We start from the raw sequence: 57,671 nt of genomic DNA, 5'->3' as shown, positions 1-57,671 counted from the left end.
CCCCCAGGCGCAGGCCCAAGCCCTCGTCGACACCGCGAAGGCCGCCGAGGCCGACGGCGTCGCGGTCGAGCTGGGCGGCAGCGCCGTAGCCCTCACCGAGGCCCCCGGCGGGCACATCGCCGAAGTCGTCGGCGTCGCCGTCGCCGCCGTCGTCCTCTTCCTCGCCTTCGGCTCCCTCGCCGCCTCCGCGCTCCCCATCGCGACCGCGCTCGTCAGCGTCGGCATCGCCTACTCCGGGATCGTGCTCCTCGGCCACCTCATGACCGTCGCCGACTTCGCCCCCATGCTCGGCATGCTCGTCGGGCTCGGCGTCGGCATCGACTACGCCCTCTTCATCGTCACCCGGCACCGCAGAGGCCTGAAACGCGGCCTGTCCGTCGCGGAGGCCGCGGAGACGGCCGTCGCCACCACCGGCCGCGCCGTCGTCTTCGCCGGGGCCACCGTCTGCATCGCGCTGCTCGGCATGCTGATCCTGCGGCTCAGCTTCCTCAACGGCGTCGCCATCGCCGCCTCCCTCACCGTCGTCCTCACCGTCGCCGCCTCCGTCACCTTCCTTCCGGCGCTGCTCTCGCTCATCGGCATGCGGGCGCTGTCCCGGCGCGAACGCCGGACGCTCGCCGAACACGGGCCGCAGCCCGAACTGCCCACCGGCTTCGCCGCCCGCTGGTCCGCCTTCGTCGAGCGGCACCCGAAGCTGCTCGGGGTCGTCGCCGTCGTCGTCATGGGCTTCCTTGCCCTGCCGACCCTCTCGCTCCACCTCGGCACCTCCGACCAGGGCAACGGCCCGGCGACCGCGACCACGCGGCAGGCGTACGACCTGATCGCCGACGGCTTCGGGCCCGGCGTCAACGGTCCGCTCACCCTCGTCGCCGGGCTCGACGGCGCCGACGACCGGGTCGCCCTCGACCAGCTGCCCGCCGCGCTCTCCGCCACCCGCGGGGTCGCCTCCGTCTCCCCGGTCACGTACAACAGCTCCGGCGACACCGCCGTCCTCACCGTCGTCCCCGAGTCCTCGCCCCAGTCGAAGGCCACCAGCGAGCTCGTCGACCGGCTCCGCGCGGACGTCCTCCCGCGGGCCGAGGCCGGCACCTCCCTCGACGTGCACGTCGGCGGTGTCACCGCCTCGTACGACGACTTCGCCGAGATCATCATCGGCAAGCTGCCGCTCTTCGTCGGCGTCGTCATCGCCCTCGGCTGTCTGCTGCTCCTGCTCGCCTTCCGCTCGATCGGCATCCCGCTCAAGGCCGCCGCCATGAACGTCTTCGCCGTCGCCGCCGCCTTCGGCGTCGTCGTGGCGATCTTTCAGTGGGGCTGGGGCAGCGAGCTCCTCGGCCTCGGCAGCGCCGGGCCGATCGAACCCTTCCTGCCGGTGATCATGGTCTCCGTCCTCTTCGGACTCTCCATGGACTACCAGGTCTTCCTGGTCAGCCGGATGTACGAGGAGTGGCTGGAGACCGGCGACAACCGGCGCGCGGTACGGGTCGGCCTGGCCGAGACCAGCCGGGTGATCAACTCCGCCGCCGTCATCATGATCTCCGTCTTCCTCGCCTTCGTCCTCTCCGGCGACCGGGTCATCGCGATGTTCGGCATCGCGCTCGCGGCGGCCGTCGCCCTCGACGCGTTCGTGCTGCGCACCCTCCTCGTCCCCGCGCTCATGCACCTGCTCGGCGGGGCGAACTGGTGGCTGCCCCGATGGCTCGACCGTCTGCTCCCCCGGATCAGCATCGAACCGCCCGAGTGCCGCGAGGCGGCCGACGCGCGTGCGAAGATCCCCACGCAGTTCGTGACGGTTCCGGCCGTGGAGGAGAGGATCGAGGATGTTCGCGATATCGCTGGGTGACGACGGCGCGGAGCTGAGGCCCCTGGAGCCCTGGCGGGCCGAGGAGTTCCTGGCGCACATGGATCGGGGACGGGAGTTCATCGGGGAGCACATCGCCCTGCCGGACTTCGTCGCCGACCTGGACTCCGCCCGCTCCTTCCTCCGCTCGTACGCCGAGAAGGCCGCGAGCGACACCGGACGGATCTACGGCATCTGGACCGATGGCACCCTCGTCGGCGGCGTCCTCTTCCGGACGTTCGACGCCACGCACGGCACCGCCGAGGCGGGCTGCTGGCTGGAGCCCACCGCCGCCGGGAAGGGCCTGATCACCCGGGCCTGCCGGGTCATCATCGACTGGGCGATCGAGGAGCGCGGCATCCACCGCGTCGAATGGCACGCCTCCGTGAAGAACGGGGCGAGCATCGCCGTCGCCCGGCGGTTGGGCATGACGCGGGAGGGCGTCCTGCGGGAGAACTACCCGCACCGCGGCACGCGCACGGACACGGAGGTCTGGGCGATCCTGGCCCCCGAGTGGCGGGCGGCGAAGACCGGGGCGGCGTCTTAAGACGGTTCTCATGTGCGCCGCCTAGCGTGCGCCGCATGGACACCAAGACGACGACAGAGAAGACCGGCGAGACCGGCGACAACGCCGAGAGCCCCGAGGGCGCCGGGAGCGCCGGGGCGGACATCGCCGCGAAGACCACCGAGCCGGTCGAGGCGGCTGAGGCCGCGCCCGCCGTGGAGCCGCTGGACGCCGACGCCCTCGGTCCGGCCGACGAGGTCGACAAGGACGACGACGAGGACGACGACGAGGCGCTGTTCCCGGACGAGGCCCCCGCTTCCGCCTCCGCCGGCATCGGCGGCGCCGCAGCGGCCGTGGTGTCCGCCGCCCTCGGCGTCGTCGCGCTCACCGGAACCTGGACCGGCAAGGTCGTCGCCGAGCGCGAGACCCTCATCGGCCAGATCAAGACCTCCGGATCCGGCACGCCGGCCCAGCAGATCTCCGAGATCTACGCCGACGCCTGGCACAGCGTCGCCCTGGTGAACGGTGTCCTGTCGCTCGTCGCCCTGCTCGTGGCCGTCCTGGTGCTCGCCCTTCCCGGGCGCCCCTCCTGGGTCCGCGCGGTCGCCGTCGCGGGCGCCGTCCTGGGCGGCCTCGGCCTGCTCCTGTCGGTCGGTACCTACTTCGACCTCTTCCTGAACCTCCCGACCGCCGGGTCCTGAGACCCCCGGCCTTGATCCCTCGGGCGGTGCCTAAGGCCCCCTGAGGACCGCCTAAGGACCCCCGTACCCCGAACATGCGGCACTCGCCCGATGTGGCCGCACCCCCTGGGAGACGAAAGTCGAGGCATCGCAAGGAGCGATGCCGAGACCGAGACACCAGGAGCACCCGATGTTCGCGTACGAACTCCACCGCATGCACCACGCCGAACTCGTCCGTGAGGCCGCCGCACAGCGTCTGTCCCGCCGGGCCGCCGCCGTCTCCACCGCCCGGGGCCTGCGCCGCCTCGGCCGGCGGAGCGGCGGCCAGGACGCGGAGGGGCGGGTGGGCGACGGCGGGCGCAGCCGCTTCGTCCGGGCCGCGTGACCCCCGTATGAGCGATGGTACGGACGGCTGTGCGATGCTCGGCGCCGTGGAGACCAGGTCAGTCAGCCCCGTGTTCGTCGGCCGAGCCGGCGAACTCACCGCCCTCACCGAGGCGCTCTCCCGCGGAGGCGCGGGAGAGCCCCAGGCGCTGCTCATCGGCGGCGAGGCGGGGGTCGGCAAGACCCGGCTCATCGAGGAGTTCCTCGACACGGCCTGCGACCGGGGCGCCGTCGTCGCGCTCGGCGGCTGCGTCGAACTCGGCGCCGACGGACTGCCCTTCGCGCCCTTCGCCGCCGCGCTGCGCTCGCTGCGCCGTCGACTCCCCGACGAACTCACCGCGGCCGCCGAAGGACAAGAGGGCGAACTCGCCCGCCTGCTGCCCGAACTCGGCGAACCCGGCAGCCACGAACCCTCCGACGAGGACAGCACCGCCCGCCTCTTCGAGCTGACCGTACGGCTCCTGGAACGGCTCGCCACCGACCGTACGATCGTGCTCGTCCTCGAAGACCTGCACTGGGCCGACGCCTCCACCCGCCACCTCCTCACCTACCTCCTCCGCACCCTCCGCCGCGGCCGCATCGTGGTCCTCGCCAGCTACCGCGCCGACGACATCCACCGCCGCCACCCGCTGCGCCCCCTCCTCGCCGAACTCGACCGGCTCCGCACCATCCGCCGCATCGAACTCGCCCGCTTCACCCGTACCGAGGTGCACCGCCAGCTCACCGGCATCCTCGCCGCCGAACCCGACCCCGGCCTCGTCGAGGAGGTCTTCGAACGCTCCGACGGCAACGCCTTCTTCGTCGAGGAACTCGTCGTCTCCCACGAGGCGGGCTGCGCCCCCGGCCAGCTCAGCGACTCCCTGCGCGACCTCCTGCTCGTCCGGGTCGAGACGCTCCCCGAGGACGCCCAGCGGGTCGCCAGGATCGTCGCCGAGGGCGGTTCCACCGTCGAGTACGGTCTGCTCGCCGCCGTCTCCCGGCTCACCGAGGACGAACTCATCGAGGCGCTCCGGGCCTGCGTCGGCGCCAACATCCTGCTCGCCGTCCCCGACGGCGACGGCTACCGCTTCCGCCACTCCCTCGTCCGTGAAGCCGTCAGCGACGACCTGCTGCCCGGCGAACGCTCCCGCCTCAACCGGCGCTACGCCGAAGCACTGGAAGCCGACCCCGGGCTCGTCCGGGCCGACGAACGGGCCACCCGGCTCGCCACCTACTGGTACCACGCGCACGACCCGGCCAAGGCCCTGCCCGCCGTCCTCCGCGCCTCCGTCGCCACCCGCAAGCGCCACGCCTACGCCGAACAACTGCGCCTCCTCGAACGGGCCATGGAGCTCTGGGACGAGGCCCCCGCCGAGATCCGCCGCTCGCTGCGGCCCATGGACTACGCCGAGGCCTACCCGCCCTGCGGCTGCGACCCCGAGACCACCCCGCTCCGGTACCTCGACCTGCTCGCCGAGGCCGCCGTCGCCGCCCGGCTCAGCGGCGACCGCGAACGCGCCCTGAAGATCGGCAAGACGGCGCTCCGCCTCCTCGACGGCGCGGACGAGAACGACCCCCTCCGGGCCGCCTGGTTCTGGACCGAGCGGGCCCGCCTCCAGTCCAACCTCGGCCGGGGCGACGGGTGGGAGGAGATCTCCCGCGCCCAGGAACTCGTCAAGGGCCTGCCGCCGTCCGCCGTCCACGCCGCGGTCCTCGTCGGCGCCGCCGGCTGGGGCATGCTCCGCAACCCCGGACCCGAGGCCCTCACCGCCGCCGAACGCGCCGTCGAATACGCCCGCCACGTCAACGCCGAGTCGATCGAGCTCAACGCACGCCTCACCCTCGGCACCCTCATGACCGCCGCCGGGGACGTCGAGGCGGGCCTCGCCGAGATGCACGACGTACGGGAACGGACCACGGCCCTCGGCCAGTTCACCGAGGCCGCCCGCGCACACATCAACATCGCCTCCTCCCTCGAAGCCCTCGGCCGCTCCCGCGAGGCCGTCGAACTCTCCGACGCCGGAATCCGTCTCGCCCGCACCTACGGACTCGTCGACAGCGTCAGCTGGATCGAGGCCAACCGGGCCGAGTCCCTCCTCTCCCTCGGACACTGGGACGAGACCCAGGAGGCCGCCGAACGGCTCCTCCGCTCGGCGTCCAGCAGCAAGCCCCGCGGCTCGGCCTCCCTCCGCCTCGCCCAGCTCGCCGTCGCCCGCGGCGAACTCGACGCGGCCCGCCGCCACCTCGCCGACGCCCGCGCCGCCTACGGCGCCCGCGACCCGATCCCGCAGTACACCCTGCTCATGGGGCAGATCGAGATCGCCGTGGCCGCCGCGGAGGGCCGCTTCGCCGACGTCAGGACCCGGCTCGGCGCCGTCGAACAGGCCGGCTTCCCGCCGGGCACCCACCGCTACGGCTGGCCGCTCGTCCTCACCGCGGCCACCGCCGAGGCCGACAGCCGGGGACTGCCCGCCGCCGACGAGGGCCGCGCGGAGGCGCTGGACACCATCCGCGCCTGCGTCCGCCGCCTCGCCACCCCGGCCCCCGTCTGGGCCGCCCACGCCCAGCAGGTCTCCGAGGAGATCGCCCGCGCCGAGGGCCGCGAGTCCGCCGCCCGCTGGGCCGAGACCGTCGCCGCCTACGAACCGCTGGAACGCCCCGCCCAGCTGGCCCGCGCCCGCCACCGCCTCGCCGACGCCCTCCTCGTCGAGGGAGGCCACCGCGAGGAGGCCGCGGCCCTGCTCCGCGAGGCCCACGCCACCGCCACCCGGCTCGGCGCCCGCCCGCTCCGCGAGGACGTGGAACTCCTCGCGGCCCGCGCCCGCCTCTCCCTGACGCCCGAGAAGCGGGCCGCGGCACCGGCCGAGGCCGCCGACGACACCTTCGGCCTGACCCCTCGCGAGCAGGACGTGCTGCGCCTGGTCGCGGCCGGCCGCACCAACCGTCAGATCGCCGAGCAGCTGTTCATCTCACCGAAGACGGCGAGCGTCCACGTCTCCAACATCCTCGCCAAGCTGGGCGTCGCCGGGCGCGGCGAGGCCGCCGCCCTGGCCCACCGCCTCCACCTCCTCGACACCACCCTCTGAGCCCTCTGAGCCCTCTAAGCCCACTGAGCCCTCTGGGTCCACTGAGCCCACTGGTTCCGCTGAGTCCATCGGGGCCGGGCGGGGCGCCCGTATCGTCACCCGGCCCGAGGTCAGGTCTATCGGTCCGCGCGAAGGATCGGCGTCGCCCGGATCCTCCCTGGTCAGGGCCTGCCTGCGCAGTTCCTCCTCGGTGTGCCTGCGTCCCGGCGCGAACAGCTCCGCCATCGAGTCGAACACGGTCGCCCGCCTCCTTCAGTTCACCTCCAGCCGGAGGATCCTGTCGTCCCCTGGCCCGGGAGTGCCCCGGGTGTCGGTTTCGCTGGTCACCAGCCAGAGCCGCCCGCCGCCCCCGGCGAGGACCGTGCGCAGGCGTCCGTACTCCTCTGTCAGGAACGCCTCAGGGTTCCCCGACTGTTCCGCGCCGGAGAGCGGGACCCGCCACAGCCGCTCGCCTCTGAGCCCGGCCATCCAGATCGCTCCCTTCGCGTAGGCGATTCCGCTGGGGGAGGCCTCGGAGGTCCGCCACTGCGCCACCGGGTCCACGAACCCCTCCCGCCCGGCCTGCCCCTCGGCCTCCGGCCAGCCGTAGTTCTTGCCGGCCTCGACCAGATTCAGCTCGTCCCAGGTGTTCTGCCCGAACTCCGCCGCCCACAGGCGGCCCTCCGTGTCCCAGGCGATGCCCTGCACATTGCGGTGGCCGTACGAATAGACCACCGAACCGGCGAAGGGATTGCCCGGCGCGGGCCGGCCCTCCGGTGTCATCCGCAGGATCTTCCCGCCGAGCGACTCCCGGTCCTGCGCGAGGCCCGTGCGGCCCGTCTCGCCCGTCCCCGCGTACAGCATCCGGTCCGGCCCGAACGCGATGCGGCCGCCGTTGTGCACGACCCCCTTCGGGATGCCCGTGAGCACCGGCTGCGGCGGACCGAGCCGGTCCCCGTCCCCGTACCGCATGCGCACGATGCGGTTGTCCGACTCCGCCGTCAGATACGCGTACACCCAGCCGTCCCGCACCGCGAGGCCCATGAGGCCGCCCTCGCCGCCCGGAACCACCCCCGGCACCTCGCCGAGCGAGGTCTTCGCCCCGGTCCGCCCGTCCACCCTGGTGATCGTCCGCTCGTCCCGCGAGGAGACGAGGAGGTCCCCGCCGGGCAGCTCCGCCAGCCCCCACGGCGACTTCAGCCCCTCCGTCAGCGTGCCCGACACCGTCGCCCGGCCCCCGGCGGGCGCGGAGGAAGAGGCCGGAGAAGAGGCCGGAGACGAGGCGGAGGACGGGGCGGAGGCCGAAGGGGGCGACGACGTCAGCGGAGCCGTACCCGAGCGGTCCTCGGTGCCTCCCGAGGAGCAGCCCGCCACCAGGATCAGCACGGCGGTGCCCCACAGGGCTTTCACAACAGCAGGACGGCTCATGGCACGGTCCCCCTTCGACGAGTCGAGCTGCATCCCTTCACTCTTGATACACCGCTCGACCCGATCAGGTTCCCGACCGCCCCGGCCCGCCCCCGGTGTCGCCCGCGGGGGCGCCGGGCGGCCTCCCGGCGCCGCCCTCAGTCCCAGGACCCCCGGGGCGCCGGAAGCGCCGCGATCTCCGCCAGGTCCACCGGCGTCAGCCGCAGCCCCGCGGCCCGGGCGTTCTCCAGCACCCACCGCTCCCGCTTCGCCCCCGGCACCGGCACGACGTGCGGCCCCCGGCCGAGCACCCACGCCAGCGCCACCTGCGCCGGCGTGACGTCCGGGCCGTGCCGCGCGGCCACCCGCCGCAGCCCCACCACCAGCGGCTGGTTCGCCGCCATCATCTCGGCCGTGAACCGGGGATGCCGGGCCCGCGGATCGTCCGGCTCGAAGCCGCCGCCCGGGGTCAGCGTCCCGGTGAGGAAACCGTTCCCCAACGGCATCGCCGCCAGGAACCCGACACCCCGCGCCGCGCACCACGGCAGCAGCCGCACCAGCGCCTCCTGCGACCACACCGACAGCTCGGCCTCCACCGCGGCCACCGGGAAGACCTGCTGGACCCGCTCCAGTTGGCGGATCGTTCCCTCATAGCCGTCACGGCTGACGCCCGTAGCGCCCCTGCGGGCCGACCGGGCGCCGACGGCGCACAGCCCGAGGGCCCGCACCTTGCCCGCGGAGACCAGCTCGGCCATCGCGCCCCAGGTCTCCTCGACCGGCACCTCGGGGTCCGCGCGGTGCAGCTGGTACAGGTCGATCACATCGGTCTGGAGCCTCCGGAGCGAGGCGTCGCAGGCCCGACGCACGTATCCCGGCCTGCCGTTGGCGACCACGTGCTGATCGCCGACGAGCAGCCCGCACTTCGTCGAGACGAACGCCTCCGCCCGTCGCTCCTTCAACACCCGCCCCAACAGAAGCTCGTTGGTGAACGGCCCGTACATGTCGGCGGTGTCGAGCAGGCTCACCCCGGCGTCGAGCGCCGCGTGCACCGTCCGCAGCGAGCGGTCCCCCCGCTGTTCCGAACGGCTGTACGCCCAGCTCATCGGCATGCACCCCAGGCCGATCGCACCCACGTCGAGCGCCGTCGCCCCGATAGTCCTGCGCTCCACCTGCCGGTACCCCTCCCTGTGCCGTCCCCCAAAGTAACCAATGGCGCAAAGGATTCTTCGCATAGCCTCCCGGTCATGAGCTTCGAAGACACGACCACCGACGTGTGGCTTCCGATTCCCGCGGGCGAGATCGAAGGACTCCCCGAACCGGGCACGTCGGGCCTGAACTACCGCTTCTGGGACGGCGGACCGGAGTTCCCCGCCGACCCGGCCCGCTGCGCCTTCTACGTCGTCCCGTACATGAAGGGCAGCGAGATCGCCGTCCGGCCGCTGGCCGCGATGACCTCGGTCCGGGCCGTGCAGACGCTGTCCGCGGGCATCGACCACGTCACGCCCGGCATCGGCTCACTGCCCCCGGGCGTCGCCCTCTGCAACGCGAAGGGCGTCCACGAGGCCAGCACCGCCGAGCTCACGCTCGCGCTGATCCTGGCCTCGCTGCGCGGCATCCCCGGCTTCGTGCGCGGCCAGGACGCCGAGGAGTGGCGGGACGGCTTCTACCCGGCCCTCGCCGACAAGTCCGTCCTGATCGTCGGGTACGGGTCGATCGGCGCCGCCATCGAAGACCGGCTCGCGCCCTTCGAGTGCGCGCGGGTAGCGCGCGTCGCACGCTCCGCGCGCACCACAGCGCGCGGTCCCGTCCACGCCCTGACGGAGCTGCCGGCGCTGCTCCCGGAGGCGGACGTGGTCGTGCTCTCCACTCCGCTCACGCCCGCGACCAGGCATCTCGCCGACGCGGGGTTCCTGTCCCGGATGAAGGACGGGGCGCTTCTCGTGAACGTTTCCCGCGGACCGGTCGTGGACACGACGGCGCTGCTCAAGGAGGTCGAGAGCGGCCGGATCACGGCGGCGCTCGACGTCACCGATCCGGAACCGCTGCCGGCCGGGCACCCGTTGTGGCACGCTCCCGGTGTCCTGATCAGTCCCCATGTGGGAGGTTCCACGTCGGCCTTCATGCCGCGTGCGAAGCGGCTGATCGCGGGACAGTTGCGCCGGTTCACGGCGGGCGAGGAACTGGCGAACGTCCTCCTCACCACCGGCTGACCGCGGGCGGCGCGCCGGGGTGGCCGGACGGCGCGCTCGGGCCGCCGGGCAGGGTGTACGGCCGGACGGCCGGGGCCGCGCCTGGGCCGGTCGGGTGAGCGCGCCCCCGACACGCGCCGCGTACAAGCCCCCAGGCCGTCACGGAGAGTACTGCGACCCTGTCCCTGAGTGACCGTCCTGGTGTATCGTCCCGGAGCGGGGGACTGCGTCGAGTACGGGCTGACGCTGGGGAGCGAAGTGACGGGACATCAGATTCCGAGGGGGGCGACGGGTGAGGCACGGCCGGAGGACCGACGATCCGAGGTGGCGACGCCGCCGGCAAGCCTTTCACGCCTCGCCGCGGGTCTCACGCACGCCGTGCCGGACCAGGCCGCGCCCCACCGCGCGCCCCGCGCCGCCGAGCCGCCGGCCACCGAACCGGCCGCCGGGCCGCGCGTCGGGCCACCGGACGAACCCGGACCGGGTGCCGCATCGCCGCTCCCGTACGGGGACGGCGCCGAGGGCCGCGTTGCCGAACCACCGGCCGACAGCGACAGCGACGGCGACGGTGACGGCGGGGCACCCCGCCTCCCTGTCGCTTCCGGCACCCCTGCCCCCGCGCCCCCCGGCGCGTGTGAGGCCTGTGGCGCCGCAGTACCGGAGCCCGTCGCCCCCGGCGCGCGTGAGGCCCGTGGCGCCGCAGTACCGGAGCCCGTCGCCCCCGCTCTGCGGGACCCCGCAGGGCCCCACGACTGCGACGGGCACGCCCCCGGGCGTGCCGACGAGCCGAAGGCGCGCCCGCACGACGTGGCCGGGTGCGGTGGTGCGGCGCCGGAGGGTCCGGTGAGCGCGCCGGGAGTGGTCCTCGAACGCCGCCCCGTCGGCGGCGGAGGCGGCGACTCCGGCCATCCGGACCCCGGGCGCCCCGGCACCGGCGGGATCCTCGCCCAGATCGCCCTCGGACTCGTCTGCGCCGGATACACGACCGGCGCCTCGCTCGGCTGGGGCTCGCCCGGACTCGCGCTCTTCATGGGGGACTTCGGGCTCAGCGCCGCCGCCCTCGCCGCCGCGGTCTCCTGCTTCCTCTACGGCCGCACCCACCGCGGCAGCGCCCGCCCCGCCTGGCTGCTCTTCGCCTTCTCCTCGTTCATGGCCGCCGTGGGCAACGCCATCTGGGGCTGGTACGAGGTCGTGCTGCGCATGGAGGTGCCGGACTCCTCCGTCGCCGACCTCTTCTTCTTACTCTTCGCGCCGCCCGCCATCGTCGGCCTCCTCGTCCTGGCCAAGAAGCCCGTCACCCGGGCCGGCTGGGTCTGCCTCGGTCTCGACGCCTGGCTCATCGGGGGCTCCCTCCTGACGCTCTCCTGGAGCCTCGCCCTCGCCCACACCGCGCACTTCCAGGACGAATCCGTCGCCCAGGCGGCGCTGTCGCTCGCGTACCCGCTGCTCGACATCGTCCTCGTGAGCATGGTCCTGGTCCTGCACTTCCGCCGCTCGCAGGCGAACCGGTCGGCGACCAACACCGCCATCGCCGCCCTCGCCCTGACCGTCCTGTGCGACGCCCTGTTCACCTCGCCGCTGCTCCGCGAGAACTACGCCTCCGGCCAGCTGCTCGACGCGGGCTGGTTCGCCGGCTCCCTGCTGCTCGCCTACGCGCCCTGGGGGGTGCGCCGGCTGCCGGACAGCTCGGCCGCCGAGAGCGCACCGCGGCTCCACAGCCGGCCGGTCGCCGGCTCGCTCGCCGCCCTCACCCCGTACCTCGCCGCCGCGGTCTGCACGCTCGGGATCCTCTACAACGTCGTCGAGGGGCGCAGGGTCGACCGCGTCGTCGTCCTCACCGGCTGCACGGTGGTCCTCGCCCTCGTCGTCCGGCAGGGCATCATGCTCCTCGACAACATCGCCCTCACCCATGAACTGGCTCAGAAGGAGAACCACTTCAGGTCACTCGTGCAGGGATCCAGCGACGTCATCATGATCGCCGCACCGTCCGGGATCCTCCGCTACGTCAGTCCGGCCGCCGCCGGGGTGTACGGACGTGACGCCGAGGAGCTGATCGGCTCCGAGCTGGCCGGCCTGATCCATCCCGAGGACCTCGGCGCCGTCGTCCACGAGGTGCGGCGCTTCCTGGCCGCCTCGCCCGCGGAGGAGCCCACCACCCGGATCGAGTGCCGCTTCCGCTCGGGCCGCGGCGACTGGCTCAACGTCGAGTCCACCGTCAACCGGCACCAGGGCGGCCTGATCTTCAACAGCCGGGACGTCACCGAACGCGTCCGGCTCCAGGCCCAGTTGCAGCACAACGCCGAGCACGACCCGCTCACCGACCTGCCCAACCGGGCGCTCTTCACCCGGCGGGTCCGGCAGGCGCTCGGCGGCCGGCGCGCCACCGACCCCGGCACCGCCGTGCTCTTCATCGACCTCGACGGCTTCAAGGGCGTCAACGACCGGCTCGGCCACCAGGCAGGGGACGACCTCCTCGTCCAGGCCGCGCGCCGCCTCCACGACTCCGTACGGGCCGGGGACACGGCCGCCAGGCTCGGCGGCGACGAGTTCGCCGCCCTCATCCTCGGCGACGGGAGTCGTGACCAGGCCTCCCGCCGGATCCAGGTCCAGGAGATCGCCGACCGGCTCCGGCTCACGCTCTCCCGTCCGTACCGCGTCGACGGGGGCAACGAGGTGCGGGTCGCCGCCTCCATCGGCGTCGCCTTCGCCGAGGCGGGGATAGAGGCCGGCGACCTCCTGCGCAACGCCGACCTCGCCATGTACCGGGCCAAGGCGGCCGGCAAGGACCGCGTCGAGCTCTACGCGCCCCAGATGCAGGCCGAGGTGGTGCGCAGGACGGAGCTGGCCGCCCGGCTGCGCACCGCACTCCACGACGGCGAGTTCGCTCTCCTCCACCAGCCGGTCGTCGACCTCGCCACCGGACGGATCTCCGCCGTCAGCGCCCAGGCGCGCTGGCGCTCGGCCCAGGGCATCCTCTTCACCCCCGCCGAGTACCTCCGCGTCACCGACGACGGCGAGCGCACCGCGGAGCTGGGCAGATGGCTGCTCGAATCGGCTGTGGAGCAGGCCGCCGAGCGGGCGGGAATCGGCCACCATGCGCCGGTGTCCATCCGGCTCCCGGCCGGCCGCCTCCTGGACCGCTCGTTCCCGCTCGGCTCCGTCGAGTCCCTGCTGACCCGGCACGGTCTGCCGTCGGGCTCCCTGATCATCGAGCTGGGCGACAGCGACCCCCGGATCCCGCTCGACGAGCTGGAGCAGCGCCTGGCCACCCTGCGGCGCCTCGGGGTGCGGATCGCCCTCGACGGATTCGGCAGCGGACACGTGGCGATCAACGCCCTGCGGAGGCTTCCCGTCGACATACTGAAGCTCGACCGGGGCCTGGTCGAGGGCGTCGTCGAGTCGGCCCGGCTCCGCAAGATCACCCGTGGGGTGCTCCGTATCGCGGGGGAGCTGGGGATGCAGACCGTCGCCGAAGGAGTCGACGTACCGGAGCAGGTCATCGCGCTGCGGGCGATGGGCTGCGGTCATGCCCAGGGCATGGCCTTCTCGGGCCCGCTCGACGAGTACCGGCTGCGCAGAGCCCTGGTGCGGGACGAGTACCCGCTGCCCGGCACGGTCCCGCTCCGTGTCGGAAACCGTCCCCCGTTCCGCTCAAATACTGAGACGCCTGTCCCACCCACTTGACAGTGGTGAGGCCCGAGAGGGAGGGTCAGTGCCATGCGCACCCGAATTCTCGTACTTGGAAAGCGCGTCGGCTGAAGCAGGGCCCACCGTAGGCCCGGCTTAGAAAGCACCCGACGCGCTCCCCTCGCTTGCCTCACGGCACGAGGGGTTTTTTGTTGCACCGGCTCACCCCCAAGTCGCCGCAAACCCTCGCAAAACACCTCGCAAAAACCCTCTGCTTCGAGAAGAGATGCTGATGACCGAGCAGGCCACCGGGCACCATCCGCAGCCGCGGCCCCGTAACGGCGGGCAGCCCGCCGCCACCGTCGAGCACGTCACGGGTGCGCAGTCCCTCATCCGTTCTCTCGAGGAAGTGGGCGCGGACACCGTCTTCGGCATCCCCGGCGGCGCGATCCTTCCCGCGTACGACCCGATGATGGACTCCAAGCGGGTGCGTCACATCCTGGTCCGTCACGAGCAGGGCGCGGGCCACGCCGCCACGGGTTACGCCCAGGCGACCGGCAAGGTCGGCGTCTGCATGGCGACCTCGGGGCCCGGTGCGACCAACCTCGTCACCCCGATCGCCGACGCGCACATGGACTCCGTCCCGCTCGTCGCGATCACCGGCCAGGTCGCCTCGAAGGCGATCGGCACGGACGCCTTCCAGGAGGCGGACATCTGCGGCATCACCATGCCGATCACCAAGCACAACTTCCTGGTCACCAAGGCCGAGGACATCCCGCGGACGATCGCCGAGGCCTTCCACATCGCCTCCACCGGCCGCCCGGGCCCGGTCCTGGTCGACATCGCCAAGGACGCCCTCCAGGCGAAGACCACCTTCAGCTGGCCGCCGCAGACCGACCTGCCCGGCTACCGCCCGGTGACCAAGCCGCACGCCAAGCAGATCCGCGAGGCCGCCAAGCTGATCAGCGCCGCCAAGCGCCCGGTCCTCTACGTCGGCGGCGGCGTCATCAAGGCCGGCGCCACCGCCGAGCTGAAGATCCTCGCCGAGCTGACCGGCGCCCCGGTCACCACCACCCTGATGGCCCTCGGCTCCTTCCCCGACAGCCACCCGCTGCACGTGGGCATGCCCGGCATGCACGGTGCGGTCACCGCCGTCACCGCGCTGCAGAAGGCCGACCTGATCGTCGCGCTCGGCGCCCGCTTCGACGACCGCGTCACCGGCAAGCTCGACAGCTTCGCCCCGTACGCCAAGATCGTCCACGCGGACATCGACCCGGCCGAGATCGGCAAGAACCGCGCCGCCGACGTCCCGATCGTCGGTGACGCCCGCGAGGTCATCGCCGACCTGGTGCAGGCGGTCCAGGCCGAGCACAGCGAGGGCAACAAGGGCGACTACACCGCCTGGTGGAGCGACCTGAACCGCTGGCGCGAGACCTACCCGCTCGGCTACGACCTGCCGGAGGACGGCAGCCTCTCGCCGCAGCAGGTCATCCAGCGCATCGGGCAGCTCGCCCCCGAGGGCACGATCTTCGCCGCGGGCGTCGGCCAGCACCAGATGTGGGCCGCCCACTTCATCGACTACGAGCAGCCGGCCACCTGGCTGAACTCCGGCGGCGCCGGGACGATGGGGTACGCGGTCCCCGCCGCGATGGGCGCCAAGGCCGGCATGCCGGACCGCACGGTCTGGGCGGTCGACGGCGACGGCTGCTTCCAGATGACCAATCAGGAGCTCACGACCTGCGCCCTGAACAACATCCCGATCAAGGTCGCCATCATCAACAACGGCGCCCTCGGGATGGTCCGCCAGTGGCAGACCCTCTTCTACAACCAGCGCTACTCGAACACCGTCCTGCACTCCGGCCCGGACGACGTCCAGGCGAACAAGGGCACGCGCGTCCCCGACTTCGTCAAGCTGTCCGAGGCCATGGGCTGTGTCGCCCTGCGCTGTGAGGACCCGGCCGACCTGGACAAGGTCATCGCCGAGGCCAACGCCATCAACGACCGTCCGGTCGTCATCGACTTCATCGTCCACGAGGACGCCCAGGTGTGGCCGATGGTCGCCGCCGGCACCTCCAACGACGAGGTCATGGCCGCGCGGGGCGTGCGCCCCGACTTCGGCGACGGCGAAGACGACTGAAGCGCGGAACGAAGCAGAGCGAAAAGGAAGAGACCCAGACCATGTCCACCAAGCACACGCTCTCCGTTCTCGTCGAGAACACGCCCGGCATCCTGGCCCGGATCGCCGCCCTGTTCTCGCGCCGCGGCTTCAACATCGACTCCCTCGCCGTCGGCATCACCGAGCACCCCGACATCTCCCGCATCACCATCGTGGTCAATGTCGAGGACCTGCCCCTCGAGCAGGTGACCAAGCAGCTCAACAAGCTGGTCAACGTCCTGAAGATCGTCGAACTCGAGCCCAGCGCCGCGATCCAGCGCGAGCTCGTCCTGGTGAAGGTCCGCGCCGACAACGAGACCCGCTCCCAGATCGTCGAGATCGTGCAGCTGTTCCGCGCCAAGACCGTGGACGTCTCGCCCGAGGCGGTCACCATCGAGGCCACCGGTTCGAGTGACAAGCTGGACGCGATGCTCAAGATGCTGGAGCAGTTCGGCGTCAAGGAGCTCGTGCAGTCCGGCACGATCGCCATAGGGCGTGGCTCCCGGTCCATCACGGACCGGTCCCTGCGGGCCCTCGACCGCAGCGCCTGACAGTCATCGAAGGTCAACCGCCGGTCCATCCGGCGGTCCGACTGACGAGACCCGAAAACCTTCCTCCCGCTCCCCGCCGTACGGTGGGACGCAACACCAGCACCTCAAGGAGATTCCCAGTGGCCGAGCTGTTCTACGACGACGACGCCGACCTGTCCATCATCCAGGGCCGCAAGGTCGCGGTGATCGGATACGGCAGCCAGGGCCACGCCCACGCGCTGTCGCTCCGTGACTCCGGTGTCGACGTCCGCGTCGGTCTCCAGGAGGGCTCGAAGTCCAAGGCCAAGGCCGAGGAGCAGGGCCTGCGCGTCGTCTCCGTGGCCGAGGCCGCGGCCGAGGCCGACCTCATCATGATCCTGACGCCGGACCCGATCCAGGCCAAGGTCTACGAGGAGTCCATCAAGGACAACCTGAAGGCGGGCGACGCCCTCTTCTTCGGCCACGGCCTGAACGTCCGTTACGGCTTCATCGAGGTCCCCGAGGGCATCGACGTCGCCCTGGTCGCCCCGAAGGGCCCGGGTCACCTGGTCCGCCGTCAGTACGAGGAGGGCCGCGGCGTTCCGTGCATCGCGGCCGTCGAGCAGGACGCGACCGGCAACGCCTTCGCGCTGGCGCTCTCGTACGCCAAGGGCATCGGCGGCACCCGCGCGGGCGTCATCAAGACGACGTTCAAGGAGGAGACCGAGACCGACCTGTTCGGTGAGCAGGCCGTCCTCTGCGGTGGTACCGCGGCGCTGGTCAAGGCGGGCTTCGAGACGCTGACCGAGGCCGGCTACCAGCCGGAGATCGCCTACTTCGAGTGCCTGCACGAGCTGAAGCTCATCGTCGACCTCATGTACGAGGGCGGCCTGGAGAAGATGCGCTGGTCGGTCTCCGAGACCGCCGAGTGGGGCGACTACGTCACCGGCCCGCGGATCATCACGGACGCCACCAAGGCCGAGATGAAGAAGGTCCTCGCGGAGATCCAGGACGGCACCTTCGCCAAGGAGTGGATGGCCGAGTACCACGGCGGTCTGAAGAAGTACAACGAGTACAAGACCCAGGACGAGAACCACCTCCTGGAGACCACCGGCAAGGAGCTGCGCAAGCTCATGAGCTGGGTGAACGACGAGGAGGCGTAAGCCTTCGGGGCGGGGGCCGGACACTGTGTCCGGCCCCTTGCCGCATCGTTGGACACCCCGTCCAACCACGGACGGGTGATCCTTCCAACGAGGCGCATGAAGTGCGCCGACGCACCACTACACTTCTCAACAACATTCGCGTTCAGGCCCACAGCGTCGTGCGCTTTCACGCGGCAAGCCCCCTCCACCGCCTGCGGCCGTCGGGACGGCCGTCCGCACTGGATCTGTGAGGACTCACGTGAGCTCGAAACCTGTCGTACTCATCGCTGAAGAGCTGTCGCCCGCCACCGTCGACGCGCTGGGCCCGGACTTCGAGATCCGGCACTGCAACGGCGCGGACCGCGCCGAGCTGATCCCCGCCATCGCGGACGTGGACGCGATCCTGGTCCGTTCCGCGACCAAGGTCGACGCCGAGGCCCTCGCCGCCGCGAACAAGCTGCGGGTCGTCGCCCGTGCCGGTGTCGGTCTGGACAACGTCGACGTCTCCGCCGCCACCAAGGCCGGCGTCATGGTCGTCAACGCGCCGACGTCGAACATCGTCACCGCCGCCGAGCTCGCGTGCGGTCTGCTCGTCGCCACCGCGCGCAACATCCCGCAGGCCAACACCGCGCTGAAGAACGGCGAGTGGAAGCGCAACAAGTACACGGGCGTCGAGCTGAGCGAGAAGACCCTCGGCGTCGTCGGCCTCGGCCGCATCGGTGTCCTGGTCGCCCAGCGCATGTCGGCCTTCGGCATGAAGATCGTCGCGTACGACCCCTACGTGCAGCCGGCCCGCGCCGCCCAGATGGGCGTGAAGCTCCTCGCCCTGGACGAGCTGCTCGAAGTCGCCGACTTCATCACCGTCCACCTGCCGAAGACCCCGGAGACCCTCGGCCTCATCGGTGACGAGGCGCTGCACAAGGTCAAGCCCTCCGTCCGGATCGTCAACGCCGCTCGTGGCGGGATCGTCGACGAGGAGGCGCTGTACTCGGCGCTCAAGGAGGGCCGGGTCGCCGGCGCCGGCCTCGACGTGTACGCGAAGGAGCCCTGCACGGACTCCCCGCTCTTCGAGCTCGACCAGGTCGTCTGCACCCCGCACCTCGGCGCGTCCACGGACGAGGCCCAGGAGAAGGCCGGCATCGCCGTCGCCCGCTCGGTGCGCCTCGCGCTCGCCGGTGAGCTGGTCCCGGACGCGGTCAACGTCCAGGGCGGTGTCATCGCCGAGGACGTCAAGCCGGGCCTGCCGCTCGCCGAGAAGCTCGGCCGGATCTTCACCGCGCTCGCGGGCGAGGTCGCGGCCCGTCTCGACGTCGAGGTGTACGGCGAGATCACCCAGCACGACGTCAAGGTGCTCGAACTCTCCGCGCTCAAGGGCGTGTTCGAGGACGTGGTCGACGAGACCGTGTCGTACGTCAACGCCCCGCTGTTCGCGCAGGAGCGCGGTGTCGAGGTCCGGCTGACGACGAGCTCCGAGTCGCCCGACCACCGGAACGTCGTCACCGTGCGCGGCACGCTCTCCAGCGGCGAGGAGGTCGCGGTCTCCGGCACGCTGGCCGGTCCGAAGCACCTCCAGAAGATCGTCGCGGTCGGCGACTACGACGTGGACCTGGCGCTCGCCGACCACATGGTCGTGCTGCGCTACGAGGACCGCCCGGGTGTCGTCGGCACCGTCGGCCGGATCCTCGGCGAGGCCGGTCTGAACATCGCCGGCATGCAGGTCTCCCGCGCGGAGGAGGGCGGCGAGGCGCTCGTCGTGCTCACCGTCGACGACACGCTCCCGGCTCCGGTGCTCGCGGAGATCGCCTCGGAGATCGGCGCCACCTCGGCCCGCTCGGTCAACCTGGTCTGACGCACGCCCCTCGTGCCCGGTCGCTAGACGCTCGTCTTACACAAGCGTCTAGTGGCCGGGTACAGTGCTGTCATGGGACACAAGGAAGACCTCCTGGAAGGCGCCAAGCGCTGCCTCCTGGAGAAGGGGTACGGGCGCACCACCGCCCGCGACATCGTCGCCGCTTCGGGCACCAACCTCGCCTCCATCGGCTACCACTACGGCTCCAAGGACGCCCTGCTCCAGCAGGCCTTCCTCGCCCTCACGGAGGAGTGGGGCGAGCGGGTCACGGTCCCGGACGCCGGCGAGGGTGCCGTACGCCCCCCGGCCGATCCGTACGAGCGCTTCCGCGCCATGTGGGCGCAGCTCATCGGTGCCGCCGAGGCCAGCCGCCCGGTCTGGAAGCTCCAGACCGAGGTCGTCACCCGGCTCGACGACGACGAGAAACTGCGCGAGGCCATCAAGGAACCGCAGCGGGAGGGCCGGCTGGGCATCGCCGAGGGCATGCTCGGCATCGACCCGGAGGCGGACCCCGAGAGGGCCCGGGTGGCCGGACTGCTCTGCCAGGCCCTGGCGACCGGCGTGATGATCCAGTGGATGGTCGACCCCGACACGGCACCGAGCGCCGACGACCTCACGGAAGGGCTCAAGGTCCTGATGGGGGAGTAGCGCGCGCGGCTCAGCGCCAGGGGATGTGCCGCCAGGGGCTGCCCTCGTGCTCCGTCAGGACGCGGTGGGCGGCCACGCACTGCTCGTGGAAGTGGCCGTACTCCTCGCCGTCGAAGCGCAGCACCCGCCCCAGCGCGTACCCCGCCGCGTAGTCCTGCCAGGACTCGTAGGCCGACCGGGCGAGCGCGCCCGCGTGGACGATCGCCTGTTCGGCCTCGGGGGGTGCGCAGAAGCGGGCCGAGAGGCCCCAGCGGGCCAGGTTCACCGCCCGTCCGTAGTCGTACGCGATCGTCTTGCGCACCCGTCCCTGCGGGGGCAGCAGCCCGTCGGCGCGGAACCGGGACTCGTAGCGCAGGATGCGGCGCACCAGCTCCTCGATGTGCCGCACGGACGAGGGGCTCGCGCCCAGGTCCTGGGCGTGCCCGGCGGCCGTCTCGCGCCACTCGTCGGCCGAGGGCATCTCGCCCCGCGCCCTGCGCAGCTCCTCGCGGACCTTGAGGGCGAAGTCCGGCTCCGGCGGGCTGTTGCGCCCGTCGAGCAGCGCGTCCAGCTGCTTGCGCCAGCCCGCCCGGTCGGTGACGCCCCAGGCGTCGCGGAGCGATTCGAGCTCGTCGGTGTACCCGGTGAAGACCGAGCCGACGTCGTTCCACGGCACGCCGTTGCGGAACGCCAGATGGGCGCCGCAGGCGAGGCCGAAGGCGAGCGGGCCGAGGAGTGGCCCGTGGCGCAGGGCGGCGAAGCGGTCGTTCGTACCTCGCTCGTTCTCGCTGTACGCGCGCAGCCACCAGGCGCGGTGCTCGGGCGTGGCGGGCAGCAGGAACTGCCCGGGGGTGCCGCCGTTCACGGCGAGGAGCACCCGGGGATCGCTCCACCTGCACTCGGCGGCCCATCGGAGAGTGATCTGGTGGAACACCCAGTCCGGATGCCACGGCGGCAACATCCCGCGGGTGAGGACCTGCCGGACGACGAGCCCCTTCGCCACCTGCTGGGGACGCCAGTAGACCGCGTCGGGTTCGGCGTCCACCTCGGCCCGGGGGGCGCCGATGAACAGCTCGGCCCCGGCGAGGATCCGGATCTGTTCGGCCTCGTCGCCGCGCAGCCCCGCCTCGTGCAGCAGCTGCTCGGTCTCGGAGGGCGGGATCCACGGGGCGGTGTGGGCGTCGGGGCGGTGGCGGGGGCTCATGACCACGGGATGTTCCGGTAGGGGCTCGAAGGGTCCTGGGTGAGGATGCGGTGGATGGCCACGGACTCCTGGTACATCGGCTCGGCGTCGCCCTCGTCGAAGTGGATCAGGCGGGCGAGCAGGTAGCCGAGCGAGAACGCCTCCCAGGAGCCGTACGCCTGCCGGGCGGCGCCGAGGACCGCGAGGACGGACTGCTCGGCCTCCCGCGGGTCGCAGTACCGGGCGCCGAGCGCGAGGCGTACGACGTTCACGGCGCGGCCGTGGTCGAAGGCGGCGAGGGTGTCGACCCGGCCGTCCGGCGGGAGGAGGCCGTCGGCGCGGAACCGCTCCTCGTAGTGCGTGATCCGGCGCAGGAACTCCGCGGCCTCGGCCCGGTCCTCGCCGTAGGGGTCGTCCCGCTCGAAGTTCACGGTGACCATCGAGTCCCACTGCACGGCGGTCGGCGGGTGGCCGAGGCGTGCGGTGAGACGGCGCCGCATCCCCAGGACGGACTCGGGGATCCGGCCGACGAGCCGGGTGTCGATGAGGGTCCGCAGTTTGTCGCGGAAGTCCGCCCGGTGGTACACGCCCCAGGGCCGGCGCAGCCGGGCGATGTCGGTGGGGTAGTCCTCGTACTGGGCGCCGAGTCCGTTCCACACCAGGCCGTTGAGGACGGCGAGGTGCGCGCCGAGCGCGAGGGCGTGTGCGACAGGGCCGTGCAGGTGCTCGCCCGCGTGGGTGAGCAGCCGCAGCCGCGCGGGGCCGCCGCCCCGTCCGGCCGCCTCCTGCCAGGCCCGCCGGTCGGCCGGTCGGGCGGGCAGGGAGACCTCGAACGGGGTCCCCGGGTTGACCGCGAGCCACCACCTGTCGTGCGGCCAGGCCGCGGCGAGCGCGTCGAGGGTGGTCTGCCGGAACACCCAGTCCGCGTGCCACGGCGGCAGCATGCCCTCGGTGAGGACCGGTACGACGGTGCGCCGGGCGGCCTTGTCGCGCTGGGAGGGGAGCGGCGTGGTGAATCCGGGGACGTCGGCGTGCAGCCGGGGGACGAGCACGTACAGGCGGGTGCGCCCGAGGGCGTCGAGGACGGCCGCCCGGTCCCCGCGTGCCCCGGCCTCGTACAGCAGTCGCTCGGTGTACGTCGGTGCGGCCCAAGTCCCCGTGGTCATGGGGCGATCCTAATGAAGGGGCCCGGGCGGTCTCTCAGAGCCGGGCGGACTTCAGGGACATGTGGAGGAGCAGGCGGTCCTCGCCGTCGTCCAGGTCGAGGCCCGTGAGCTGTTCGACCCGGGACAGCCGGTAGTACAGGGTCTGGCGGTGGATGCCGAGGGCCGCCGCCGTGCGGCCGGCCTGGCCCGCGTTGTCGAGGAACGCCTCCGCGGTGCGGGCGAGTTCGGTGTGGGCCGGGGTGAGCAGCGGTGCGACGACGGGGTCGATCTCGGGGTGGTAGAGCGCCGCGAGCAGACGGTACGGGCCGATGCCGGCCCACTCCGCGACGGGACCGAGCTTCGGCTGTGCCGTGGCGGCGCGGGCCGCCGTGTTGGCCTCGCGCCAGGCCGCGGGGAGCTCCGTGAGGCCCCGGCGTGGGGTCGCGATGCCGGCCGGGGCGGCGGCGCGCAGCCGGTGGGCGGCCGTGTGGGCGGGGGAGAGGTCCTCGGCCGTGCGCAGGCGTACGAGGACGGCGAGGGACTCGCCCTCGGGGCCGGACGCTCCCTCGGGGAGGGCGGTGACCGCCGCCGCGCCGGGGACCGCCCGGATCGAGGGCGCCTCGCCCCGCCAGGGAGTCACGCAGACGACGGTGTGCAGACCGTCCGCGCTGGGGCCGAGGGCCGCCCGGAGCGCCGCGACGGCCATGTCGCTCTGCCAGCCGCGCCCGGCGGTCAGGACCGCGGCGAACTCGCGCGAGAGGTCGGCGTCCGCGCGCTCCTCCCCGGCGAGGAGGTCGCCGATCCGGGTGGCGACCTCCATCGCGGCGTCGAGCTGGGCGGGCGTGGGGCCGGGCTCCGCGTCGAGCAGCCAGACGTAACCGAGGACGACGCCCCGGTGGCGTACGGGCAGGCAGAGGCGGTCCCGGAACACCCCGGCGTCGGGGGCGGCCGGGATGCGGACCGGGCCGGTCGCCCGGGTGATGCCGAAGCCCTCGAACCAGGCGCGGACCGCCGGGGTCGACTTCCGGGTCAGGATCGACCGCGTCCTGACCGGGTCCATCGCGGTGTCGTCGTCGCTGTCGTGGGCGCCGAAGGCGATCAGTCCGAAATCGCGGTTCTCCAGCGTCGCCGGGGCGCCGAGCAGCGCCGAGATCTCGTCCACCAGTTCTTGGTAATCGCCTTTCACGGCGCCATTCTCGCACCCCTCTCAGACAAATGTATGAGCCGCTGTCCACGGATGCGTGACAGCTGTAGATGGCGGACGATCGGAGCGATCCATAGGTTTCACGGTGGTTCTTCGTGCTGTTCCCGGTTTCTTACGAAAGAGCGGGTACGGCATCCTTCGTCACCTGTCCTTCTGGAGGTCCCCCGTGCTGGGTCCCGTGATCCTCGCCGCGTCGCGCAGCGACAAGATGCGCCGTTTCGTGTCGGCCGCCCCCGGGACCAAGCAGGTCGTCGCCCGCTTCATCGCCGGTGAGTCGGTCGACGACGTCGTCCCGATCGTCCAGGAGCTGAGCGACCGCGGCCTGGAGGTCACCCTCGACGTCGTCGGTGAGGACATCACCACCGTCGAGCAGTCGTACGCCGCCCGGGACGCCTACCTGGAGCTCGTCGGCCGCCTCAAGGAGCTGGGCCTCGGCGAGCGCGCCGAGATGTCCGTGAAGCTGTCGATGTTCGGCCAGTCCCTCGAGAACGGCCACGAGCTGGCCCTCGCGAACGTCCGGCCCGTCGTGGCGGCCGCCGCCGAGATCGGCACCACCGTCACCCTGGACGCCGAGGACCACACCACCCTCGACTCGATGTTCGCCATCCACGAGGAGCTGCGGAAGGACTTCCCGCAGACCGGCTGCGTCATCCAGGCGTACCTCTTCCGCACCGAGGACGACGCCCGCCGCCTCGCCGCCAACGGCTCCCGCGTCCGGATCGTGAAGGGCGCCTACAAGGAGCCCGCGTCCGTCGCCATCCAGGACAAGCCCGAGATCGACAAGGCGTACGTCCGGATCATGAAGATCCTGATGGACGGCGAGGGCTACCCGATGATCGGCTCCCACGACCCGCGCCTGATCGCCGTCGGCCAGGAGCTTGCCCGCCGTGCCGGGCGCAAGCTGGACGAGTACGAGTTCCAGATGCTGTACGGCATCCGCTCCGAGGAGCAGCACCGCCTCGCCGCCGAGGGTCACCGCATGCGCGTCTACACCGCGTACGGCACCGACTGGTACGGCTACTTCATGCGCCGTCTCGCGGAGAAGCCGGCCAACCTCCTCTTCTTCGTCCGCTCCATCCTCACCAAGGGCTGAGCCCCACCTCTCACAAGGAGTAACGCGAACCATGGACGCTGTCACCCAGGTCCCCGCTCCGGTCAACGAGCCGGTGCACAGCTACGCCCCCGGTTCCCCGGAGCGTGCCCGCCTCGAGGTCAAGCTCAAGGAGCTGGCCGAGAACCCGCGCGAGCTGCCGATGACCATCGGCGGCGTGAAGCGTCTCGGCGGCGGCGAGGAGTTCAAGGTCGTCCAGCCGCACAACCACAAGGCCGTCATCGGCACCTTCCGCGGCGCCACCACCCAGGACGCCCAGGACGCGATCGACGCGGCCCTCGCCGCGGCCCCGGCCTGGCGCGCGATGGCCTTCGACGACCGCGCCGCGATCATCCTGCGCGCCGCCGAGCTGCTGGCGGGACCGTGGCGCGAGACGCTGGCCGCGTCCACCATGCTCGGCCAGTCGAAGACCGCCCAGCAGGCCGAGATCGACACCCCCTGCGAGCTCGTCGACTTCTGGCGCTTCAACGTGGCGTACGCCCGCCAGATCCTGGCCGAGCAGCCCCCGGCCAACTCCCCGGGCGTGTGGAACCGTCTCGACCACCGTCCGCTCGAAGGCTTCGTCTACGCGATCACGCCGTTCAACTTCACGGCCATCGCGGGCAACCTGCCCACCGCCCCCGCCCTCATGGGCAACGTGGTGGTCTGGAAGCCGTCCCCGACGCAGACCCACTCCGCCGTGCTCCTCATGGAGCTCCTGGAGGAGGCAGGCCTGCCGAAGGGCGTCATCAACCTGGTGACCGGCGACGGCATCGCCGTCTCCGAGGTGGCCCTGAACCACCGCGACCTGGCCGGCATCCACTTCACCGGTTCCACCAAGACCTTCCAGCACCTGTGGAAGACGGTCGGCACCAACATCGAGAAGTACCGCTCGTACCCGCGGATCGTGGGCGAGACCGGTGGCAAGGACTTCGTCGTCGCCCACCCGAGCGCCGACCGCGCGATCCTGAAGACCGCGCTGACCCGCGGCTCCTTCGAGTTCCAGGGCCAGAAGTGCTCGGCGTCCTCGCGCGCCTACGTCCCGGCGTCCATCTGGAACGACGGCTTCAAGGAGGAGTTCGCGGCCGAGGTCGACGGCATCACCATGGGTGACGTCACCGACCTGTCGAACTTCATCGGCGCCGTCATCGACGAGCGCTCGTTCGCCAAGAACAAGGCGGCGATCGACCGTGCCGCGGCCGACCCGGCCTGCACGATCATCGCGGGCGGCACGTACGACGACTCGGTGGGCTACTTCGTCCGCCCGACCGTCATCGCCTGCACCGACCCCGAGAACGAGGTCTTCAAGGCCGAGTACTTCGGCCCCATCCTCGCCGTCCACGTGTACGACGACGAGAAGTACGACGAGATGCTGACCCAGATGGAGTCGGTCTCGGACTACGCCCTCACCGGCTCGGTCATCTCCGGCGACCGCGCCGCCGCCGCGTACACGATGGAGAAGCTCCGCTTCGCCGCGGGCAACTTCTACATCAACGACAAGTCGACCGGCGCCGTCGTCGGCCAGCAGCCCTTCGGCGGCGGCCGCGCCTCGGGCACGAACGACAAGGCCGGCGCCCCGCAGAACCTGATGCGCTGGACGCTGACCCGCGCCATCAAGGAGACGCTGGTCCCGCCGACCGAGTACGGCTACCCGCACATGGGCTGACACGCCCGTAGCACCCCTGATCACCGCCCCCCTCCTCGGTCCCCCAACTGAGGACGGGGGCGGTTCTCATTCCCCGGCGCGGCGCTTCAGGAAGTCGCCGATCAGCTCCGCGATCCGCGGGGCGTGGGTCTCCAGGGCGAAGTGGCCGGTCGGGAGGAGGTGGATCTCGGCGTCCGGGAGGTCGCGGCGGAAAGCCTCGGCGCCCGCCGGGACGAAGACCTGGTCGCCCTCGCCCCAGACGGCGAGGAGGGGGACCCGGCTGGTGCGGAAGTACTCCTGGAAGGCGGGGTAGAGCGCGAAGTTGGAGCCGTAGTCGGCGATCAGGCCGAGCTGGATCCCGTCCTGGCCCTCGCGGGCCATCAGGGCGGCGTCGTGGTGCCAGGCGTCGGGGCTGAGGAGCTCGCGGTACTCGGCGGGGACGCCCGTCTCGTACTGCCACCTGATGCCGTCGAGGGAGCGGATGGCGCGGACCGGCTCCTCGGTCTCGGGGGTGCGGTTCTCGATCAGGGCGAGGACCGGGGCCCAGGCCTCGGCGCCGAGGCCCTCGGTGTAGGCGTTGCCGTTCTGGGTGACGATCGCGGTGACGCGCTCGGGGTGGGCGAGTGCGAGGCGGAGGCCGATGGGGGCGCCGTAGTCCTGGATGTAGAGCGCGTACCGGTCGAGGCCGAGCGCCTCGGTGAACTCGGCGGTGAGGGAGGCGAGTGCGGCGAAGGTGTAGTCGAACTCGTCGGCGGAGGGGGCGGCGCTGCGGCCGAAGCCCAGGTGGTCGGGGGCGATCAGCCGGTAGCCCCGGCCGGCGAGCGGCGGGATCAGGTCGCGGAACATGTGCGAGCTGGTGGGGAAGCCGTGCAGGAGCAGGAGCACGGGGGCGTCGGCCGGGCCGGCCTCGCGGTAGGCGATCCGGTGGCCGCGGACGGTGACGGTGCGGTGGCGGGTCGGCAGTACGGACATGTTCTAACCCCTTAAGCGCTGCTCACTGGTTATGAGTCGACCTAACCAGGCTCGTCTGTAACCTGTCAATGACTCTTTAGGGGTTAAGTGGGTGTGGAAGGGTGGGCGCATGACCGTGAGAACCGCGCCCACCCATGAACTCGGGGCCGCCCGGCTCCGCGCCGTACGCGAACTCCTCGACGCCGCCTTCGAGGGCGACTTCGGCGACGACGACTGGGACCACACCCTCGGAGGCGTCCACGCCTGGGTCGAGGACGAGCACGGCATCGCCGCCCATGGCGCCGTCGTGATGCGGCGGGCGCTCCACCGCGGCCGCTCGCACCGCGTCGGATACGTCGAAGGGGTCGCCGTACGGGCCGGTCTCAGGCGGCGGGGGCTCGGCGGGGCGGTCATGGCCGAGCTGGAGCGGGTCATCGACGGGGCGTACGTGTTCGGGGCCCTCGGCGCCACGGACGACGGGGCCGCGCTCTACCGGGCGCGCGGCTGGCACGTCTGGGAGGGGCGCCTCGAAGCGCTCGGACCCGAGGGGCTCGTCCACCTCTCGGAGGAGGAGGGCTTCGTTCTCCTGCGTCCTGCGGCCGGCCGCGAACTGCCGGACCCCGCCGCCCCGCTGGTCTTCGACTGGCGCGACGGCGACGTGATGTGAGAGGGCGTGATGCCGGGGAGCGTCAGCTCTCGCCGCGTCGTCGTGCGGCCTCGCGGTCCCGGTGGACGTGACCCTTGTCCGTCTCCAGCTTCGCCGTGTACGTCGCGCCGATCGCCCAGCCGACGCCGAGCAGCGCGATGGTGTACCCGGGAAGCCCGAGGCCCGTCAGGGACACCCCCACCATGCCGAGCAGGGCCAGCACCCAGATCACCAGCGCCACCTTGCCCCGGGCGCCGAGGAACAGCCACCCGCGCGGGCGGGCGGGCAGCGCCTCCAGGCCCCCTTCGGGGCCGGCGGTCGCGGCCTTCGGGCGCTTGAAGTAGCCGTACATCATCCACTCGCCGCACAGCTCCCAGCCCTCGGGTTCCAGCTCGCCGAGGACCCGCTCGCGGCGCCCGCCCTTGAGGACCTCGCGGCGGTACTCCCAGCGCAGCGCCGCCCCGGGGGCCCGGCGGCAGACGAACCGCCCGATCGCGTCGAGCGACTCCACCTCCCAGCCCTGGTCGCCGTGGACGGCCAGCATCCGCCGGTCGTTGAAGAGGTCGGCCGTCCAGGTCCAGCTCTCCGCCGCCTCGTCCGGCTCGCCCGGCGGCGGCACGAGCCCGCCGAGCTGTGCGGCGAAGGCGGCGACGGGGCCGAACTCCTCCTCGGGGCCCGTCCCGGACTCGGCGAGGTGGGCGCGCAGGTCCTCCACGGTGGCGGCGATCTGCTCGTGCGGCACACCCGAGGCGTGCAGCGTGTCGGTGAGCGCGCTGAAGTAGCGGTCGGAGTCCTCGGTCATGGTGTGTTTCCCCCTGGGTGGAGCGTGGTCTCGACGGCGCGGTGGAAGCGCAGCCAGTCGCGGCTCTCGGTGGCGAGGTGGGTGCGCCCCTGTGTGGTGAGCCGGTAGTAGCGGCGTCCGGGGCCGCGCTCGGCGGCCCGGAACTCGGCCTCCACCAGACCGGCTTCCTCCAGGCGGTTCAGTACGGGGTACAGCGTCCCGCCCTTGATCTCGCCGAGTCCCGCCTCTGCGAGTGCCTTGGCGATCTCGTACCCGTAGCTCTCTCCGTCGGTCAGGCGGGAGAGGACGAGCAGGTCGAGGACTCCCTTGAGCCAGCTGGATCTGCGGTCTGCGGCCATGGACGTATTGCATCACCAGCTAGGTAGGAACGCAAACTAGGTAGGAATATCGTAACGGCGTCCCCCTTCCGGGCCGTCTCAGATAGTAGGAAGTCCGAGTAATTGTGGAGACAGACGCGCGTTCCTGTCCTAGCTTTGTAGGAGCCGAACGTCCCGCTCCATCGAGCGCAGGGCGGACGAGAGCGCGACGCCCCGAGCAGGCAACCCCTGCGGCCGCGCTCCCCGCCCCTTCCGGCGCCTTCGATCACCACTGATCTCGAGGAGTCGATCCCCCATGGCCGCTCAGACCGCCCCCCGCGTCCGCCACTCCGCCCACCGGCCCAGCGACGAGGCCCGCCAGAACGCCGCCGCAGCCCTCCAGCGAGCCCTCGACCGCCGTGACAACGGCGGCTCCACCGGGCACTGAGGCGCACCCCGTCCGACATGGCGGTTCGTCCACATGATGGACGGAACGTGTCAGACGATGGGACGAAGAGTAGGGTGCCGACATGTCTCACAGCATCAATCTCGCAGTCATTCCCGGCGACGGCATCGGCCAGGAGGTCGTGGCCCAGGGCCTCAAGATCCTCTCGGCCGTCCTTCCCCAGGACGTGAAGCTGGAGACCGAGGAGTACGACTTCGGCGCCAAGCGCTACCACGCCACCGGTGAGACCCTCACCGACGCCGACCTCGACTCCCTCAAGAAGCACGACGCCATCCTGCTGGGCGCCATCGGCGACCCGTCGGTGCCCTCCGGCGTCCTGGAGCGCGGCTTCCTCCTGAAGCTCCGCTTCGCCTTCGACCACCACGTGAACCTGCGTCCCTCGAAGCTGCTCCCCGGCGTCGCCACCCCGCTCGCCGGCCAGCCCGAGATCGACTTCGTCGTGGTCCGCGAGGGCACCGAGGGCCCGTACACCGGCAACGGCGGCACCATCCGCAAGGGCACCCCGCACGAGGTCGCCACCGAGGTCTCGGTCAACACCGCCTTCGGCGTCGAGCGGGTCGTCAGGGACGCCTTCGCCCGCGCCCAGGCCCGCCCGCGCAAGAAGCTGACGCTGGTCCACAAGAACAACGTGCTGACCTTCGCCGGCCACCTCTGGACGAACATCTTCAACAGGGTCGCCCAGGAGTTCCCCGAGGTCACCACCGACTACCTGCACGTCGACGCCGCGACGATCTTCCTCGTCACCGACCCGGCCCGCTTCGACGTGATCGTCACCGACAACCTCTTCGGCGACATCATCACCGACCTCGCCGCGGCCGTCTCCGGCGGCATCGGCGTCGCCGCCTCCGGCAACATCAACCCGAGCGGCGAGTTCCCGTCGATGTTCGAGCCGGTCCACGGCTCCGCGCCGGACATCGCGGGCCAGGGCAAGGCCGACCCCACGGCCACCGTCCTCTCCGTCGCCCTCCTGCTGCGCCACCTCGGCTACGAGACCGAGGCCGCCCGGGTCGAGAAGGCCGTCGCGGCCGACCTCACCGAGCGTGGCGACACCGTCCGCACGACGGACGAGATCGGCGACGCGCTCGCCGCGCGAGTAGCGAGCTGACCCGCGCCGACTGACTTCTGACAGCAGCCGCCGGGTCGCAACCTGCGCCCGGCGGCTGTACCTGTGCGGCCGCAGGGTGCCACCATCGAACCCTGGACCGCGTTCACCCGTTTCGTACACCGGTCCCCGCGAGCGATAATCGGACGTGGGGCCGTGGCATACGGGCATGCTCGGACGTCCACACGATCATGGACTTCGGTCGATGAGCGAGGCGGGACGCGGTCCTACACACACAACCGGTGAAGGACACGCACTCATGACGACGCCCACGATCGAGCTCAAGCCCTCCTCCAGCCCGCTGTCCGACGCGGAGCGCGAGGCGATCCTGGTCAACCCCGGATTCGGCCGCCACTTCACCGACCACATGGTCACCATCCGGTGGACCGAGGGCCGTGGCTGGCACGACGGTCAGCTCGTGCCGTACGGCCCGCTGCACCTGGATCCGGCCACGAACGTCCTGCACTACGCGCAGGAGATCTTCGAGGGCCTCAAGGCCTACCGCCGCCCCGACGGCTCGGTCGCCAGCTTCCGCCCGGACGCCAACGCCCGCCGCTTCCAGGCCTCCGCCCACCGCCTGGCCATGCCGGAGCTGCCCGTCGAGACCTTCGTCGCGGCCTGTGACGCCCTCGTCCAGCAGGACAAGGCGTGGGTCCCGGCGCACGGCGGCGAGGCCTCGCTCTACCTGCGCCCGTTCATGATCGCGACCGAGGTGGGCCTCGGTGTCCGCCCGGCCAACGAGTACCTCTTCGTGGTCATCGCCTCCCCGGCCGGCCCGTACTTCCCGGGTGGCGTGAAGCCCGTCTCCATCTGGCTCTCGGAGAACCGCGTCCGCGCCGTCCCCGGCGGCATGGGCGACGCCAAGACCGGCGGCAACTACGCGGCCTCCCTGCTCGCGCAGGCCGAGGCGGCGGCGAAGGGCTGCGACCAGGTCGCCTACCTCGACGCCGTGGAGCACAAGTGGGTCGAGGAGCTCGGCGGCATGAACCTGTACTTCGTGTACGGGAACAAGCTGGTCACCCCCACCCTCACCGGTTCGCTGCTCGCCGGCATCACCCGTGACTCGCTGCTCAGGCTCGCCGCGGACCTCGGCCTGGAGCCGGAGGAGGGCCGCGTCTCCATCGACCAGTGGCAGGCCGACAGCGCGAACGGCACCCTGACCGAGGTCTTCGCCTGTGGCACCGCCGCCGTGATCACCCCGGTCGGCACGGTCAAGTCCGAGCGGGGCGAGTGGCAGCAGTCGGGCGGCGAGCCCGGCGAGGTCACGATGAAGCTGCGCGAGGCGCTGCTCGCCATCCAGACGGGCAAGTCCGAGGACGTCCACGGCTGGATGCACGAGCTGGGTTAGGCCACGCCCTAGTCGCTACTCCGTGGCCGCCAGGGCTTCCGGGGCCGTCGCATCGACGGTCGCGGGAGCCCTGTTCGGCGTCAGTACCGTGTACAGCGCGCCGCCCACGATCCCCGACACCACGAAGCTGCAGTCGATCCCGCCCGTCAGGGCGAGCAGCGGTCCCTCGTAGAGGGGCGTCGACACCGAGGCCAGGCCGGCCGCCGCGCCGATCGCCCAGGAGGCGGTGGCGCGCGGGTGCCAGCCCGCCGAGAACCAGTAGATCCCGCCGCGCGCACGGCGGTTGTAGACCTGGAGCGCCTCCGGGTCGTACGCGCCCCCGCAGCGCACGTGCCCGATCAGGGTGATCACCGCCCACGGGGTGCCGATCGCGGTGAGCAGCAGGACGAACGAGGTCATCGCGGTCTGCGCGTCCGAGGCGAAGTGGCCGAGGAAGACGAAGCCGGTGGCGACCGCCGCGACCACCAGGGTGGCGCGGGCCCGGGTGGCCTTCGGCAGGATGGCGTCCAGGTCGAGACCCATCGAGTACAGCATCAGACCGGCGTTGCCGACGGAGCCCGCGGTGGCCGCGATGAGCAGCGGGACCAGGTACCAAACGGGGGAGGCGGCGACGAGCGGCCCCGCGTAGTCGAGCGATCCGCGTGCGGCGAGCGCCGTGAACGTACCGAAGAGCTGGGGGATCAGGAGGCCGACGACCAGGCCGAGACAGGTGGCCCGCAGGACCGTGCGGGAGCTGTGCCGCTCGGGGGAGACGTACCGGGTGTAGTCGCCGAGCAGGGTGATGAAGGCGACCGGTCCGCTGAGGCCGGCCGCGACGGCGGAGAGCAGCCAGGTCGGCCAGAACGAGCCGAGCAGGTACGGGGTGTCGGGCACCGCCGCCGTCGTGAAGTCACCGGCGTAGGCGACGACTCCGAGGGCGAGGAGCGCGGTCATGCCGAAGGCGAGGGCCTTGCTCAGCTTGAGGAGCAGCCGGTAGCCGTACACCGCGCCGACCACCGTGCAGGCGGCGAGCAGCGCGTACACGACGGCGTGGGTGGCGTCGCCGGTCGGCAGGCCGGTGAGCCGGGCGAGCGTCCCCACCATCACGTCGCCGCCGATCCAGAGGGTCAGCGCGGTGTAGCCGAGCGAGAGCAGCAGTCCGACCACGGAGCCGACGAGCCGGCCCCGGACGCCGAAGAAGGCGCCGGAGGAGGTGGAGAGGTTGGTCGCGGTGCGGAGCGAGACCAGGGCGAGCGGGGCGGTGACGGCCACGCCGAGGAGGGTGCCGGCGACCACGGAGGTGACCGAGGCCCAGAGGCCGAGGCCGAAGGAGACGGGGAGCCAGCCGAAGACGATCACCCCCAGGCAGAGGTTGGAGCCGAGCAGGATCGAGACGAGATCGCGGGGGCCGCTGGTGCGTTCCGCCTCGGGGACGGTGTCGACTCCGCGCTGTTCTATCGGCATGGGGACTCCTGGGGACGGGAGCGGTGGGGGTGGGGGGTGACGGATTTAGAGTGACACTCAATGTGACCTGAGTCCGCTGGCGAGTCAATGCTTGGATCCCTGCGCCTCAACATTTAGAGTGGTGCTCAAACAGGAGGTGTTTCGGACGTGCGACTGACCCCCACGGAACGCGACCGGCTGCTGCTCTTCGGCGCCGCCGAGCTCGCCCGTGCCCGCCGGGCCAGGGGCCTGCGGCTCAATGTCCCCGAGGCGACCGCGCTCATCGCGGACACCGTCTGCGAGGCGGCCCGCGACGGCAAGCGACTCGCCGAGGCGATCGAGGCCGCCCGCTCGGTGCTCGGCCCCGACGACGTCCTCCCCGGCGTCGCCGACGTGGTCACCGAGGTCCACGTCGAAGCCGTCTTCGACGACGGCTCACGGCTCGCGGTCGTCTCCGACCCCATCGGCGGCGGCCTCGGTCCGGCGGCGCCCGGCGCGCTGCTGCCCGGCCCCGGACACCCGGAGACCGAGCCGGCGCTCACCCTCCCGGTACGGAACACGGCCACCGTCCCGGTCAGCGTCACCTCCCACTTCCACTTCTTCGAGGCCAATCCGCGCCTCGACTTCGACCGGGCCGCCGCCTACGGCATGCGGCTCGCCATCCCGGCCGGCGCCTCCTTCCGCTTCGACCCGGGCGGCGAGGCCGACGTGCCGCTCGTACCGATCGGCGGCGCCCGCGTCGCCATCGGCTTCGCGGGCCTGGTCGACGGCCCGCTGGACGCGCCCGGCGCGAAGGAAGAGGCCCTGCGCAGGGCGCGGGCGTGCGGCTACCTGGGTACCGAGAGCGGAGACGACGTCTGATGGACCCGTACGAGTACGCATCCGTGCACGGCCCGCGCGCCGGCGACCGTGTCGTCCTGGGCGACTCCGGGCTCGTCGTCCGGGTCGAGTCGGACTCCCAGCAGCCCGGCGACGAGTTCCTCGCCGGCTTCGGCAAGACCGCCCGCGACGGGCTCCACCTCAAGGCCGCCGCCGTCCGCGAGACCTGCGACGTCGTCATCAGCAACGTCCTGGTGCTCGACGCCGTCCTCGGCATCCGGAAGGTGTCGATCGGCATCCGCGAGGGCCGGATCCACGCCATCGGGCGGGCCGGCAACCCCGACACCCTCGACGGCGTCGACGTCGTCGTCGGCACCGGCACCTCCATCGTCTCCGGCGAGGGCCTCATCGCCACCGCCGGAGCCGTCGACACCCATGTCCACCTGCTCTCCCCCCGGATCATGGAGGCCTCGCTCGCGAGCGGTGTCACCACCGTCATCGGGCAGGAGTTCGGCCCGGTCTGGGGCGTCGGCGTCAACTCGCCCTGGGCCCTGCGGCACGCGTTCAACGCCTTCGACGCCTGGCCGGTCAACATCGGCTTCCTCGCCCGCGGCTCCTCCTCGGACCCGGCGCCGCTGGTCGAGGCGCTCGCCGAGGGCGGCGCGTCCGGCTTCAAGGTCCACGAGGACATGGGCGCCCACACCCGCGCCCTGGACACCGCCCTGCGGGTGGCCGAGGAGCACGACGTGCAGGTCGCCCTGCACAGCGACGGCCTCAACGAGTGCCTGTCCGTGGAGGACACCCTCCGCGTCCTCGACGGGCGCACGATCCACGCCTTCCACATCGAGGGCTGCGGCGGCGGACACGTCCCCAACGTCCTGAAGATGGCGGGCGTGCCGAACGTCATCGGCTCCTCCACCAACCCCACCCTGCCCTTCGGTCGCGACGCGGTCGCCGAGCACTACGGGATGATCGTCTCCGTCCACGACCTGAAGACCGACCTGCCGGGCGACGCCGCCATGGCGCGCGACCGGATCCGGGCCGGGACGATGGGCGCGGAGGACGTCCTGCACGACCTCGGCGCGATCGGGATCACCTCCTCCGACGCGCAGGGGATGGGAAGGGCCGGCGAGACCGTACGCCGGACCTTCGCCATGGCCGGGAAGATGAAGGCCGAGCTGGGCCCCATGGAGGGTGACGGCGCACACGACGACAACGCGCGCGTGCTCCGCTACCTGGCCAAGCTCACCATCAACCCGGCGATCGCCCACGGCCTCGCCCACGAGATCGGCTCGATCGAGGCCGGGAAGCTGGCCGACATCGTGCTGTGGCGGCCCGAGTTCTTCGGCGCCAAGCCGCAGCTGGTGCTCAAGTCCGGCTTCCCCGCGTGGGGAGTCGTGGGCGATCCGAACGCCGCCACCGACACCTGCGAACCGCTCGTCCTCGGGCCGTTGTTCGGCGGGCACGGCGCCACCGCCGCCGACATCTCCGTCGCGTTCGTCGCCCAGGCCGCCGTCGACCTCGGCGCCGACAGGATGCCGACCCGGCGCCGCCGCGTCCCGGTGCGCGGCACGCGCGGGATCGGCCCCGCCGACCTGCTGCTCAACTCCCGGGTCGGAGACGTCCAGGTCGACGACCGCACGGGACTCGTCTCGCTCGACGGCTCCCCGATCCGCTCCGAGGCGGTCGAGTCCGTCTCCCTCAACCGCCTCTACTTCCTCTGACCCCGCTAAGGACCTGTCGATGAGCTACCGCATGCCCGCCGAGTGGATGCCGCACGAGCGCACCTGGATGGCCTGGCCCGGCACCAACCCCACCTTCACCAACGAGGACGAACTCGCCGAGGCCCGCGCCGCCTGGGCGTCGGTGGCCCGCGCCGTACGCCGCTTCGAGCCGGTGACGATGGTGGTCGCCCCCGGCGACGCCGCGTCGGCCGCCGCGCTGCTCGGCCCGGAGATCGAGCTGGTCGAGCGGGACCTCGACGACGCCTGGATGCGGGACATCGGCCCGACGTTCGTCACGAACGGCACCGAACTCGCCGCCGTGGACTGGGTGTTCAACGGCTGGGGCGCCCAGGACTGGGCCCGCTGGGAGCACGACTCCAAGATCGCCCGCCATGTCGCCGACCTCGCGCAGGTCCCCGTACTCGCCTCCTCCCTCGTCAACGAGGGCGGCGCGATCCACGTCGACGGCGAGGGCACCGTCCTGCTCACCGACACCGTGCAGCTCGGCTCGGGCCGCAACCCCGAGTGGACCCGCGAACAGGTCGAGAACGAGATCCACGCCAAGCTCGGCACCACCAAGGCGATCTGGCTCCCCAACGGCCTCACCGGCGACTACGGCCTCTACGGCACCCAGGGCCACGTCGACATCGTCGCCGCCTTCGCCCGCCCCGGCACGGTCCTCGTGCACAGCCAGCAGAACCCGGCCCACCCCGACTACGAGCGGTCGCGGATGTACGTGAACATCCTGCGCGGCCAGACCGACGCCCAGGGCCGCCCCCTGGAGGTCGTCGAGATCCCGGCCCCCACCGTCCTCAAGGACGAGGACGGCGACTGGGTCGACTACTCGTACATCAACCACTACCTGTGCAACGACGGCGTGGTCCTCTGCGCCTTCGACGACCCCCACGACGAACTGGCGGCCGAGATCTTCCGCCGCCTCTTCCCGGAGCGCGAGGTCGTCCTCGTCGACGCCCGGACGATCTTCGCGGGCGGCGGCGGCATCCACTGCATCACCCAGCAGCAGCCGAAGGTCTGAGCCCCCCGGGCATGCGGTAGAACGTACGAGTGAGTCAGAGCAGCAGCCCGCCGCCCCCTCCCCGCCGCCGCAACCAGGCCGCCCCGCCCCGCGAGGAGCTTCTCGCCGCGGCCATGGACACCATCGCCGAGCGCGGGCTCGACGGGCTCACCATGGCCGGGCTCGGGCGGCAGGTCGGGATGAGCAGCGGGCACCTGCTCTACTACTTCCGCACCAAGGACGAGCTGCTGCTCCAGACCCTGGAGTGGAGCGAGGGGCGGCTCGGGGCTGAGCGCAGCGCGCTGCTCTCCCGGCCCGGGAGCGCGCGCGAGCGGCTCGACGGGTACGTCGACGTGTACGTGCCCGACGGGCCGCGTGACCCGCACTGGACCCTCTGGCTGGAGGTCTGGAACCGGTCGCAGAACGCCGACGACGACGCCCGCGCGCGCCAGGCCGCCATCGAGGGGGCCTGGCACCGGGACCTCGTCGCGATCCTCGCCGAGGGCGTCTCGCGGGGCGAGTTCCGGGCGGTCGACCCCGACCGGTTCGCCACCCGGATGCGCGCCCTGCTCGACGGCTTCAGCGTGCACGTCGCCGTGGGTATTCCGGGCACCGGGAGGGAGCAAGTCCTCGGGCACGTACGGGAGTTCATCGATCAGGATCTGGTGTCGCGACCGTAACGCACGTAAGTAGACCTGATCGTTGTGGGCCGCGGCCTTGTTGTCGGCGCGTGATCTCCGGCACGGTTCCGGACCATGGGACGAGATCAGTGGAAGAAGATCTGGGTCGGATCCGCGGGCAACATGGTCGAGTGGTTCGACTGGTTCGTGTACGCGAGCTTCGCCACCTACTTCGCGGGAGCGTTCTTCCCCGAGAGCAACGACACCGCCAGACTCATGAACACCGCCGGCATCTTCGCGGTCGGCTTCTTCATGCGGCCCGTCGGCGGCTGGCTCCTCGGCCGGGTCGGTGACCGCAAGGGTCGCAAGGCGGCCCTCACCCTCACCGTCACCCTGATGTCCGCCTCCGCCCTCCTCATCGCGGTCGCGCCCACCTACGCCGTCGCCGGCTACGGCGGTGCCGCCGTCCTCCTGGTCGCCCGCCTCCTCCAGGGGCTCTCCGTCGGCGGCGAGTACGCCGCCAGCGCCACCTACCTCACCGAGGCCTCGGACCCGAAGCACCGCGGCTTCGCCTCCAGCTTCCAGTACGTGTCGATGACCGCGGGCCAGATCCTGGGCCTCGGCCTGCTGCTCATCCTCCAGCAGGCCCTGTCCACCGAGGCCCTGCACAGCTGGGGCTGGCGCATCCCCTTCGTCATCGGCGCCCTCGGCGCGGCCGTCGTCTTCTACCTCCGCCGCACCATGTTGGAGACCGAGGTGTACGAGGAGAGCGCCGACGCCGGCGTCGCGGGCGACCAGAAGGGCACCCTCAAGGCCCTCTGGGCGCACAGGCGCGAGGCCTTCCTCGTCGTCGCGCTCACCATGGGCGGGACCGTGGCGTACTACACGTACACCACCTACCTCACCAAGTACCTGTCCAACTCCGCCGGGCTCCCCAAGCAGACCGCGACCCTGGTCTCCTTCTGCGCCCTGATCGTCTTCGCCTGCCTCCAGCCGCTGGCCGGGCGCCTCTCCGACCGGATCGGCCGCCGGCCGCTCCTCATCACCTTCGCGGTCGGCTCCACCCTCCTCACCGTGCCGATCATGACGATGCTGAAGCACGCCGGCTCCTTCTGGCCGGCCCTCGGCCTCTCCCTGCTCGCGCTCGTCGTCATCACCGGCTACACCTCCATCAACGCCTGCGTGAAGGCCGAGCTCTTCCCCACCGGCATCCGCGCCCTCGGCGTCGCCCTGCCGTACGCGATCGCCAACGCCCTCTTCGGCGGCACCGCCGAGTACGTGGCCCTCTGGTTCAAGGACGCCGGCATCGAGTCGGGCTTCTTCTGGTACGTGGCGGGCTGCGCGGCCGTCAGCCTGGTCGTCTACCTCACGATGCGGGAGACCCGGGACATCGACCTGGGCCGGGTCGGGACGGGCGAGGCCGCCGTGCCGGGGCAGAAGCGGGATCAGCTGCCCGTATCGTGAGACCGGCGTCCCGCCCGCGTTCCACCTGTGTCAGACTTCCGGCGTGCTTGCTACCACGATGATTATCGGCAGCAGCGCGCCGGTCCGCAGTGGCCACTGAACCGCGGCACGACCCCCGCGGCAGTGGACACCGTGCCTCAGACCCGCGCGCAGACCTCTCGCACCCGCGAGGGGTTTTTTCGTTTTCCGGCCCCACCCATGCCGGAAGCGGACGACGCGTGAGAATGGGGGCAAGTGGATCCAGACCTTCCGGAGCCACATCCGACAGGAGCCATCACAGTCATGACCACGGAGAACGGCGAGAGCTCGCGCCTCGGCGACAGCCACGTCGACGACAGCTTCCATGTCTTCGACACGACGCTGCGCGACGGGGCGCAGCGTGAAGGCATCAACCTCACCGTCGCGGACAAGCTGACCATCGCCCGGCACCTCGACGAGTTCGGTGTGGGCTTCATCGAGGGCGGCTGGCCCGGCGCCAACCCGCGCGACACGGAGTTCTTCGCCCGCGCCACCCAGGAGATCGCGTTCAAGAACGCGCAGCTCGTGGCCTTCGGCGCCACCCGCAGGGCCGGCGGCAAGGCTGCCGAGGACCCGCAGGTCAAGGCCCTCCTGGACTCCGGCGCCCCGGTCGTCACCCTCGTCGCCAAGTCCCACGACCGGCACGTCGAACTGGCCCTGCGCACCACCCTCGACGAGAACCTGGAGATGGTCCGCGACACCGTCGCCCACCTGTGCTCCCAGGGCCGCCGCGTCTTCGTCGACTGCGAGCACTTCTTCGACGGCTACAAGGCCAACCCCGACTACGCCAAGGCCGTCGTCCGCGCCGCGCACGAGGCCGGCGCCGACGTCGTCATCCTCTGCGACACCAACGGCGGCATGCTCCCGGCCCAGGTCCAGGCCGTCGTCGCCACCGTCCTCGCCGACACCGGCGCCCGCCTCGGCATCCACGCCCAGGACGACACCGGCTGCGCCGTCGCCAACACCCTGGCCGCCGTCGACGCCGGCGCCACCCACGTCCAGTGCACCGCCAACGGCTACGGCGAGCGGGTCGGCAACGCCAACCTCTTCCCCGTCGTCGCGGCCCTGGAACTCAAGTACGGCAAGAAGGTGCTGCCCGACGGCGCCCTCGCCGAGATGACCCGGATCTCGCACGCCATCGCCGAGGTCGTCAACCTGACGCCCTCCACCCACCAGCCCTACGTCGGCGTCTCCGCCTTCGCCCACAAGGCCGGACTCCACGCCTCCGCGATCAAGGTCGACCCGGACCTCTACCAGCACATCGACCCCGAGCTGGTCGGCAACACCATGCGGATGCTCGTCTCCGACATGGCCGGACGCGCCTCCATCGAGCTCAAGGGCAAGGAGCTCGGCGTCGACCTGGGCGGCGACCGCGAGCTCATCGCCCGCGTCGTCGAGCGGGTCAAGGAGCGCGAGCTCCAGGGCTACACGTACGAGGCCGCCGACGCCTCCTTCGAGCTCCTCCTGCGCGAGGAGGTGGAGGGCCGGGCCCGCCGCTACTTCCGTACGGAGTCGTGGCGCGCGATCGTCGAGGACCGCCCCGACGGCACCCACGCCAACGAGGCCACCGTGAAGCTCTGGGCCAAGGGCGAGCGGATCGTCGCCACCGCCGAGGGCAACGGCCCGGTCAACGCGCTCGACCTGGCGATGCGGGTGGCCCTGGAGCGGATCTACCCGCAGCTCGCCAAGTTCGAGCTGGTCGACTACAAGGTCCGCATCCTGGAGGGCCGCCACGGCACCGAGTCCACGACCCGTGTCCTGATCACCACCAGCGACGGCAACGGCGAGTGGGCGACGGTCGGCGTCGGCGAGAACGTGATCGCGGCCTCCTGGCAGGCCCTGGAGGACGCCTTCACGTACGGACTCCTCCGGGCCGGGATCGACCCCGCCGAGTAGCCGCCGGTCGCCCCGCCGAGCGTCGCCCCGTCCAGTAGCCGCGCGTCGTACCGACCCTCCGGGGTCGGTACGCCCCAGCATGTCCGGTATGAATGGTCATACGTTCCGTGCGGCGCGGACGGGCATGGCGGCGGCCGTCGCGTCCGGCGCCGTCCTCGCCGGATGCCTCACCGCGACTGCCACAGCCACAGCGACGGAGGCCGTGCCCGCGACCACGTGGCCCCCGGACCCGGTACGCGTCACCGCCGCCCCGGTCACCACGGTGGCCGAGGGGGCCACGGCCCGCGTCCGCCTCACCGTCGAATCCGCCCGCCCGCTGACGCACCCGGTGACGGTCGGCTGGACGACGGCCGCGACCGCCCCCGCCACCGCGGCGGGACCGGGCGGCCGGACGGACGCGTCGACGCGCGCCCCTCGCGCCGGGGCCGCGGCCCCCGGCCGGGACTACCGGGCGGCCTCCGGCACGGTGACCTTCCCCGCCGGAAGCAGACCAGGGGCCGCGCGCACCCTTGAGGTCGCCACCCTTCGCGACCGCGTGCCCGAGGCGGCCGAGGCCGTGCCGGTCACGCTCGACGTCACCGGTGCCACCGCGCCCGAGCGCGCCCCGCTGGTCGTCGTGGACGCGCACGGACTGCCCTACCTCGACCCGGCGCGCCCCGTCCGGGAACGGGTCGCCGACCTCCTCGGGCGGATGACGCTCGCCGAGAAGGCCGGCCAGATGACCCAGGCCGGCCGCAACGCCCTCGCCGCCCACGAGGACATCACCTCCTACGCCCTCGGCTCGGTGATCTACGAGGCCGAGGCCGACGGCTCGCCGGCGCAGACCCCCGAGGCCTGGCGGAAGGTGACGGACACCTACCAGTGGTACGCCCGCGCCACCCGCCTCCAGATCCCGCTGCTCCTGGCCACCGACGCCGTGCACGGCCACTCCTTCGTCAAGGGCGCCACGGTCATGCCCCACAACATCGGGCTCGGCGCCACCCGCGACCCCGCGCTCGTCGAGCGGCTCGCCGCGATCACCGCCGAGGAGACGAGGGCGACCGGGATCGCCTGGAACTTCGCGCCCTGTGTGTGCGTCGTGCGGGATGTGCGCTGGGGCCGTACGTACGAGTCCTTCGGCGAGGACCCGGAGCTCGTGGCGACCATGGCGGTCGCCGTACGGGGCCTCCAGGGCGCCGCCGACGGCCGTGACCTCGCCCGCAACGACAAGGTCCTCGCCACCGCCAAGCACTTCGTCGGGGACGGCGGCACCGCCTACGGCTCCGGTCGCCCCCCGTACGCCATCGACCAGGGCGTCACCCGGATCGACCGGGGCGAGCTGGAGAAGGTGCACATCCCACCCTTCCGGCGGGCGATCGGACTCGGGGCGGGCGCCGTCATGCCCTCGTTCTCCTCGCTCCACCTGACCGGCGAGCGCAGCGGGCCGGTGAAGATGCACGCGTACGGCGAGATGATCAGCGGGCTGCTGAAGAGCGAGCTCGGGTTCCGGGGGATCGTTGTCAGCGACTGGGAGGCCGTCGACCAGATGCCGGGCGACGCGGTCACCGACGTACGTGACGCGGTCAACGCCGGCATCGACATGAACATGGCCCCGCTCACGTACAAGGAGTTCGGCCGGATCGTCGCCGACGAGGTCGCCGTCGGCCGGATCCCCCTCGCCCGGATCGACGACGCGGTCGGCCGCGTGCTGGAGCAGAAGTTCCGCCTCGGCCTCTTCGAGAAGCCGTACGCCGACACCACCCACCTCGCCGGGATCGGCTCCCCCGAACACCGGGCGGCGGCCCGCGAGGCCGTCGCCCGGTCGCAGGTGCTGCTGAAGAACAGCGGGGGCGTGCTGCCGCTGCGCACCGGGCAGCGGCTGTACGTCGCCGGGTCCAACGCGGACGACCTGGCCAACCAGGCAGGTGGCTGGACCGTCGGCTGGCAGGGCGCCGGAGGGCGGGAGATCCAGGGCACCACCGTTCTGGACGGCATCCGGAGGGCGGACCCGCGGGCGCACGTCACCTACTCCGAGGACGCCTCGGCGCCGACCACCGGGCACGACGTGGGCGTGGTCGTCGTCGGCGAGACGCCATACGCGGAAGGGGTCGGTGACGTCGGCGTCAACGGCCACGACCTGGAACTGTCCGCGGACGACAAGAAGGCCGTCGACCGGGTCTGCGCGGCGATGCGGTGCGCGGTCCTGGTCGTCTCCGGACGTCCGCAGCTCGTCGGCGACCGGCTCGCGGGGATCGACGCGCTGGTCGCCTCCTGGCTGCCGGGCAGCGAGGGCGACGGCGTCGCCGACGTGCTCTACGGCCGGCGGGCCTTCACCGGACGCCTCCCGGTGACCTGGCCGAGGTCGGCCCAGCAGCTGCCCCTGAACGCGGGCGACCACGGCTACGACCCGCAGTTCCGCTACGGCTGGGGCCTCACCACCCGGGTCGGCGCGAGTTGACCGCACAACAGTCCGACCGGAAGGTCTTAATATGCCCGATTAGGGGTAATCCAGGTGGTATGAGGACGAGGATTCCGATGCTGTCGGCCGTGGGCGGGCTGCTTCTGCTCCTGCTGATGCTCCTGGCCCTGGCACCCTCCTCGGGCGCCAGGGCCACGGGGATATCCGACGCGGCCGCCGCCCTGAAGCAGGGCCCGGTCTACGTCGACCCGGGCGCCGCCGGCCAGCTGTCGAAGGCCGACGCGGACGCCCTCGCCCAGAAGATCAAGGACGCGGACAAGCCGCTCTTCGTGGCCGTCCTGCCGGCGAGCGCCCAGTTCCCGCCGAACGGCCTCATCGACAACCTGCGCGCCCAGACGGGAGCCGCGGGCCTGTACGCGGTACGCCTCGGTGACCGCTTCGACGCGGGCTCCGACCCCGCCGTGATGTCCCCGGCCGCCGCCCAGAACCTCGCCGCCTCGGTACGTCAGCCCGGCGCCGGCGCGGCCACCGAACTGAACGACTTCGTCGACCAGGCGCTGCCCGCCATGCGCGGCTCCGCCCCCGCCACCTGGGGATCCGTCGACACCGACGAAGGCGTCCCCGTCGCCGGACTCGTCACCCTCGGCGCCGTCGTCGCCGCCGGAGGCGCGAGCGCCTACGCGGTCGTCCGCCGCAACCGGCTCCGCAAGGAGGCCGAGGAGCGGGCCGCGCTCGACAAGCTGCGGGTCGTCGTCGACGAGGACATCACCGCCTTCGGCGAGGAACTCGAACGACTCGACTTCCGTCCCGCCGAGCCCGGAGCCGACGACGCCATGCGCGCCGACTACGAACGCGCCCTCGACGCGTACGACAAGGCCAAGTCCCTGATGGCCTCCGCCGCCCACCCCCACGACGTCCGCGCGGTCACCGAGGCCCTGGACGACGGGCGCTACTCGCTCGCCGTCCTCTCCGCCCGGCGCGAGTCCCGACCGCTCCCCGAGCGCCGCCCGCCCTGCTTCTTCGACCCGCGCCACGGCCCCTCCACCGAGGACCGCGCCTGGACCCCGACCGGTGGCGCCGCCCGCCAGGTCCCGGTCTGCGCCGCCGACGCGGCCCGTCTCGACGACGGCCTCGACCCGATGGCCCGCACGGTCGACGCGGACGGCGTCCGCCGCCCCTACTGGGAGGCGGGCCCGGCGTACGGGCCCTGGGCGGGCGGCTACTACGGCGGCGGCATGCTCCCCGGCCTGCTGATGGGCACCGTCCTCGGCTCCATGCTCGCGACCCCGGCCTACGCCTCCGAGTACGGCGGCGGCGACTTCTCCGGCGGCGACTTCTCCGGTGGTGACTTCGGCGGTGGTGACTTCGGTGGCGGCGACTCGGGCGGCTTCGGCGGCGGGGACTTCGGCGGCGGCGGAGGGTTCGACGGCGGAGGCGGGTTCTAGGGTCTTTCGTTTGGATCATGCCGGGCTCGCGGGCCCTGGCACCGCGCCTCGCCGCGTTGTCGCCCCCGGGCTCAGACCAGCGGCTTCACCGACATCAGCAGATGGCGGTGGGCCGCCGAGGGTCCGTCGGTGAGCAGGGCGCGCTGGCCGGGCCCCAGGAGGTGGAAGTGGACCTTCGGGGTGTCCAGGGCGGTGAGGGCGTCCAGGAGGTACCCCGGATTGAAGGCGACCGTCAGGGTGTCCGGATCCGCGCCCGTGCCGGTGAAGGCGGCCGGGAGTCGCTGGGAGGCCACGTCGTCCTCGTAGCCCGCCTGGAGGTGGAGCGCGGTGGGGGTGAAGGTCAGCTGCACCGGGCTGTCGCCCTCGGCGACGACCGCGACCCGCTTGACGGCCTCGGTCAGCGGGGCCAGGTCGGTGGTCGCGAGGGCGTGCTCGCCGAGGGCGAAGAGCTTGTCGTGGCGGGGGAGCCGCCCGTCGAGCAGTCGGGTGGTGGTGCGCAGCCCGGCGCTCTCGAAGCCGATCGAGCCGCCGTCGAGGGCGAGGCGGGCCGGGCCCGTGCCCGCGAGGGAGCGGGCGATCTCGCTCAGGCGGCGGGCGGGCACGACGACGTCGGCGTCCTGTGGCGCGGGCGCGTCGGCCTCCGGCTTCCACTCCAGGGTGCGGACGGCGTAGCGGTAGCGGTCGGTGGCGGCCAGCGTCATGGTGGTGCCGTCCAGGGCGAGCCGTATCCCGGTCAGGACGGGCAGCGAGTCGTCCCGGCCCGCCGCCACCGCGACCTGGCCGACCGCCGCCGCGAAGGCGTCCCCGTCCACCAGGCCGCGGACCTCGGGGAGCCCGGGCGGGGCCGGGTAGTCGTCGAGCGGCAGCAGGGAGAGGCCGAAGCGGGCGTCCCCGGAGGTCACCGAGAGGCGGGCGCCCTCCACGGCCAGCCCGGTGCGGCCCCGGGGGAGGACCTTGCAGATGTCGAGCAGCCGTCGGCCCAGGACCAGCGCCCGGCCCTCGACGTCCGTGTCGGCCTCGACCTCGACGCGGGCCGAGGCCTCGTGGTCGAGACCGGAGACCCGGAGGCGGCCGTCCGCCGCTTCCAGGAGCAGGCCGCCGAGGACGGGCATGGGGGAGCGGGCCGGCAGGACGCGCGCGGCCCAGGCCACGGCATCGGTCAACACGCCGCTGTCGATGCGGAATTCCATGCCGCCGACGCTAGCGGCCACCACTGACAACGGCGCCGGCCGGCCGTTTCAGGCGTCTTCCGACTCCTTCGCGCACGCATCTTTCTAGCAATGCTAGACAAGGGAGCGCTGCTTGATCTAGCGTTGCTATCACTTCCTAGCGCCGCTAGGTCATTCTCTTCCGGGGGAGACCATGAATCTGCACCGCGCCACCACCGTCCTGTCCGTGCTCCTCGGCCTCGCCTGCCTCTGGTTCGGCATCAGCTTCCTGCTGACCCCCGCCACCGCCGCCGCCGGCTTCGGCATCCCCTCCTGGCCCGAGGGTGACGCCGCCGGATACTTCACGGTCAAGGCGGTCCGCGACCTCGCCGACGGAGCGATCGTCCTCACCCTCCTCGCGCTCGGCAGGCGCCGCACGCTGGCCTGGGTGATGCTCCTCTTCGTCATCGTCCCCTTCGGCGACGCGATCGCCGTCCTCGGTCACGGGGGCGGGTACACCGCCGCGCTCGGCATCCACGCCGCGACCGGCGTGGTGGTCCTCCTCGCGGCCGGACTGCTCTTCGCGACCAGCTCCCGGGGCGACGCCCTCCCGCGCCCGAGCCGGAGCGGACCCGCCCGTACGGGAAGGGAAGCACGTGTCTGATCGTTCTTCTTCTCGAGCCCGACCGCGAAACGATGGGGGAGCAACGCGATGAGTGACGTCCACGGCACGGTGGAGCCCGGATTCGAGTCCGTACGGGAGGAGTTCGCCACCGTGGTGGCGAACGAGGCCCGTGACGGCGGAGCGCAGCTGGCCGTCCATCACCACGGGCGTCTCGTCGTGGACCTCTGGGGCGGCGACGGGGTCGAAGGGGACTCCCTCCTGGGCCTCTACTCGTCCTCGAAGGGTGCCATGGCCCTCGTCACCGCCCTCCTCGTCCAGGAGGGCGCCCTCGACCTGGACCGGAAAGTCGCCTCCTGGTGGCCCGAGTTCGCCGCCGAGGGCAAGGGCGCGCTGACCCTGCGCCAGCTGCTCGCCCACCGTTCCGGCGTGATCGGCGCCGACGGCGGCCTCAGCCCGGCCGAACTCGCCGACGACCGGGCCATCGCCGCGCGGCTCGCCGGGCAGCGCCCCTTCTGGGAGCCGGACACCGGCCACGGCTACCACGCCCTCGTGATCGGTGCCCTGGTCGGCGAGGTCGTCCTGCGGGCCACCGGCCGGACGGTCCAGGACCTGTTCGAGGAGCGGGTCCGTGCCCCGTACGGACTCGACTACTACCTGGGCCTGCCCGAGGAGCTCGAACCGCGCTTCCGTACGGCCCTGCCGATGCTGCCCACCCCCGTCGAGCAGGCGTTCCTTGCGGAGAACCCGATCGCGCCGGACAGCCTCATGGCCATCGCGTTCAACTTCCACGCGGACCCGCCGTTCGACATCGTCGGCTATGCCAACTCCCGTACGGTCCGGGCGCGGTCACCGCTCTCCGGCGGCGGCGTCGGCTCCGCGCGCGGCCTCTCCCGGATGTACGCGGCCGTCGCCGGCGAGCTGGACGGGCGGCCTCCGCTCCTGAAGCCGGACACCCTCGCCGAGGTGGCCCGCGTCCACTCCTCGGGCACCGATCTGGTGACGGGCGCGGAGAACGCCTTCGGTCTCGGCTTCGTCCCCCTCGGCACCAAGTACCCGGCCCTGTCCCCCGCAGCGATCGGCCACAGCGGCGCCCCCGGCTCCCAGGCCTTCGCCGACCCGGCGACCGGCCTCGCGTACAGCTACACCCGCCGCCGCTTCGGCTTCATGGCGGGGCCGGGCGCGGCCGAGAACGACCGTCTGGTCCCGGCCGTCGTCGAGGCGGCGCGCGGCCTCTGAAAAGCGTCCCCGGGAACGCCGAGCGCCCGCCTTCCGCTGTCGCGGAGGGCGGGCGCGCTCGTGTGTCGTCCGGGGTGGAGCCGGGGTCAGGCGGCGTTCTTGATCGCGGAGATGTCGAAGTTCAGCTTGACCTTGTCGCTGACCATCACGCCGCCGGTCTCCAGGGCCGCGTTCCAGGTCAGGCCCCACGCGGAGCGCAGGATCTCGGCGGAGCCCTCGAAGCCGACGCGCTCGTTGCCGTAGACGTCGGTCGCGGTGCCGTTGAACTCCAGGTCGATGGAGAGCGGCTTGGTGACGTCCTTGATGGTCAGGTCGCCGGTGATCCGGTACTTGTCGCCGCCCAGCTGCTCGGCCGTGGTCGAGCGGAAGCTCATCACCGGGAACCGCTCGGCGTCGAAGAAGTCACCGCTGCGCAGGTGGCCGTCGCGGTCGGCGATGCCCGTGTCGATGGAGGCGATCTTGACCTCGATGGAGGCGGCGGACGCGCCCGGGTTCGAGCCGTCCAGGGTCAGCGTGCCCTCGTGCTCGGCGAAGCTGCCGCGCACGTTGGTGACCATGGCGTGACGGACGGTGAAGCCGATGCTGCTGTGGGCCGGGTCGATCGTGTAGTCGCCGGTCAGCGCGGCCAGGGCCGGGTCGACGGGGAGGGTGGCGACGGCGGTGGCGGTGTCGCTGCTCTTGCGGGTGAAGATGCCCATGACGTGCTCCTTGGGGGACGAGTCGGTGCGAGGCGGGGGATCCGCTTCAAGCTTTGTTGAAGCTTCAACGAGAATGACGATAGCTCCATTCCGTTCAAGTTTCAACATCTCGGGAGAGTGTTCACCCAAATGGACGCTGACGCCCTCTGGCGGACGCGCGTAGAACTACGGCACCATCGCTCTGCTCCACCTGCACCGCCGTCCCAACCGTCACGGTCACCCGCAGGAGGCACTCCCCGATGAAGCTCCGCTCCGTCCTCACCGCGCTCGCCCTGGTCCTCGGCGCCCTCTTCGCGCCCGGCGTCGGCGTCCTCACCGCCGCCGGCGACGCCCACGCGGTCACCAAGATCAGCCACGCCACCGCGACCTCGATGTTCCGCAACTCCGGAATCACCTGGTCCTCGTCCGGCGGCTGCTCCGACCGCTACAACTCCACCTGTACGTCCTTCGAGCAGCTCAACCTCGCCACCGCCCAGGGCGCCCAGACCCTCAAGAGCGCCAGCGGCTGCGCCCTCAACATCACCGGCGGCACCGAGACCGGGCACGCGAGCGGCACGTACTCGCACTGGAACGGCTACAAGCTCGACTTCAGCAAGTACACCTGCCTCGGGAACTACATCAAGAACACGTTCACCTACATCGGCGTCCGCGGCGACGGCTCCCCGCAGTGGAAGTCCGGCGCGGGCAACATCTACGCCGACGAGGGCAACCACTGGGACGTGACCTTCTACAACTGCGGCGGCTGCTGACCGCCCGGCCGTCCCCGAAAGAGCCCCCCTCGGTGGTCACTTGGACTAACCGAAGGGGGTTCTTGGACTGGAGGGTCCCGCGCGGCTCGATCTCGTTGACGGTGCCGCCGGGGCGGGGCCAACTAGTGCGCATGTCCCTCCCCCAATCGCGAAGAATCCGTGCGGCCTGCGCGCTCGCCGTCGCCTCATCCGCCGTGTTCGCCCTGGCGGGGCCCGCCCTCGCCGACGGCGCCACGGCCACGGAGGCGACCGCCCTGGAAGCCGCCAGGGTCGCGGACGCCACGACGGCGGACGCCACCCTCAGCGAGGACGCCCCGCTCCTCACCTCCCCGCAGCTCTCCGTCGCCGTCGCCGAGGACTTCCCCCGCGTCCTCTCGTACACCGACCGCGGCACGGGCGCCCGCCTCCTCGGCAGTACGGCCCCGGTCACCCGGATCGTCCTCAACGGCACCTCGCGCGCCGTCCAGACCAAGGGCGCCCCCGTCCTCACGGCCTCCTCCGCCGCGTACACGCTGACCTTCCCCGACCTGCCCGGCGTCGAGATCGACGCGAGCCTGAGCGTCGACGGGCGGACCACCACCTTCCGGGTGACCGCCGTCCGCGACACCGAGAGCTTCCGGGTCGGCACCCTCGACATACCCGGCCACGACCTGGTCTCCGTCGGCTCCTCCGACGCCGGCGCCGCGACCGCCTTCACCCGGCTCGACCCGGACTCCACCCGTACCGCCGACGTCTTCGCCCAGGTCACCGACGCGACCGCCGTCGACGCGAACCCGGTGGGGGCGAGCTACGCGATCGTCAACACCGGCCGGCTCGCCGCCGCCGTCGAGTCCAACTCCAGCTACGACAAGCCCTCCGGCGCGTCCGCCCGCGACGGCGCCCGCTTCTGGCACCAGGCCCGCAGGACCGCGACCGAGACCCGTGTCGGCGTCTGGTCCGGCCAGTGGACCCACCGCGGCGAGGGCGCCCCGAAGCCCGCGAGCGGCGACGCCCTCCCCTGGGCCAAGGTCGTCGTCACCCCCGACGCCAACGCCGACGGCACCACCGACTGGCAGGACGGCGCCGTCGCCTTCCGGGCGATCGGCGTCAAGGCCCCCGGCAGCGACCGGACCCCCGGCCGGGTCGTCGCCCACATCCCGTTCAACTTCGCCTCCCAGGCCACCCACCCCTTCCTGCGCACCCTCGACGACGTCAAGCGGATCTCGCTCTCCACCGACGGACTCGGCCAGTTCGCGCTGCTCAAGGGGTACGGCTCCGAGGGCCACGACTCCGCCCACCCGGACTACGGCGGCAACTACAACAAGCGGGCCGGCGGCCTCGACGACCTCAACGTCCTCCTCAAGGAGGGCAAGAAGTGGGGCGCCGGCTTCGGCGTCCACGTCAACGCCACCGAGGCGTACCCCGAGGCGAAGAACTTCAGCGAGACCCTCGTCGACAGGACCAAGCCCGGCTGGAACTGGCTCAACCAGAGCTACTACATCGACCAGCGCCGCGACATCAACAGCGGCGACCTCGCCCGCCGCTTCCAGCAGCTCCGCGACGAGACCGACCCCAACCTCTCCATGCTCTACATCGACGTCTACTACACCCACGGCTGGATCGCCGACGAGACGATGAGGGCCGTCCAGGAGCAGGGCTGGAACGTCGCCACCGAGTGGTCGGAGAAGTTCGAGCGGGCCTCCCTCTGGTCCCACTGGGCCAACGACCTCGACTACGGCGGCGCCACCAACAAGGGCCTCAACTCGCAGATCATCCGCTTCATCCGCAACGGCGAGAAGGACGTCTGGAACAACCATCCCGTCCTCGGCCAGACCGCCCTCGTCGACTTCGAGGGCTGGACCGGCGAGACCGACTGGAACGACTTCACCGCCAACATCTGGCAGCGGAACCTGCCCGCCAAGTACCTCCAGCAGCAGAAGATCACCCGCTGGAACGGCAACGACCTCACCTTCACGGGCGGCGTCCGCGGCACCGTCGAGAACGGCCGTCGCACCTTCTACGAGAACGGCCGCAAGGTCCTCGACGGCGAGACCTACCTGCTCCCGTGGGCCGGCGGCACCAAGCTCTACCACTACAACAAGACGGGCGGGAAGACGAGTTGGGCCGTGCCCGGCACCGGCTCGTACACCGTCCACAAGCTCACCGACAACGGCCGCACACAGACCGCGACCGTCCGGCCCGTCAACGGCCGCATCACCCTCGACGCCGTCGCGGGACAGCCGTACGTCCTCTACCGCAGCGCCCCCGTCGCCCAGGACCCGCTCTGGGGCCAGGGCACCCCGGTGAAGGACCCCGGCTTCAACGACAGCCGGCTCGGCGCCTGGTCGAAGGCCGGCACCGTCGCCCGTGACACCGACGCCCAGGGCCGCAACAGCGCGAAGCTCACCGGCTCCGCCGCCGCCTCGGTCCACCAGCGGATCACCGGACTCACCCCCGGCGAGCGGTACACGGCCTCCGCCCTGATCGAGGTCCAGGCAGGCGAGACCCGCCCCACCACCCTCACCGCCGGCGGCCGGTCCGTCACCGTCGAACGCTCCGCGCTCCAGGACCGGGTGGCCGCGTCCGACTGGAACGGCACCCGCTTCCAGCGCGCCAAGGTCACCTTCACCGCCCCCGCCGACGGCACCGCCCCGCTGCGGATCGAGGCCGCGAGCGGCAGCGCCGCGACCGTCCGGATCGACGACGTACGGATCGTCGCCAACGCCCCCGCCACCGAGGCGGGGACCCTCGTGCACGAGGACTTCGAGGCCGTCGACCAGGGCTGGGGCCCCTTCCTCAAGGGCGACTCCGGCGGCACGACCGACCCGCGCACCCACATCGCCCAGCTGCACGCCCCGTACACCCAGGCCGGCTGGAACGGGAAGCTGATCGACGACGTCATCGGCGGCGCCGAGTCCCTCAAGTCCCACGACGAGAACAGCGGACTCGTCTACCGCACCGCGCCCTGGACCGTCCCCATGAAGGACGGCCACAGCTACCGCGTGGAGTACGCCTACCAGTCCAGCCACGCGGGCGCCTACGAGTGGGTCACCGGCTACGACCGCGCGAACGGCACCTCCGTGGAGACCCGCCGCACCCCGCTCGGGCAGCAGCGGACCGACGGGCACTTCTCGGAGACCGTCACCGCCGGCTGCGGCGACACCTGGACCGGCCTGCGCAAGCGCGGGGACGCCCCCGACGGCGCCGACTTCGTCCTCGACGCCTTCACCGTCACCGACCTCGGCCCGGCCGCCGAGCGCGCCGCCTGCGGCACCCTCGCCCTCACCGCGCCCGACACCTTGGAGCCCGGCCGCCCGAACCAGGTCACGGCGACCTTCGGCAACGACGAGGCCACCGACGTCACCGGCGCCCGTGCCGTCCTCACCCTCCCCGAGGGCTGGACCGCGGAACCGGCCGCGCCGGTCACCCTCGGCACGGTCGCGGCGGGCGGGAAGGCCACCGCCACCTGGCAGGTCACCCCGCCCGTGGACGCGGCCTACCGGCCGTACCCGCTCGGCGCCTCCCTCACGTACGCCGTCGGGGGAGAGGAGCGCGGGCTCACCGCCGCCACCACCGCCCGCACCCTGCCCCCGCCGCCCACCGCGGACAGTTGGGCCAGCGACCTGGACTGGACCTCCGCCACCAACGGCTGGGGACCCGTCGAACGTGACCTCTCCAACGGCGAGACCGGCACCGGCGACGGCTCCCCGCTGCGCGTCGGGGGAGTGACGTACGCCAAGGGTCTGGGCAGCCACGCCCCCGCGAAGATCCGCTACTACCTGGGCGGGCGCTGCACCTCCTTCACCGCCCAGGTCGGGGTGGACGACGTGCAGACCGCCCGGGGCAGCGTCCAGTTCAGCGTCCTCGCCGACGGCACGGAGAAGGTGAAGTCCCCGGTCCTCAAGGCCACGGACGCGGCCTGGTCGCTCACCGCCGACGTCACCGGCGCCTCCTACGTCGACCTCGTCGTCGGCGACGGCGGCGACGGCAACGGCAACGACCACGCCGACTGGGGCGACGCCCGCTTCCACTGCGGAAGCTGATCGCGCGCGGCCCGGCGGAAAGCGCTTCCGCCGGGCCGCGCCGTGCTCATTGATTGCGTCGGAAACAGGGTGTTACACCAGGCGCCACCGGCCCCACCACTTCCCCTCGGGAGGCTCCTGTGCCCGTCCCCGCCTGGTCCCGCCGCACGTTCCTGATCACCGCGTCCGCGACGGCCGCGGCCCTCGGACTCCCCTCCGCCGCCCATGCGGCGGAGGACGAGTTCGAGGCCCTTCGGCTCCGCTGGCTCGACCTCCAGCTCGGCTCCGGCTTCGACGCCGCCGGCGAGCCCTACGCCTCGCGCCTCGCCGAGACGGGCACGCTCGCGCGTGCCTTCCGCTCCGCCATGGCCCCCGCCACCGGATCCCTCTGGCCCGACGCGCCCTTCGACCCGCCGGCCGGCATCACCCAGAGCTACAACCGCCTGTGGACCATGACCCAGGCGTACGCGCAGCCCGGCACCGGCCTCACCGGCGACCCGGGCCTCCTCTCCGACGTCCTGCGCGGCCTCGACCACCTCTCCGCCGGCGTCTACCGGGCCGGCGCCCCGCGCTACGGCAACTGGTGGGAATGGCAGATAGGCAGCCCGCGCCTCCTCATGGACATCGTGGCCGCGCTCCACCCCCACCTCGGCGCCGAACGGATCGCCGCCGCCTGCGCCGCCGTCGACCACTTCGTCCCCGACTCGGTCCTCACGAACTACACCGGCACCTCCACCGGCGCCAACCGCGTCGACCTGTGCCGCTCGGTCGCCCTGCGCGGAGTCCTCGGCGCGAACCCCGCAAAGATCGCCCTCGCCCGCGACGCCCTCTCGCCCGTCTTCCCGTACGTCACCAAGGGCGACGGCCTCTACGCCGACGGCTCCTTCGTCCAGCACACCTGGGTCGCCTACTCCGGCACCTACGGACAGGTCATGCTCGACGGCCTCGGCAGGCTCTTCTCGCTCCTCGCCGGATCCAGCTGGGCCGTCACCGACCCGAACCGGCAGATCGTCCTCGACAGCGTCGAGAAGGCGTACGCGCCCCTCATCTACGACGGCCTGATGATGGACAGCGTCAACGGCCGTGCCATCAGTCGCGGTTATCTCAGGAACGACGACCGCCGGATCATGCGCTCCGACCACTTCCACGGCCAGGGCGTCATCGCCGCCATCGCCCTCCTCGCGGGCGGCGCCACCCCCGCCGAGCGGGACCGCTGGCACGCGCGCGTGAAGGGCTGGATCGAGCGCGACACCGTCTCCCCGATCCTGTCCGCCCGCCAGTTCGGCGTCGCCGACCTCGCGCGGCTCCACGCCGTGGCCGCCGCGCCCGTCCCGGCCGCCCCCGAACCCACCGGGCACCGGCTCTTCGCCGCCATGGACCGGGCCGTCCACCGCCGCCCCGGCTGGGCCGCCAACATCGCCATGGCCTCGAACCGGATCTCGTACTACGAGTGCGGCAACGGCGAGAACCCGCGCGGCTGGCACACCGGCGCCGGGATGCTCTCCTGGTGGACCCCGGCCCTCGGCGACCAGTACACCGACTGGTTCTGGCCCACCGTCGACCCGTACCGCCTCCCCGGCACCACCGTCTCCACCCGCCGCCTCGCCGACCGGGCCGGCGGCGAATGGGGCGCGCCCAAGCCGGCCGTGCGCTGGGTCGGCGGGGCCACCGACGGCGAGTACGCGGCCGTCGGCCAGCACCTGAAGGGCCTCGGCTCCACCCTGGAGGCCCGCAAGTCCTGGTTCTGCGCGGCGGACGCCGTCATCTGCCTCGGCGCCGGGATCACCGCGACCGACGGCGTGCCCGTCGAGACGGTCGTCGACAACCGGCTCCTGGGGGAGTCGGGCACCCAGGCCTTCACCACCGGTGAGGGCTGGGCCCATCTGGAGGGCCACGGCGGCTGGGTCCTCCCCGGGGGCGCCGACGCCCTGCGCACCCTCCGGGAGGACCGCACCGGCGCCTGGAGCGACATCAACACCACCAGCTCCACCGAGCGCCGCACCCGCCGCTACCAGACCCTGTGGCTGGACCACGGCACGGACCCGGTCGCCGCCTCGTACGCGTACCTCGTGATGCCGGGCGCCTCCCGGCGCACCCTCGCGGCCCGCGCCGCCGACCCCGACTGGCTGCACGTACTCGACAACAGCGCCGACGCCCAGGCGATCGCCGTCCCGTCCCTGGGACTGACCGCCGCGAACCTCTGGCAGGCGGGTACGGTGGGGCCCCTCGCGGTCACCGCGCCGGCGAGCGTCCTCGTGCGGCGCCGCCGCTCCGTGCTCGACCTGAGGGTCTCCGAACCCCTCCGCACCGGACAGCCGCTCGACCTCGTCTGGGACGCGCCGGTCCGCCGGGTGCTCGTCCACGACCCCTCGGTGGAGGTGCTCGCGACCGGGCGTTCGCTGAGGCTGCGGATCACACCCGGTACGGGCGGAGCCACGCACCGTTGCGAGGTGCTCCTCTAGGGTCTCAGCCGCTCTTTGTGAAACCCCTACAAACACGAGGGGTGTCTGGCTGTCGACTTGGGCTGGACGGGTGACGGTTCTGTCCAGCCCCACCAGGATTCGACACGGGAGACTGTACGGAGTGGACGGCGGGGTTTTCTTGTTCGACTTCGTAGGGTCGGAACATGACCGTTGTGGACCAGATCCCGAGCGAGCCCGCTGACGCCCGTGGCCGTGTGGCCGAGCTGCACGTCCTGCGCGAGCAGGCGCTCCGCGGCCCGAGCGAGCGGGCGACCGAGGCCCAGCACGCCAAGGGCAAGCTGACCGCGCGCGAACGCATCGAGCTGCTGCTCGACGCCGGTTCCTTCAGCGAGGTGGAGCAGCTGCGCCGGCACCGCGCCCAGGGCTTCGGCCTCGAGGCGAAGAAGCCGTACACCGACGGTGTGATCACCGGCTGGGGCACGGTCGAGGGCCGGACCGTCTTCGTCTACGCGCACGACTTCCGGATCTTCGGCGGCGCCCTCGGCGAGGCGCACGCCACGAAGATCCACAAGATCATGGACATGGCCATCGCGGCCGGAGCCCCGCTGGTGTCCCTGAACGACGGCGCGGGCGCCCGTATCCAGGAGGGCGTCTCCGCGCTCGCCGGCTACGGCGGCATCTTCCAGCGCAACACGCGCGCCTCCGGCGTCATCCCGCAGATCTCGGTGATGCTCGGCCCGTGCGCCGGCGGCGCCGCCTACTCGCCCGCCCTCACGGACTTCGTGTTCATGGTCCGCGAGACCTCGCAGATGTTCATCACGGGACGACGAGGAGACCTGCATCGCGGAGGTCCGCTACCTCCTGTCGATGCTCCCGCAGAACAACCGCGAGAATCCGCCGACCGTCCCCTCCGAGGACCCGGCGGACCGTCGCTCCGACGTCCTGCTCGACCTCGTGCCGGCCGACGGCAACCGCCCGTACGACATGCACAAGGTCATCGAGGAGCTCGTCGACGACGGCGACTACCTCGAGGTCCACGAGCGCTGGGCCCGCAACATCATCTGCGCCCTCGCCCGTCTCGACGGCCAGGTCGTCGGCATCGTCGCCAACCAGCCGCAGACGCTGGCCGGTGTCCTGGACATCGAGGCCTCCGAGAAGGCCGCGCGCTTCGTGCAGATGTGCGACGCCTTCAACATCCCGATCATCACCCTTCTGGACGTCCCCGGCTTCCTGCCGGGCGTCGACCAGGAGCACGGTGGAATCATCAGGCACGGCGCCAAGCTGCTCTACGCGTACTGCAACGCGACCGTGCCCCGGATCTCCCTGATCCTGCGCAAGGCCTACGGCGGCGCCTACATCGTCATGGACTCCCAGTCCATCGGCGCCGACCTGACGTACGCCTGGCCCACCAACGAAATCGCGGTCATGGGCGCCGAGGGCGCCGCCAACGTGATCTTCCGCAAGCAGATCGCCGAGGCAGAGGACCCCGAGGCCATGCGAGCCCGCATGGTCAAGGAGTACAAGGCCGAGCTGATGCACCCGTACTACGCCGCGGAGCGTGGCCTGGTCGACGACGTCATCGACCCCGCCGAGACCCGCCAGGTGCTCATCAGGTCCCTCGCGATGCTCCGCACCAAGCACGCCGACCTGCCGTCCCGCAAGCACGGCAACCCGCCTCAGTAAGAGGAGTCATCCACGTGAGCATTCCCGCCAATCTTCTCCGCGTCGAGAAGGGCCACGCCGGCCCCGAGGAGCTCGCCGCCATCACCGCGGTGCTGCTCGCCCGCGCGGCCGCCACGCCCGAGCAGACGGACCACCAGGGCAGCACCACGGCCGGCTGGCGCCGCCTGGAGCGCGAGCACGGCTTCCGCGCCCCGCACAGCTGGCGCTGACCGCACGTCGCACCGAAGGCCCCCGCTCCCTCCCGGAGCGGGGGCCTTCGGCGTGCCGGGACCGGCGGGCGGCACGGACGAGGCCCCGCGCACCGTGGGGTGCGCGGGGCCTCTCACTCCGTACCGACGTCTGCGGGGACTAGCGCAGCCGGGCCATGAGGGCGTGCTCGACGAGCGTGATGAGGGCGCTCTTGGCGTCGGCGCGGTGCCGGGCGTCGGTGGTGATGATGGGGGTGTCGGGGCCG

45 protein-coding genes and 2 pseudogenes (1 of these 47 running past the window's edge) are annotated in these 57,671 nt (G+C 72.1%); 33 read left to right on the top strand and 14 right to left on the bottom strand.

Features of this window, described 5'->3' with window-relative positions; genetic code table 11:
- The 5 genes from IO20_RS0121940 to IO20_RS0121920 all read left to right on the top strand — a co-directional run.
- Nucleotides 1-1,840, top strand: the 3' portion of a protein-coding gene (locus IO20_RS0121940) for an MMPL family transporter (protein WP_030553721.1). It extends 401 nt beyond the left edge of the window; only the last 1,840 of its 2,241 coding nucleotides appear in the window; its start codon lies beyond the left edge, outside the window; its stop codon occupies nt 1,838-1,840.
- Nucleotides 1,818-2,384 (top strand): GNAT family N-acetyltransferase, encoded by a 567-nt coding sequence (locus IO20_RS0121935; RefSeq protein WP_030553722.1) that lies wholly within the window; start codon nt 1,818-1,820, stop codon nt 2,382-2,384. The genes IO20_RS0121940 and IO20_RS0121935 overlap by 23 nt, the downstream gene beginning before the upstream one ends.
- A gap of 26 nt (nt 2,385-2,410) precedes the next feature.
- Nucleotides 2,411-3,043 (top strand): hypothetical protein, encoded by a 633-nt coding sequence (locus IO20_RS0121930; protein ID WP_030553724.1) that lies wholly within the window; start codon nt 2,411-2,413, stop codon nt 3,041-3,043.
- Between the two features lie 139 nt (nt 3,044-3,182).
- Complete coding sequence (locus tag IO20_RS0121925; RefSeq protein ID WP_342668781.1) at nt 3,183-3,407, top strand: hypothetical protein; 225 nt, start codon at nt 3,183-3,185, stop codon at nt 3,405-3,407.
- A gap of 7 nt (nt 3,408-3,414) precedes the next feature.
- Nucleotides 3,415-6,471, top strand: a complete 3,057-nt coding sequence (locus IO20_RS0121920) for a helix-turn-helix transcriptional regulator (RefSeq protein ID WP_030553728.1) — start codon at nt 3,415-3,417, stop codon at nt 6,469-6,471.
- Here the strand turns inward: IO20_RS0121920 and IO20_RS41475 are convergent.
- From IO20_RS41475 to IO20_RS0121910, 3 genes are all read right to left on the bottom strand, one after another.
- Nucleotides 6,355-6,696, bottom strand: coding sequence for a DUF6191 domain-containing protein (locus IO20_RS41475; RefSeq protein WP_342668783.1), 342 nt, complete (start codon nt 6,694-6,696; stop codon nt 6,355-6,357). The two genes, IO20_RS0121920 and IO20_RS41475, sit on opposite strands and share 117 nt — an antisense overlap.
- 27 nt (nt 6,697-6,723) lie before the next feature.
- On the bottom strand, nt 6,724-7,878 hold the full coding sequence (locus IO20_RS0121915; protein WP_030553730.1) for a PQQ-dependent sugar dehydrogenase: 1,155 nt from the start codon (nt 7,876-7,878) through the stop codon (nt 6,724-6,726).
- 137 nt (nt 7,879-8,015) lie between these two features.
- A complete protein-coding gene (locus IO20_RS0121910; protein ID WP_030553731.1) occupies nt 8,016-9,026 on the bottom strand; it encodes an aldo/keto reductase in 1,011 nt (336 codons plus the stop codon).
- 75 nt (nt 9,027-9,101) lie between these two features.
- Between IO20_RS0121910 and IO20_RS0121905 the strand changes: the two genes are divergently transcribed.
- Nucleotides 9,102-10,067 (top strand): 2-hydroxyacid dehydrogenase, encoded by a 966-nt coding sequence (locus IO20_RS0121905; protein ID WP_030553732.1) that lies wholly within the window; start codon nt 9,102-9,104, stop codon nt 10,065-10,067.
- A 327-nt stretch (nt 10,068-10,394) separates the two neighbouring features.
- Here the strand turns inward: IO20_RS0121905 and IO20_RS0121900 are convergent, their stop codons facing one another.
- Nucleotides 10,395-10,811, bottom strand: coding sequence for a hypothetical protein (locus IO20_RS0121900; RefSeq protein WP_157850796.1), 417 nt, complete (start codon nt 10,809-10,811; stop codon nt 10,395-10,397).
- A 78-nt stretch (nt 10,812-10,889) separates the two neighbouring features.
- Here IO20_RS0121900 and IO20_RS0121895 point away from each other — a divergent pair, with 78 nt between their 5' ends.
- From IO20_RS0121895 to IO20_RS0121870, 6 genes are all read left to right on the top strand, one after another.
- Nucleotides 10,890-13,730 carry a putative bifunctional diguanylate cyclase/phosphodiesterase gene (locus IO20_RS0121895; protein WP_030553736.1) on the top strand — a complete coding sequence of 947 codons (2,841 nt, stop codon included), beginning with the start codon at nt 10,890-10,892 and terminating at the stop codon, nt 13,728-13,730.
- Between the two features lie 229 nt (nt 13,731-13,959).
- Nucleotides 13,960-15,810, top strand: a complete 1,851-nt coding sequence (locus IO20_RS0121890) for an acetolactate synthase large subunit (protein ID WP_030553738.1) — start codon at nt 13,960-13,962, stop codon at nt 15,808-15,810.
- A gap of 41 nt (nt 15,811-15,851) precedes the next feature.
- Nucleotides 15,852-16,379 (top strand): acetolactate synthase small subunit, encoded by a 528-nt coding sequence (ilvN, locus tag IO20_RS0121885; RefSeq protein WP_030216183.1) that lies wholly within the window; start codon nt 15,852-15,854, stop codon nt 16,377-16,379.
- A 119-nt stretch (nt 16,380-16,498) separates the two neighbouring features.
- A complete protein-coding gene (ilvC, locus tag IO20_RS0121880) occupies nt 16,499-17,500 on the top strand; it encodes a ketol-acid reductoisomerase (protein WP_030216185.1) in 1,002 nt (333 codons plus the stop codon).
- 238 nt (nt 17,501-17,738) lie between these two features.
- Nucleotides 17,739-19,328: a phosphoglycerate dehydrogenase gene (serA, locus tag IO20_RS0121875; protein ID WP_030553741.1), complete on the top strand. Its 1,590-nt coding sequence runs from the start codon at nt 17,739-17,741 to the stop codon at nt 19,326-19,328.
- Between the two features lie 72 nt (nt 19,329-19,400).
- A complete protein-coding gene (locus IO20_RS0121870; protein ID WP_030553743.1) occupies nt 19,401-19,976 on the top strand; it encodes a TetR/AcrR family transcriptional regulator in 576 nt (191 codons plus the stop codon).
- Between the two features lie 10 nt (nt 19,977-19,986).
- Here IO20_RS0121870 and IO20_RS0121865 read toward each other — a convergent pair whose 3' ends face one another.
- The 3 genes from IO20_RS0121865 to IO20_RS0121855 are packed head-to-tail and all read right to left on the bottom strand — an operon-like array spanning nt 19,987 to nt 23,469.
- Nucleotides 19,987-21,159: a DUF1266 domain-containing protein gene (locus IO20_RS0121865; RefSeq protein ID WP_030553745.1), complete on the bottom strand. Its 1,173-nt coding sequence runs from the start codon at nt 21,157-21,159 to the stop codon at nt 19,987-19,989.
- A complete protein-coding gene (locus IO20_RS0121860) occupies nt 21,156-22,304 on the bottom strand; it encodes a DUF1266 domain-containing protein (RefSeq protein WP_030553747.1) in 1,149 nt (382 codons plus the stop codon). The genes IO20_RS0121865 and IO20_RS0121860 overlap by 4 nt, the downstream gene beginning before the upstream one ends.
- 34 nt (nt 22,305-22,338) lie before the next feature.
- Nucleotides 22,339-23,469: a PucR family transcriptional regulator gene (locus IO20_RS0121855; RefSeq protein WP_030553748.1), complete on the bottom strand. Its 1,131-nt coding sequence runs from the start codon at nt 23,467-23,469 to the stop codon at nt 22,339-22,341.
- A gap of 184 nt (nt 23,470-23,653) precedes the next feature.
- On the opposite strand from IO20_RS0121855, the gene IO20_RS0121850 reads away from it, so the two are divergent.
- Both IO20_RS0121850 and pruA read left to right on the top strand, forming a co-directional pair.
- Nucleotides 23,654-24,580 (top strand): proline dehydrogenase family protein, encoded by a 927-nt coding sequence (locus IO20_RS0121850; protein WP_030553749.1) that lies wholly within the window; start codon nt 23,654-23,656, stop codon nt 24,578-24,580.
- Nucleotides 24,581-24,611: 31 nt separating this feature from the next.
- Nucleotides 24,612-26,243, top strand: a complete 1,632-nt coding sequence (gene pruA / locus IO20_RS0121845) for an L-glutamate gamma-semialdehyde dehydrogenase (RefSeq protein WP_030553750.1) — start codon at nt 24,612-24,614, stop codon at nt 26,241-26,243.
- A 66-nt stretch (nt 26,244-26,309) separates the two neighbouring features.
- Here the strand turns inward: pruA and IO20_RS0121840 are convergent, their stop codons facing one another.
- A complete protein-coding gene (locus IO20_RS0121840; protein ID WP_030553751.1) occupies nt 26,310-27,194 on the bottom strand; it encodes an alpha/beta fold hydrolase in 885 nt (294 codons plus the stop codon).
- 109 nt (nt 27,195-27,303) lie between these two features.
- On the opposite strand from IO20_RS0121840, the gene IO20_RS0121835 reads away from it, so the two are divergent.
- The gene (locus IO20_RS0121835; protein ID WP_030553752.1) at nt 27,304-27,840 is read left to right on the top strand and encodes a GNAT family N-acetyltransferase; all 537 of its coding nucleotides are present in this window, start codon (nt 27,304-27,306) and stop codon (nt 27,838-27,840) included.
- Between the two features lie 22 nt (nt 27,841-27,862).
- Here the strand turns inward: IO20_RS0121835 and IO20_RS36785 are convergent, their stop codons facing one another.
- Both IO20_RS36785 and IO20_RS0121825 read right to left on the bottom strand, forming a co-directional pair.
- Nucleotides 27,863-28,621, bottom strand: coding sequence for a hypothetical protein (locus IO20_RS36785; protein ID WP_030553754.1), 759 nt, complete (start codon nt 28,619-28,621; stop codon nt 27,863-27,865).
- Nucleotides 28,618-28,959, bottom strand: a complete 342-nt coding sequence (locus tag IO20_RS0121825; RefSeq protein ID WP_030553756.1) for a PadR family transcriptional regulator — start codon at nt 28,957-28,959, stop codon at nt 28,618-28,620. Before IO20_RS0121825 ends, IO20_RS36785 begins: the two co-directional genes overlap by 4 nt.
- Nucleotides 28,960-29,233: 274 nt before the next feature.
- On the opposite strand from IO20_RS0121825, the gene IO20_RS42015 reads away from it, so the two are divergent.
- The 3 genes from IO20_RS42015 (at nt 29,234) to IO20_RS0121810 (ending at nt 31,833) form a co-directional block, all read left to right on the top strand.
- Nucleotides 29,234-29,365: a hypothetical protein gene (locus tag IO20_RS42015; protein ID WP_281181669.1), complete on the top strand. Its 132-nt coding sequence runs from the start codon at nt 29,234-29,236 to the stop codon at nt 29,363-29,365.
- Nucleotides 29,366-29,447: 82 nt separating this feature from the next.
- Complete coding sequence (locus tag IO20_RS0121815; RefSeq protein WP_030553758.1) at nt 29,448-30,488, top strand: 3-isopropylmalate dehydrogenase; 1,041 nt, start codon at nt 29,448-29,450, stop codon at nt 30,486-30,488.
- Between the two features lie 256 nt (nt 30,489-30,744).
- Nucleotides 30,745-31,833: a branched-chain amino acid aminotransferase gene (locus IO20_RS0121810; protein ID WP_030553760.1), complete on the top strand. Its 1,089-nt coding sequence runs from the start codon at nt 30,745-30,747 to the stop codon at nt 31,831-31,833.
- Between the two features lie 15 nt (nt 31,834-31,848).
- Here the strand turns inward: IO20_RS0121810 and IO20_RS0121805 are convergent, their stop codons facing one another.
- Nucleotides 31,849-33,276: a cytosine permease gene (locus IO20_RS0121805; protein WP_030553762.1), complete on the bottom strand. Its 1,428-nt coding sequence runs from the start codon at nt 33,274-33,276 to the stop codon at nt 31,849-31,851.
- 147 nt (nt 33,277-33,423) lie between these two features.
- Here IO20_RS0121805 and ureA point away from each other — a divergent pair, with 147 nt between their 5' ends.
- From ureA to IO20_RS0121765, 8 genes are all read left to right on the top strand, one after another.
- Nucleotides 33,424-34,116 (top strand): urease subunit gamma, encoded by a 693-nt coding sequence (gene ureA / locus IO20_RS0121800; protein ID WP_030553764.1) that lies wholly within the window; start codon nt 33,424-33,426, stop codon nt 34,114-34,116.
- Nucleotides 34,116-35,798 (top strand): urease subunit alpha, encoded by a 1,683-nt coding sequence (locus IO20_RS0121795; protein ID WP_030553766.1) that lies wholly within the window; start codon nt 34,116-34,118, stop codon nt 35,796-35,798. Before ureA ends, IO20_RS0121795 begins: the two co-directional genes overlap by 1 nt.
- A 19-nt stretch (nt 35,799-35,817) precedes the next feature.
- Nucleotides 35,818-36,834 (top strand): agmatine deiminase family protein, encoded by a 1,017-nt coding sequence (locus IO20_RS0121790; protein WP_030553768.1) that lies wholly within the window; start codon nt 35,818-35,820, stop codon nt 36,832-36,834.
- Nucleotides 36,835-36,863: 29 nt separating this feature from the next.
- Nucleotides 36,864-37,493 carry a TetR/AcrR family transcriptional regulator gene (locus tag IO20_RS0121785; RefSeq protein WP_078946136.1) on the top strand — a complete coding sequence of 210 codons (630 nt, stop codon included), beginning with the start codon at nt 36,864-36,866 and terminating at the stop codon, nt 37,491-37,493.
- Between the two features lie 75 nt (nt 37,494-37,568).
- Nucleotides 37,569-38,897 carry an MFS transporter gene (locus tag IO20_RS0121780; RefSeq protein WP_030553772.1) on the top strand — a complete coding sequence of 443 codons (1,329 nt, stop codon included), beginning with the start codon at nt 37,569-37,571 and terminating at the stop codon, nt 38,895-38,897.
- A 282-nt stretch (nt 38,898-39,179) separates the two neighbouring features.
- Nucleotides 39,180-40,811 (top strand): citramalate synthase, encoded by a 1,632-nt coding sequence (gene cimA, locus IO20_RS0121775; protein WP_030553775.1) that lies wholly within the window; start codon nt 39,180-39,182, stop codon nt 40,809-40,811.
- An 88-nt stretch (nt 40,812-40,899) separates the two neighbouring features.
- Nucleotides 40,900-43,248, top strand: coding sequence for a glycoside hydrolase family 3 protein (locus tag IO20_RS0121770; protein WP_245685004.1), 2,349 nt, complete (start codon nt 40,900-40,902; stop codon nt 43,246-43,248).
- 59 nt (nt 43,249-43,307) lie between these two features.
- A complete protein-coding gene (locus IO20_RS0121765) occupies nt 43,308-44,654 on the top strand; it encodes a hypothetical protein (RefSeq protein ID WP_030553780.1) in 1,347 nt (448 codons plus the stop codon).
- Between the two features lie 71 nt (nt 44,655-44,725).
- Here the strand turns inward: IO20_RS0121765 and dnaN are convergent, their stop codons facing one another.
- Complete coding sequence (gene dnaN, locus IO20_RS0121760) at nt 44,726-45,844, bottom strand: DNA polymerase III subunit beta (RefSeq protein WP_030553782.1); 1,119 nt, start codon at nt 45,842-45,844, stop codon at nt 44,726-44,728.
- A 172-nt stretch (nt 45,845-46,016) separates the two neighbouring features.
- Between dnaN and IO20_RS0121755 the strand changes: the two genes are divergently transcribed.
- Both IO20_RS0121755 and IO20_RS0121750 read left to right on the top strand, forming a co-directional pair.
- Entirely contained in the window at nt 46,017-46,466 is a 450-nt protein-coding gene (locus IO20_RS0121755; protein WP_063761430.1) for a DUF4267 domain-containing protein, read from the top strand.
- Nucleotides 46,467-46,514: 48 nt separating this feature from the next.
- Complete coding sequence (locus IO20_RS0121750) at nt 46,515-47,663, top strand: EstA family serine hydrolase (protein ID WP_030553786.1); 1,149 nt, start codon at nt 46,515-46,517, stop codon at nt 47,661-47,663.
- An 86-nt stretch (nt 47,664-47,749) separates the two neighbouring features.
- Here the strand turns inward: IO20_RS0121750 and IO20_RS0121745 are convergent, their stop codons facing one another.
- A complete protein-coding gene (locus IO20_RS0121745) occupies nt 47,750-48,361 on the bottom strand; it encodes a YceI family protein (protein ID WP_030553789.1) in 612 nt (203 codons plus the stop codon).
- 239 nt (nt 48,362-48,600) lie between these two features.
- Between IO20_RS0121745 and IO20_RS0121740 the strand changes: the two genes are divergently transcribed.
- The 5 genes and pseudogenes from IO20_RS0121740 (at nt 48,601) to IO20_RS0121720 (ending at nt 57,426) form a co-directional block, all read left to right on the top strand.
- Entirely contained in the window at nt 48,601-49,110 is a 510-nt protein-coding gene (locus IO20_RS0121740) for a hypothetical protein (RefSeq protein ID WP_030553791.1), read from the top strand.
- Nucleotides 49,111-49,241: 131 nt separating this feature from the next.
- Complete coding sequence (locus IO20_RS0121735; RefSeq protein WP_030553793.1) at nt 49,242-53,132, top strand: endo-alpha-N-acetylgalactosaminidase family protein; 3,891 nt, start codon at nt 49,242-49,244, stop codon at nt 53,130-53,132.
- A 119-nt stretch (nt 53,133-53,251) separates the two neighbouring features.
- Nucleotides 53,252-55,573, top strand: a complete 2,322-nt coding sequence (locus IO20_RS0121730; protein WP_030553796.1) for a polysaccharide lyase 8 family protein — start codon at nt 53,252-53,254, stop codon at nt 55,571-55,573.
- Between the two features lie 164 nt (nt 55,574-55,737).
- A pseudogene (locus IO20_RS36780) lies at nt 55,738-57,217 on the top strand (acyl-CoA carboxylase subunit beta).
- Nucleotides 57,218-57,231: 14 nt separating this feature from the next.
- Nucleotides 57,232-57,426: an acyl-CoA carboxylase subunit epsilon gene (locus tag IO20_RS0121720; RefSeq protein ID WP_106978643.1), complete on the top strand. Its 195-nt coding sequence runs from the start codon at nt 57,232-57,234 to the stop codon at nt 57,424-57,426.
- A 139-nt stretch (nt 57,427-57,565) separates the two neighbouring features.
- Here the strand turns inward: IO20_RS0121720 and IO20_RS0121715 are convergent.
- Nucleotides 57,566-57,671: pseudogene (locus tag IO20_RS0121715) on the bottom strand (ATP-binding protein); the annotation flags it as partial.

This window comes from Streptomyces exfoliatus (assembly GCF_000725545.1).
GTDB lineage: Bacteria > Actinomycetota > Actinomycetes > Streptomycetales > Streptomycetaceae > Streptomyces > Streptomyces exfoliatus.
Note: the sequence above shows the minus strand (reverse complement) of the source record. Positions and strands in the feature narration are given on the sequence as shown.

Bases quoted from the DNA above. Each gene is read 5' to 3' on its own strand.
- IO20_RS0121935 (WP_030553722.1), top strand. From the start codon at position 1,818: ATGTTCGCGATATCGCTGGGTGACGACGGCGCGGAGCTGAGGCCCCTG.
- IO20_RS0121925 (WP_342668781.1), top strand. From the start codon at position 3,183: ATGCCGAGACCGAGACACCAGGAGCACCCGATGTTCGCGTACGAACTC.
- IO20_RS0121920 (WP_030553728.1), top strand. From the start codon at position 3,415: ATGAGCGATGGTACGGACGGCTGTGCGATGCTCGGCGCCGTGGAGACC.
- IO20_RS41475 (WP_342668783.1), bottom strand. From the start codon at position 6,696: ATGGCGGAGCTGTTCGCGCCGGGACGCAGGCACACCGAGGAGGAACTG.
- IO20_RS0121915 (WP_030553730.1), bottom strand. From the start codon at position 7,878: ATGAGCCGTCCTGCTGTTGTGAAAGCCCTGTGGGGCACCGCCGTGCTG.
- IO20_RS0121905 (WP_030553732.1), top strand. From the start codon at position 9,102: ATGAGCTTCGAAGACACGACCACCGACGTGTGGCTTCCGATTCCCGCG.
- IO20_RS0121890 (WP_030553738.1), top strand. From the start codon at position 13,960: ATGCTGATGACCGAGCAGGCCACCGGGCACCATCCGCAGCCGCGGCCC.
- ilvN (WP_030216183.1), top strand. From the start codon at position 15,852: ATGTCCACCAAGCACACGCTCTCCGTTCTCGTCGAGAACACGCCCGGC.
- IO20_RS0121870 (WP_030553743.1), top strand. From the start codon at position 19,401: ATGGGACACAAGGAAGACCTCCTGGAAGGCGCCAAGCGCTGCCTCCTG.
- IO20_RS0121865 (WP_030553745.1), bottom strand. From the start codon at position 21,159: ATGAGCCCCCGCCACCGCCCCGACGCCCACACCGCCCCGTGGATCCCG.
- IO20_RS0121860 (WP_030553747.1), bottom strand. From the start codon at position 22,304: ATGACCACGGGGACTTGGGCCGCACCGACGTACACCGAGCGACTGCTG.
- pruA (WP_030553750.1), top strand. From the start codon at position 24,612: ATGGACGCTGTCACCCAGGTCCCCGCTCCGGTCAACGAGCCGGTGCAC.
- IO20_RS0121840 (WP_030553751.1), bottom strand. From the start codon at position 27,194: ATGTCCGTACTGCCGACCCGCCACCGCACCGTCACCGTCCGCGGCCAC.
- IO20_RS0121835 (WP_030553752.1), top strand. From the start codon at position 27,304: ATGACCGTGAGAACCGCGCCCACCCATGAACTCGGGGCCGCCCGGCTC.
- IO20_RS36785 (WP_030553754.1), bottom strand. From the start codon at position 28,621: ATGACCGAGGACTCCGACCGCTACTTCAGCGCGCTCACCGACACGCTG.
- IO20_RS0121825 (WP_030553756.1), bottom strand. From the start codon at position 28,959: ATGGCCGCAGACCGCAGATCCAGCTGGCTCAAGGGAGTCCTCGACCTG.
- IO20_RS42015 (WP_281181669.1), top strand. From the start codon at position 29,234: ATGGCCGCTCAGACCGCCCCCCGCGTCCGCCACTCCGCCCACCGGCCC.
- IO20_RS0121815 (WP_030553758.1), top strand. From the start codon at position 29,448: ATGTCTCACAGCATCAATCTCGCAGTCATTCCCGGCGACGGCATCGGC.
- IO20_RS0121810 (WP_030553760.1), top strand. From the start codon at position 30,745: ATGACGACGCCCACGATCGAGCTCAAGCCCTCCTCCAGCCCGCTGTCC.
- IO20_RS0121805 (WP_030553762.1), bottom strand. From the start codon at position 33,276: ATGCCGATAGAACAGCGCGGAGTCGACACCGTCCCCGAGGCGGAACGC.
- IO20_RS0121795 (WP_030553766.1), top strand. From the start codon at position 34,116: ATGGACCCGTACGAGTACGCATCCGTGCACGGCCCGCGCGCCGGCGAC.
- IO20_RS0121790 (WP_030553768.1), top strand. From the start codon at position 35,818: ATGAGCTACCGCATGCCCGCCGAGTGGATGCCGCACGAGCGCACCTGG.
- IO20_RS0121780 (WP_030553772.1), top strand. From the start codon at position 37,569: ATGGGACGAGATCAGTGGAAGAAGATCTGGGTCGGATCCGCGGGCAAC.
- cimA (WP_030553775.1), top strand. From the start codon at position 39,180: ATGACCACGGAGAACGGCGAGAGCTCGCGCCTCGGCGACAGCCACGTC.
- IO20_RS0121770 (WP_245685004.1), top strand. From the start codon at position 40,900: ATGAATGGTCATACGTTCCGTGCGGCGCGGACGGGCATGGCGGCGGCC.
- IO20_RS0121765 (WP_030553780.1), top strand. From the start codon at position 43,308: ATGAGGACGAGGATTCCGATGCTGTCGGCCGTGGGCGGGCTGCTTCTG.
- dnaN (WP_030553782.1), bottom strand. From the start codon at position 45,844: ATGGAATTCCGCATCGACAGCGGCGTGTTGACCGATGCCGTGGCCTGG.
- IO20_RS0121755 (WP_063761430.1), top strand. From the start codon at position 46,017: ATGAATCTGCACCGCGCCACCACCGTCCTGTCCGTGCTCCTCGGCCTC.
- IO20_RS0121750 (WP_030553786.1), top strand. From the start codon at position 46,515: ATGAGTGACGTCCACGGCACGGTGGAGCCCGGATTCGAGTCCGTACGG.
- IO20_RS0121745 (WP_030553789.1), bottom strand. From the start codon at position 48,361: ATGGGCATCTTCACCCGCAAGAGCAGCGACACCGCCACCGCCGTCGCC.
- IO20_RS0121740 (WP_030553791.1), top strand. From the start codon at position 48,601: ATGAAGCTCCGCTCCGTCCTCACCGCGCTCGCCCTGGTCCTCGGCGCC.
- IO20_RS0121735 (WP_030553793.1), top strand. From the start codon at position 49,242: ATGTCCCTCCCCCAATCGCGAAGAATCCGTGCGGCCTGCGCGCTCGCC.